The organism is Pseudomonas sp. MLB6B (assembly GCF_054508135.1).
Genome location: NZ_CP199313.1, coordinates 1,882,416 through 1,939,786 on the forward strand (window position 1 = coordinate 1,882,416; position 57,371 = coordinate 1,939,786).

A 57,371-nucleotide genomic window follows, 5' to 3' on the forward strand; every position below is an offset into this window, starting at 1 on the left:
AACGCTACCTGGCGCTCATCCATGGCGCGGCCAGCGCCGGCCCCATGCGCGCCAGTCTGCAATGCGCCAACTTCGCCCACGGGGTGGCGGCGTGCGGTACGGACGACAAACAGACCCTGCGCTTGATGAACGCGGCCAACGTCGCCATCGTCTCGGCCTACAACGACATGCTCTCGGCGCACCAGCCCTATCAGCACTTCCCCGAACAGATCAAACAGACGCTGCGCGACATCGGCTCAGTCGGCCAGTTCGCCGGCGGCGTGCCGGCGATGTGCGACGGCGTCACCCAGGGCGAGCCGGGCATGGAGCTGGCCATCGCCAGCCGCGAAGTGATCGCCATGTCCACGGCGATCGCGCTGTCGCACAACATGTTCGACGCCGCGCTGATGCTGGGCATCTGCGACAAGATCGTGCCAGGGCTGATGATGGGCGCGCTGCGCTTCGGCCACCTGCCCACCGTGTTCGTGCCTGGCGGGCCGATGGTCTCGGGGCTGTCGAACAAAGAGAAGGCCGACGTACGGCAGCGCTACGCCGAAGGCAAGGCCAGCCGCGAAGAGCTGCTGGAATCGGAGATGAAGTCCTACCACGGGCCTGGTACCTGCACCTTCTACGGCACCGCCAACACCAACCAGCTGGTGATGGAAGTGATGGGCCTGCACCTGCCGGGCGCCTCGTTCGTCAATCCCTACACGCCGCTGCGCGACGCGCTCACCGCCGAAGCTGCGCGGCAGGTCACACGCATGACCAAGGCCAGCGGCAACTTCATGCCGCTGGGCGAGATCGTCGACGAAAAGGCCCTGGTCAATTCCATCGTGGCCCTGCATGCCACCGGTGGCTCGACCAACCACACCCTGCACCTGCCGGCCATCGCCCAGGCGGCCGGCATCCAGCTGACCTGGCAGGACATGGCCGAGCTGTCGGAAGTGGTGCCCACGCTGTCGCACGTCTACCCCAACGGCAAAGCCGACATCAACCATTTCCAGGCCTCCGGCGGCATGGCCTATCTGATCCGCGAGCTGCTCGACGCAGGCCTCCTGCACGAAGACGTCAACACCGTGGCCGGCCCAGGTCTCCACCGCTACACCCAGGAGCCTTTCCTCGAAGACGGCCAGCTGGTCTGGCGCGAAGGCCCGACTCAGAGCCTCGACGAAACCATCTTGCGCCCGGTGGCGCGGCCGTTTTCCTCCGAAGGCGGGCTGCGGGTGATGAATGGCAACCTGGGGCGCGGCGTGATGAAAGTCTCGGCGGTGGCGCCCGAGCACCGGGTGGTGGAGGCCCCGGCACGCATCTTCCACGACCAGCAGTCCCTGGCCGATGCGTTCAAGGCCGGCGAGCTGGAGTGCGACTTCGTCGCCGTGGTGCGCTTCCAGGGCCCGCGCTGCAACGGAATGCCCGAGCTGCACAAGCTGACGCCGTTCCTCGGCGTGTTGCAGGATCGCGGCTTCAAGGTGGCGCTGGTCACCGACGGGCGCATGTCCGGCGCGTCGGGCAAGATTCCCGCCGCCATCCACGTCTGCCCCGAGGCCTTCGACGGTGGCCCGCTGGCACGGCTGCGCGATGGTGATATGGTGCGCGTCGACGGCGTCGAAGGCACGCTGCAGGTGCGCCTCTCGGCCAGCGAGCTGGAAAGCCGCGACCTGCCCCCCGCACCCCAGGGCAACGACCTGGGCTGCGGGCGCGAGCTGTTCGGCTTCATGCGCGTCGCCTTCAGCTCGGCCGAGCAGGGCGCCAGCGCCTTCACTGCGGATTTGGAGAAGCTTGGATGACGGAATTGCTGGTCGGCGACATCGGCGGCACCAACGCGCGTTTCGCGTTGTGGCGCAACAACCAGCTGGAGGCCGTGGAGGTGTTCGCCACCGCCGACTACAGCGGGCCGGAACAGGCCATCGAACGGTACCTGGCCAACCAGGGCGTAGCGCCGGGCGCAGTGCGCGCGGCCTGCCTGGCCGTGGCGGGGCCGGTGCTGGGCGACGTGTTCCAGTTCACCAACAACGACTGGCAACTGAGCCAACGTGCGTTCTGCGAACATCTGCAGATCGAGCGCCTGCTGCTGGTCAACGATTTTACCGCCATGGCCTTAGGGATGACCCGGCTCAAGCCCGGCGAATCGCTCGAAGTCTGTGCCGGTGAGGCCGATCCCAGCCGCCCGGCACTGGTGATCGGGCCGGGCACCGGCCTGGGCGTGGGCTGCCTGCTGCGCCAAGGCGAGCGCCGCCTGCTGCGCCAAGGCGAGCGCCGCTGGTTGGCCTTGCCAGGGGAGGGCGGCCATGTCGACCTGCCGGTGAGCAATGCGCGTGAAGTGGCGATCCAGCAATACCTGCACCGCCAACTGGGCCACGTCAGCGCCGAGAACGTCCTCAGCGGCAGCGGCCTGCTGCGTTTGTACCAGGCGCTGTGCGCCATCGACGGCGACGTGGCGCAGCACCAGACGCCTGCGCAGATCACCGACGCCGCCCTGGGCGGCGAACCCCGGGCCCGGGCGGTGATCGAGCAGTTCAGCCGCTTCCTCGGCCGGGTCGCCGGCAACAACGTGTTGACCCTCGGCGCGCGCGGCGGCGTGTACATCGCCGGCGGGGTGATCCCGCGCTTCGCCGAACTGTTCCTGCACAGCGGTTTCCGCGACAGCTTCACCGACAAGGGCCACATGAGCCATTTCTTCGCCGGCATCCCAGTGTGGCTGGTGACTGCCGAACTGTCGGGCCTGCTGGGGGCCGGGGTGGCCCTGGAGCAGTCGCTGCACGATTGAGGCGGGTCATGGCAGGCCGCGTGGCCTGCCGCTACACTGCCGGCCGCATGCAACTGCCATTTCCACCCAACGCCTGCACCAGGCACATCGCGGCTGTACCCCCAGCCGTCCAAAAGGGATCGACCGTGAGCACCTCCGGTAAATCGATACTGATGGTCGACGACGACCACGACATCTGCGAACTGCTGCAAACCTACCTCAGCCGCGCCGGCTTCGACGTGCGCGCCGAAACCAATGGCCAGGGCTTTCGTCAGGCGCTGGAGGCCGGCGACTACGACCTGGCCATCCTCGACGTGATGCTGCCCGACGAAGACGGCTTCAGCCTGTGCCGCTGGGTACGCCAGCATCCGCGGCATGCGCGGGTGCCGATCATCATGCTCACCGCCAGCTCCGACGAGACCGATCGGGTCATCGGCCTGGAGCTGGGCGCCGACGACTACATCGGCAAGCCGTTCGGCCCCCGCGAGCTGCTGGCGCGCATCAAGGCCCTGCTGCGCCGCACCGAGTTCGCCCAGGCCGCGCCGGCCAGCACGGTGCTCAGCTTCGACGACTGGCGCCTGGATACCACGCGCCACCGCCTGTACCACCGCGACGGCGAAGAGGTGCTGCTTACCGGTGCCGACTTCGCCTTGCTCAAGCTGTTCCTCGACCACCCGCAGCAGATCCTCGACCGCGACACCATCGGCAACGCCACCCGCGGGCGCGAACCGATGCCGCTCGACCGCATCGTCGACATGGCGGTCAGCCGCCTGCGCCAGCGCCTGCGCGACACCGACAAGCCGCCGCGGCTGATCCGCACCGTGCGCGGCAGCGGCTACGTGCTGGCCGCCGATGTCCGCCCGGGTGGCTGAGTCGCGCTGGCGCCTGCTGCCGCGCTCGCTGCTGGGGCGCATGCTGCTGCTGACCTTGCTGGTGGTGCTGCTCGCCCAAGGGCTGTCGAGCCTGATCTGGGTCGCCCAATTGCGCGCCAGCCAGTTGCAGGGCCTGCAAGCCAGCGCGCGCAGCCTGGCCCATTCGATGAGCGCCAGCGTCAGCTATTTCCGCTCGCTGCCCGTGGCCTACCGGCCGATGGTGCTCGACCAGCTGCGCAGCATGGGCGGCACGCGCTTCTTCGTCTCGCTCAACGACCGCCCCCTGGACATGCCGAGCCTGCCGGCGACGGCGCGCAAGCAGGCGGTGATCGAGGTGTTCGACCAGGTCCTGCACGAGCGGCTCGGCGCGCAGACCGACTTCACCGTGGAGTTCGTCACTCCCCAGGAGCTGCGCATCTTCAACAGCGGCCTGAAGCTCGACGAGCTGCCGCGCTCCTGGGCGCACTATGCGCTGACCCTGGAGCCGCTCAATCCGCCGGTGCTGGTGATCCAGATCCCGCTGGCCGAACACGAATGGCTGTACATCGCCTCCTTGCTGCCCGAGCCCTACACCGGCCTGGAAGAGCAAGGCCTGCCGCGCCAACAGATCGGCTTCGTCGGCCTGACCACGGCTTTGCTGTTGCTGTTCATCGGCCTGCTGGTGCACTGGCAGACCCGTCCGCTCAAGCGCCTGGCCAGGGCCGCGCGCGACCTGTCGCTGGGCGCCGACGTGGCGCCGCTGGCCGGCGGTGGCGGCAGCGAAGTGGTGGAGGTGACACGCGCCTTCAACAGCATGCGCGAGCGCATCAGCCGCTACCTGACCGAGCGCAGCCAATTGTTCAGTGCCATTTCCCACGACCTGCGCACGCCCATCACGCGCCTGCGCCTGCGCGTCGAGTTGCTCGAAGACGAACAGGCGCAGCGCACCTTCAACCGCGACCTGGACGAGCTGGAACTGCTAGTAAAAGGTGCGCTGCAATGCGTCAAGGACACCGACATCCACGAGAACATCGAGCCGATCGACCTCAACCAGGTGCTGGAAATACTCGCCGAGCCTTATCTGCGCGACGGGCGCATCACCCTCGAAGGCCGGGCGCTGGCGCCTTATCCGGGCAAATCCCTGGCCCTGCGCCGCTGCATCGGCAACCTGATCGACAACGCCATCAAATACGGCGAGCGCGCCCATTTGCGCATCCTCGACAGCGCCACAGGCTTCGTGCTGCAAGTCGACGACTGCGGCCCCGGTGTACCGCAGCAACGCCTGGAGCAGGTGTTCGAGCCGCACTTCCGTCTGGCCGTGCAGCAGCAGGGCTACGGCCTGGGGTTAGGCATCGCGCGCAACATCGCCCACAGCCACGGTGGCGAGGTGAGCCTGCTGAACCTGCGCCAGGGCGGCCTGCGCGTCACCCTGAGCCTGCCGCGCAGTGCCGAATGAGCCTTGCTAATGTCACCAGTCGGTGACAAAGACGCGGCGCTTCGTTACCTGGCGCCGCAGCTCGCCTGATTAGACTCCGAGGCAAGCGCAAGCACTCGACTTGCTCGCATAACAAAAACAAAGGTTTTCACATGAACGCATTCACTCGCCTGGCTACTGCCATCTCCCTCGCCTGTTCCCTGCCCCTGAGCGCCGTCGCTGCCGACAACGGCACCGTCGAAGTGTTGCATTGGTGGACCTCCGGTGGCGAAGCCGCCGCCGTCCAGACCCTCAAGCAGCAGATCGAAAAAGATGGCTTCACCTGGAAAGACAACGCCGTCGCCGGCGGTGGCGGCGCGGCGGCCATGACCGTGCTGAAAAGCCGTGCGGTCGCCGGCAACCCGCCTGCCGCCGCGCAGATCAAAGGCCCCGACATCCAGGAGTGGGGCGCCCTGGGTCTGCTCACCGAACTGGACGAGGTCTCCAGCACCAACAAATGGGACGAACTGCTGCCGGCCAAGCTCACGCCGATCTGGAAGTACGACGGCCATTACGTGGCCGTGCCGGTCAACATTCACCGCGTGAACTGGCTGTGGATCAACCCGCAGGTGTTCGAGAAGGCCGGCGCCAAGGTGCCGGACACCCTCGACGAATTGTTCGCCGCCGCCGACAAGCTCAAGGCCGCCGGCTTCCAGCCCCTGGCCCATGGCGGCCAGCCATGGCAGGACAGCACCGTGTTCGAGAACCTGGTGCTGAGCATCCTCGGGCCCGAGGGTTACCACAAAGCGTTCGTCGACCTCGACACCGACACCCTCACCGGGCCGAAGATGGTCGAGACCTTCCAGGCCCTGCAACGCCTGGCCGGTTACATGGACCCCAACCGCGCCGGGCGCGACTGGAACATCGCCGCCGCCGAGGTGATCACCGGCAAGGCCGGCATGCAGATCATGGGCGACTGGGCCAAGAGCGAATGGACCGCGGCCACGAAGACCGCAGGCACCGACTACGTCTGCGTACCTTTCCCCGGCACCCAGGGCAGCTTCACCTACAACATCGACTCGCTGGCGATGTTCAAGCTGACCAAGGAAAACGACATCAAGGCGCAGAACGACCTGGCCAAGGTAGCGTTGGAAAAACCTTTCCAGACCGCCTTCAACCAGAACAAAGGCTCCTTGCCCGTACGCCAGGACATGGACATGAGCCAGTTCGACGCCTGCACCCAGCGCTCGTCCAAGGACTTCCAGCAGGCCAGCCAGGGTGACGGCTTGCAGCCGAGCATGGCGCACAACATGGCCTCGACCCTGGCGGTGCAGGGCGCGATCTTCGATGTGGTCAGCAACTTCCTCAACGACCCCAAGGCCGATCCGGCCAAGGCGGCCAAGCAGCTCGACGCGGCCATCAAAGCCGCGCGTTGATGGCCTGGCAGGCCAGCCGCAGCGGGCGACCCACCCGCGCGGCGCGGCCTGCGCTCACCCGTCCTTTCTCTTCCTGGAACACACGCCATGAACACTGCGACCGCGTCTCGGCGGGCGTCCCCTCTGGACGCCCTGCAGCGCTGGCTGCCCAAGCTGGTGCTGGCCCCGAGCATGCTCATCGTGCTGGTGGGCTTCTACGGCTACATCTTCTGGACCCTGGTGCTGTCCTTCACCCAGTCGACCTTCATGCCCAGCTACAAGTGGGCGGGGCTCACCCAATACGCCAAGCTCATGGCCAACGACCGCTGGTGGGTAGCGAGCAAGAACCTGCTGGTATTCGGCGGTCTGTTCATCGGCATCAGCCTGGTGATCGGCGTGGTGCTGGCGGTGTTGCTCGATCAGCGCATCCGCCGCGAAGGCTTCATCCGCACCGTCTACCTGTACCCCATGGCCCTGTCGATGATCGTCACCGGCACTGCCTGGAAATGGCTGCTCAACCCCGGCCTGGGCCTGGACAAACTGCTGCGCGACTGGGGCTGGGAGGGCTTTCGCTTCGACTGGCTGGTCGATCCGGATCGTGTCGTCTACTGCCTGGTGATCGCCGCTGTGTGGCAGGCCTCGGGCTTCGTCATGGCGCTGTTTCTGGCCGGTCTGCGCGGGGTCGATCCATCGATCATCCGCGCCGCCCAGGTCGATGGCGCCAGCCTGCCGCGCATCTACCTGCGCATCGTGCTGCCCAGCCTGCGGCCGGTGTTCTTCAGCGCGGTGATGATCCTGGCGCACATCGCCATCAAGAGCTTCGACCTGGTGGCGGCGATGACCGCCGGCGGGCCGGGCTATGCCTCCGACCTGCCGGCGATGTTCATGTACAACTTCACCTTCAGCCGCGGCCAGATGGGCATGGGCTCGGCCAGTGCCATCCTCATGCTCGGCGCCATCCTGGCGATCCTGGTGCCGTACCTGTACTCCGAACTCAGGAGCAAGCGCCATGACTAGCCGTCACGGATTTTCCGCAAGCCGCCTGGCCATCTACGCCACCCTGCTGCTGGCCTGCGCGGTATACCTGATTCCGCTGCTGGTGATGCTGCTGACCAGCTTCAAGTCCCCCGACGACATCCGTACCGGCAACCTGCTGAGCTGGCCCGAGGTGGTCACCGGCATCGGCTGGTTCAAGGCCTGGGACAGCGTCGGCGGCTACTTCTGGAACTCGGTGAAGATCACCGTGCCGGCGGTGCTGGCCTCCACGCTGATCGGCGCGCTCAACGGCTACGTGCTGTCGATGTGGCGCTTCCGCGGCTCGCAGCTGTTCTTCGGGCTGCTGCTGTTCGGCTGCTTCCTGCCGTTCCAGACCGTGCTGCTGCCGGCCTCGTTCACCCTCGGCAAGCTGGGCCTGGCGAGCACCACCACGGGCCTGGTGCTGGTGCACATCGTCTACGGCCTGGCCTTCACCACGCTGTTCTTCCGCAACTACTACACCAGCGTGCCGCAGGCCCTGGTGCAGGCGGCGCGGCTGGACGGGGCGGGGTTCTTCACCATCTTCACACGCATCCTGCTGCCGATGTCGCTGCCGATCATCATGGTCTGCCTGATCTGGCAGTTCACCCAGATCTGGAACGACTTCCTGTTCGGCGTGGTGTTCGCCAGTGGTGACGCGCAGCCGATCACCGTGGCATTGAACAACCTGGTCAACACCAGCACCGGGGTCAAGGAATACAACGTCGACATGGCGGCAGCGATGATCGCGGGGCTTCCGACCCTGCTGGTCTACGTGGTCGCCGGCAAATACTTCCTGCGCGGCCTTACTGCCGGCGCGGTCAAGGGGTGACACATGGCACGCTTGCAACTTCGTAACGTCAACAAACGCTATGGCAGCGGTCTGCCAGACACCCTCAAGGCCATCGACCTGGCCATCGATTCGGGTGAGTTCCTGATCCTGGTCGGCCCTTCGGGCTGTGGCAAATCGACCCTGATGAACTGCATCGCCGGCCTCGAAGACATCAGCGGTGGCGAGATCCTGGTGGAGGGCGTCGACATCAGCGGCATGAGCCCCAAGGATCGCGACATCGCCATGGTGTTCCAGTCCTATGCGCTGTACCCGACCATGACCGTGCGCGAGAACATCGCCTTCGGCCTGAAGATCCGCAAGATGCCCCAGGCCGCCATCGACGAGGAAGTGGGCCGCGTCGCGCGCCTGCTGCAGATCGAGCACCTGCTCGGGCGCAAGCCCGGCCAGCTGTCCGGCGGCCAGCAGCAGCGCGTGGCCATGGGCCGGGCGCTGGCGCGCAGGCCGCAGATCTATCTGTTCGACGAGCCCTTGTCGAACCTCGACGCCAAGCTGCGGGTGGAGATGCGCACTGAAATCAAGCTGATGCACCAGCGCTTGAAGACCACCACGGTGTACGTCACCCACGACCAAATCGAAGCCATGACCCTGGGCGACAAGGTTGCGGTGATGAAAGACGGTATCATCCAGCAGTTCGGCACCCCGCAGCAGATCTACAACGACCCGGCCAACCAGTTCGTGGCGAGCTTCATCGGCTCGCCACCGATGAACTTCATCCCCGCCACCCTGATCCATCAGGACGGCCGCGTGCTGGCCCAGCTCGACAGCGGTCAGCAGCGCTGCGACCTGCCGGTACGGGTGCCGGGTGACCTCGCTGGCCGCGAAGTGCTGCTGGGCATCCGCCCGGAGCAGATCGCGCTGGGCCCCGAACAAGGCAATGGCCTGCCGGCGATCGTCGCCCAGGTCGAAGTACTCGAACCCACTGGTCCCGACCTGTTGGTGTTCGTCTCCCTCAATGGCAGCAAGGTGTGCTGCCGATTGGCGCCGGACGTCGTCTGCCGAGTAGGCGACAGCCTGCGCCTGCAATTGGATCCAGCCCGCGTGCTGCTGTTCGACGCGCAGACCGGCGAACGCCTGGACCGCACCACCGAACAGGGCTTGCCGGACAGCGCCGCCGCGCGTCCGGTCGGCGCGCTGGACTAACAACAACAGAAAGGACGTATCGCAATGGAGCATCGCAATCGCATCACCACCCTCGGCTCGTTGGCACTCCTGGCCGCAGTCGGCAGCGGCACGGCGCAGGCCGCAGAGGCGTTTTCCAGCGACTCGAAATGGATGACCGGGGACTGGGGCGGCGCCCGTACCGAGCTGCTGGAAAAAGGCTACGACTTCACCGTCGATTACGTGGGCGAGGTGGCCGGCAATCTGCACGGCGGCTACGACCATGACCGCACCGCGCGCTATAGCGACCAGTTCGCCTTGGGCGCGCACCTGGACCTGCAGAAGATCCTGGGTTGGCACGATGCCGAGTTCAAGCTGGCCGTCACCGAGCGCAGCGGTCGCAACCTGTCCAACGACCGCATCAGCGACCCGCGCGCTGGGCAGTTCAGCTCGGTGCAGGAAGTCTGGGGTCGTGGCCAGACCTGGCGACTGACGCAGATGTGGGTCAAGCAGAAGTACTTCGACGGCGCGCTGGACGTGAAATTCGGTCAGTTCGGCCCGGGCGAGGAGTTCAACAGTTTCCCCTGCGACTTCCAGAACCTGGCCTTCTGCGGCTCGCAGGTGGGCAACTGGGTCGGCAGCATCTGGTACAACTGGCCGGTCAGCCAATGGGCGCTGCGGGTCAAGTACAACATCGCGCCGGACTTCTTCGTGCAGGTCGGCGCCTTCGAGCAGAACCCGTCGAACCTCGACACCGGCAATGGCTTCAAGCTCAGCGGCAGTGGCACCAAGGGGGCCATCCTGCCGGTCGAGGCGGTATGGCAGCCACGCTTCAATGGCCTGCCGGGCGAGTACCGTCTGGGCTACTACTACAGCACCGCCGAAGCCCAGGACGTCTACAAGGACATCAACGGCAACGCCCAAGGCGTATCCGGCAGCGGGTTCCGCTCGCATTCGAGCAAGCACGGCTGGTGGGTGGTGGCCCAGCAGCAGGTCACCGCGCACGCCGGCGACGTCAACCGCGGCCTGAACCTGTTCGCCAACTTCACCGTGCACGACAAAGCCACCAACGTGGTCGACAACTACCAGCAGGTGGGCTTGGTCTACAAAGGCGCTTTCGACGCACGTCCCAAGGACGACATTGGCTTTGGCGTTGCGCGCATCCACGTCAACGACGACGTGCGCAAGCGCGCCAACCAGCTCAACGCCCAGTTGGGTGTGGACAATTACGACGATCCGCGCTTCACCCCGCTGCAACGCACTGAGTACAACGCCGAGCTCTACTACGGCTTCCACGTCACCAATTGGCTGACCGTGCGCCCCAACCTGCAATACATCAAGAGCCCAGGCGGGGTGGACGAAGTGGACAACGCCCTGGTCGCAGGCTTGAAGATTCAGTCGTCATTCTGAGACCGTTTGTTGTAACTTTACGCACTTCTTGCAGCCGCTTCGGTGGTTGAACGTCACGGACCGGGTGTCGAACCCGGTCCGTGACGGTAGCGCCCCTAAAGACAACAAGAGCTTCAAACCCATGCCCGAACATCCACTCCACTGCCTTTTCAGCCCCGAGCGGCCCAGGCCGACCTTCGAGTGGGCGCGTCACCAGCAGCGCGACGTGCTGGTGATCGATCATCCGCGTTGCCAAGCCGTGTTCAGCCGCCAAGGCGCGCAACTGCTGCATTTCCAACCTACCGGCGAACTGCCGTGGCTGTGGTGCGCCGCGAAATGGCCGCACGTGGGCGCGATCCGTGGCGGGGTGCCGGTGTGCTGGCCCTGGTACGGCCGCCACCCCAGCGAAGACCTGTGGCCGACCCATGGCTGGGCACGCCTGATCGACTGGCAACTGTTGAGCAGCGAGGAGGACGCCGAGGGTGTCAGCCTGACCTGGCGCCTGCAACTGTGCGACTGGCAGGTCGAACTCCAGGCGCGGCTGTCCAGCACCATGGAGCTGAAACTGACCACCGAGCACCAGGACAGCGAAACCTGCCAGCTGAGCCATGCGCTGCTGGCCTATTGGCGTATCAGTCACGTGTCGAAGATAGCGCTGTCTGGGCTGGAAAACGTCGAGGGCTACGACCGCATGAACCGCAGCGCCTGCCGTCAGAGCGACGCGTTCAAGGTGCAGGGCAGTTGCGAGCGGGTGTACCCCGGCATGGCCGCCCTACAGGTGCAGGACGCCGCCTGGGAGCGGGCGTTGTGCATCGACACCAGCGACGGCGACGACACCGTGGTCTGGCATCCGGGCAGCCGGCCGCTGGTGGGCGTGACCGGGCGCGAGGCGCGCAGCTTCGTGTGCGTCGAGGCCGCCAGTGGCTGCAAGGAAGGCCTCAGCCTGGCGCCAGGCGAGCAGGCGCACCTGCGCTTGCAGGCCCACCGCCTCAGCTGAGCGGGTCGTCTTCGATGGGGTAGCGGCTGGCGTTCAAGCTTTCCTTGATCTTGCGCAGGTGCGGCTGGAAATCCACGCCGCGGCGCAGGGTCATGCCCGTGGCCAGCACGTCGAGCACGGTGAGCTGGATGATGCGCGAGGTCATCGGCATGTAGATGTCGGTGTCTTCGGGCAGGGGAATGTGCAGGCTCAGGCTGCACGCTTCGGACAGCGGCGAGCCGGCGGCGGTCAGGGCCAGCACCGAGGCGCCGTTCTCCCGTGCAGTACGCGCCACTTCGACCAGCTCGCGGGTGCGGCCGGTGTAGGAAATCATCACGAACAGGTCGCCCGTGTGGGCGACCGAGGCCAGCATGCGCTGCATCAGCACATCGGCATGGGCCGACACCGCCAGGTTGAAGCGGAAGAACTTGTGCTGCGCATCCACCGCCACTGGGGCCGAGGCGCCGAGGCCGCAGAAGTGGATTTGCCGGGCCTGGATCATCATGTCGACGGCGCGGCTGATCTGTTGTGGGTCGATTTGCTGACAGGCGCTGTCCAACGAGGCGATGGCGCTGCCGAAGATCTTCTGGGTGTAGGCGGCCGGGTCGTCGTCCGGCTCCACTGCGCGGCTGACGTAGGCGGCGCCGCTCGCCAGGCTCTGCGCCAGTTGCAGCTTGAGCTCGGGGTAGCCGCTGACGTCGAACGAGCGGCAGAAACGGTTGACGGTCGGTTCGCTGACCTTGGCCGCCTGGGCCAGCGCCGCGATACTGAACCGGGTGGCCTGTTGCGGGTTGAGCAAAATGACTTCGGCGACTTTGCGTTCAGCCTTGTTGAGGTCGTCGAGGCGGCCCTGGATCTGTTCCAGAAGGTTTCGCACGCGGTCCATGGGGTGTCCTTGAGTCGGTAAGGCGGCCGAGGCACTCGGCTTTTTCGGTGGCGTCTATCCTACTGGCGGTCGCTTGGACGCACCACTTGTCTAAGGGGAAACTGCCATATGTTGTTAGATTTACTACATCCAGTGTTGAAAAACAGGTTTGAAACCGGTATTCCTACCCTAACTCTATAAAAGAACCACATTCATGGCGCTAATCAGTGTTGAACCCTGCACCCTCGCGGTGTTTGGAGCTTTGGGCGACCTGGCCCTGCGCAAGCTGTTCCCTGCGTTGTACCAGCTCGACCGCGCCCAGTTGCTGCATGCCGATACCCGCCTGCTGGCCCTGGCCCGCGAGGCGGGCAGCGCCGAAGCGCACCTGCACAGCATCGAGGCCCACCTGCGCCGCCATGTGCCGGCGACCGACCTGGAGCCCGAAGCCCTGGCGCGCTTCCTCCAGCGCCTGAGCTACCAGCACCTCGATTTCCTGGAGGGCGAGGGCTATACAGTCTTGGCTGAACAGGTGCCGGCCGAAGGGTCGCTGATCGCCTATTTCGCCACCGCTGCGGCGGTCTATGGCGCGATCTGCGAGAACCTCGACAAGGCCGGCCTGGCCGAGCGTACGCGGGTGGTGCTGGAAAAGCCCATCGGCCACGACCTGGAATCCTCGCGCCGGGTCAACGACGCCGTGGCGCGGTTCTTCCCGGAGAACCGCGTGTACCGCATCGACCATTACCTGGGCAAGGAAACGGTACAGAACCTCATCGCCTTGCGCTTCGCCAACAGCCTGTTCGAAACCCAATGGAACCAGAATTCCATTTCCCACGTGGAAATCACCGTGGCCGAGAAGGTCGGCATCGAGGGGCGCTGGGGCTATTTCGACAAAGCCGGGCAGCTGCGCGACATGATCCAGAACCACCTGTTGCAGCTGCTCTGCCTGATCGCCATGGACCCGCCCAGCGACCTGTCGGCCGACAGCATCCGCGACGAAAAGGTGAAGGTACTCAAAGCGCTGGCGCCGATCACCGGCGAAAACCTCGCCACCCGTGTGGTGCGCGGCCAGTACATCGTAGGCTACAGCGATGGGCAGCCGGTGCCGGGGTATCTGGAAGAAGACAACTGCAACGCCCACAGCGACACGGAAACCTTCGTCGCCCTGCGCGCCGACATCCGCAACTGGCGCTGGTCGGGCGTGCCGTTCTACCTGCGTACCGGCAAGCGCATGCCGCAGAAGCTGTCGCAGATCGTCATCCACTTCAAGGAAACCCCGCACTACATCTTCGCCCCCGAGCAGCGTTTGGAGATCGGCAACAAGCTGGTCATCCGCCTGCAACCGGACGAAGGCATTTCCCTGCGTGTGATGACCAAGGAGCAGGGGTTGGACAAGGGCATGCACCTGCGCAGCGGCCCGCTGCAACTGAATTTTTCCGAGACCTGGCGCAGCACACGGATTCCGGATGCCTACGAACGCCTTCTGCTGGAGGTGATGCGCGGCAACCAGAACCTGTTCGTGCGCAAGGACGAGATCGAGCACGCCTGGTCGTGGTGCGACCAGCTGATCGCCGGCTGGCAACGCAGCGGCGATGCGCCCAAACCCTACGCCGCGGGTTCCTGGGGGCCGATGAGCTCGATCGCATTGATCACCCGAGATGGGAGGGCATGGTATGGCGATATCTGACTTGCAACTGCCGAGCTGCGTGAACACGCATTCGCTCACCGATTCGACGGCCTTGGCGCAGACTCTGGCCCAAGACGTGGCCGCACGATTGAGCCGCGCCATCGAACGCAATGGCCGCGCCTGCGTGGTGCTCTCCGGTGGCCGTAGCCCGGTGCCGTTTCTCGAGCGCCTGGCGCAGCAGCCGCTTGACTGGTCCAAGGTCACCGTCAGCCTGGCCGATGAGCGCTGGGTGCCGGTCGAGCACGACGACAGCAATGCCAAGCTGCTGGCCAAACACCTGCTGCAAGGCGCTGCCGCGCAGGCGACGTTCATTGGTCTGTATCAGCCCGCCGCCGACCTGGACAGCGCTGCGCAGCTGGCCGACGCCGCACTGGCGGACTTGCCGCCGATCGACGTGCTGGTGCTGGGCATGGGCGACGACGGCCACACCGCCTCGTTGTTCCCCAACAGCCCTCACCTCGCCGAGGGGCTGGCCCGCGAAAGCGCGCGTCGCTGCTTGCCGATGCTGGCGCCGAGCGTGCCGCACCAGCGCCTGAGCCTGACCCGCGCACTGCTGGCCAGCGCCGACTTCGCTGCCTTGTCCATCCAAGGCCAGGGCAAGCTCGCCACACTGCGTCAGGCGCTGGACAGCGACGCGCACAGCATGCCCATCCACGCGTTTCTTCAAGACCCCCTGGACATCTACTGGTGCCCATGAGCCAAGGATCAGCTGACATGACCACCCTCGAACGCCCTCAACCGCTGCTGAGCATGAGCGAGAAGACCGCACGCATCGACGCGATCTGCGCCCAGGCGCGCATCCTGCCGGTGATCACCATCGCCCGCGAGCAGGACATCCTGCCGCTGGCCGATGCGCTGGCGGCCGGGGGCATCCGTACGCTCGAAGTCACCTTGCGCTCGGCCCACGGCATCAAGGCCATCGAGGTGCTGCGCGAGCAGCGCCCGGAGCTGTGCGTAGGCGCCGGCACGGTGCTCGACCGCCGCATGTTCGAGGCGGTGGCCGCCGCCGGTGCGCAATTCGTGGTCAGCCCCGGCATCACCCCCGAACTGCTGCAAGCGGGCGTGGAGGGCGACATTCCGCTGCTGCCCGGCATCAGCACGGCGTCGGAAATCATGAGTGGCTACGCCCTGGGTTATCGCCGCTTCAAGTTATTCCCCGCCGAGATCAGCGGCGGGGCGGCGGCGATCAAAGCCTTCGCCGGACCGTTCGGCGACATCCGCTTCTGCCCTACGGGCGGGGTCAATCAGGCCAACGCACGCAGTTACATGGCGCTGCCCAACGTGATGTGCGTGGGCGGCACTTGGATGCTCGACAGCAGTTGGGTCAAGAACGGTGACTGGGCACGCATCGAGGCGAGCAGTGCCGAGGCGATGGCACTGCTGGAACACGACTGATTCGACGTTCGCTTTTACGGCTTGTGGGCGCCTGGTCGGCGCCCTTTTTTTGCCTGAACATGATCAAAATTCTTGAGTGCCGAACTTCAGGGATCGGCAAGCACTGATATTTTTGTCAGTTGTTTTTAATTGGCTCGCTCTTAGTCTGGAAGTGCAAAAAAACATTTTTCAAACTTGGAGTTAATGCCATGAACGCATTGCCCGGTAGGCTGCTGCCTGCGTGTTTTATATCGCTTTGTTTTTCGACCAGTGCCATCAGCGCCGACAGTTGCGAGCGCGTGGTCGAAAAGTTACAGAGCTGGTACAACAGCACACCCACCGGCTGCGGCAGCGACCCCGCCGTGGACTGTTCCGGCCTGCTGATGCGCGGCACGCACCGCGCGCTCAATGGCGAGTACGATGTCTGGAACCCCAGCCCCAATTCGCAACAATCGGGCGGTGTTTCCATGTCGTGGATGCGCAGTGACAAGATCGGTTATGAAGACCCCGGATTGAAAGCCAACAACGGTATTCTCTTTACCCCACGGCAGTTCGTCGAGGCGCCGCAAAAGAAACTCGATGTGTTCTGTGCCTATCCCATCGATGCGTGGACAGACTTTCGTACCGAGCGAGGGTGTGGCGATTATTCAGGTTCTCCGGAAGTGGAGAAAAGTTGCCAGGCCTTGGGCATAAAAGACTTGGCGGGCTGGAAGCGGCAATACGATGCGCTTGGCGGCGCTGCCAATCGGCAGGCTCGGCACCAACGCCAGTGCGCTTTCAGCATGACGGGCGATTTGTCGCGCACGGCCCGCCGGGACGCGTTCGCCCAGTTCATCGAGGCGCGCAAGTCCATCGCCGACACCCAGGAGGGGCGCCAGGTGCAGACCGAACTGCGTGTGGTGGCCTGGAAGCAGGGCGAGGACGTGCCTGTGGCGGCGTTTTTCTACAGCGATGCCCAAGGCAAGCGCGATGCCGTGAAGAACCAGTTCGACTACTACCAGCGCACGGGCAACTGGGTGCCGGTGGTAAACATGAGGTTCCCGGCCAATGCCACTCAGAAAGCTCGCTTCGCCTGTGAGGCGGGCGCGCAACACCGCGACCTCCCACGACCGGTCGTGACCAGTGCGCAAGCGTGCCGATCCTATATCGACAAAGCCGTATGGATTCAGCGCGACGATCCGTTCCTGGGCAAGGGTATCTGGAGCCTGTCAGTCACCCCGACCGACTGTGGCCGCAAGATCAAGGACGACCAGACCGATGCCATGTACGCCGAACTGGTGCGCAAGTACGCCGACGATCCGCGCTGGAGCGGCGCGGAGTACGGGGGTGGCATGCGGCGGCAGTTGGTGTGTCACTTGGCACTGGTCGACAAAGGTCGCCCGGTACGCGACAAGGATGCGTTCAACCTGGAGCCGGCGCGGCCCGATGTATCTCATCAGGCTTCGTTGCAACAGGGCTGCAATCCTTATCCGGCCACGCGCTACCCCTGAGTGCGAGCCCGGCGCTGCCTGCGCAGCGTCGGGCAGCCAGGGGCCTTCAGGTCGGGTTGCAGCCTTGCGCCTTGGCCTGGGCCGCCGTCACTGCAGGGCGGTAAGGCTCGAGGTTCCACTCCGCTTTGTTCCTGTAGTTGGCCTGCAGGCACGCCAATTGGATGCGCATGCTGCCTGGCCCGCCTTCTTGCCATTCGCGGTCTTGCCCACGCAGGCGCAGCAGTTCTTCGTACAGCGCTTCGCTGGCGGCGCTACGTCCTGCCTGGGTGGGCACTACCCGCAGCCCCCAGACCTGTTGCCCGCTGGCGTTGTCGGTGAACTGCGACCAGTTCGAAGCGGCGATCAGCGCAGAGCGCTGGGCCGTGAACGGATTGCAGCCGGCTTTCGAAGCTTGGGCGGCGTCGACGGTAGGGCGGAAGGGTTCCAGGTTCCATACCGTCTTGGCGGGGTAGTCACCGATCAGGCAGCTCAGTTGCTGGCGCATGCTGCCAGGGCTGGTCTCGTTTTCCCGCCATTGTGGGTCGTTGCCATGCAGGGCTTGCAGCTCGTCGTACAGCGCTTGCTGACCGCTTACTTGCGCCGCTTTGCCCGCCGCGCTGGGGATTACGGTGAGCGTCCACTCCTGCCGACCCGTACCTGGGTCCAGACGCAAGGCCCAGTCGGCCGACTGGATATACCGGCGAGGTACTGCGCCTTCGCTGCCAAGCGCGATCACCTGATCTTCGGGCGCATAGCTGAAGCGCTCACGGGCGGGCTTGGTGAAGTCCACGCGCACGATCGGCACGGCATAACCCTGGGCGTGCAGCTTGCGCTGGAAATTGCGCGCCGGCTCCAGGCCTCCGGTAGCGGCGGGCGCCTTCACGTCGCCACGGGTGGGCGCCACATAGGTGCTGTTGACGTTCCACACGAAGGCCTCGATGTAGGGCAGGCGTGCGCTGCCATCGCCGTTTTCGCTGGCGTTGCGCAGCATCAGTTCATTGCTCTGGTCGGGGCGGGCGAAGTAGTCGTTGCGCACGCCCGGGTTCTGATGGACATCGACCATGGCGTTCCAGTCGCCGGGTTGCTCGGCGTTCCAAGAGCATTGCGTGACCTGGATACGATTCATGTCGGTACGGACGTAGCGAAAATTCTGCCGCCACTGGTCCGCAGTATCGATTCCCCGGCTGTCGCAGCTGCCCCACGCAAGGGCTTGATTGCGGTTGGCCGGCACGGTAGCCGAACGAGCCTGGTGATTTTCGGGTAGCGTCTGGTTGTACGTGCCGCAACCGTACCAACGCCGTTCTGGACCTGTGAAACCGTCGAACGCGTAGATGCACATGAAGCCGGTTTCCATGACCGGCAGGTTCAAGGCATGGGCATCGCTGGGCGTGCGCAGGATGAAGCCAGCGGGGCGCACCAGTTTGTCGATGCTAAGGTCCTTGCGCAGCCAAGTATAGGACGTCGCTCCGGTTTTCTTGGCGAACTCGCTGTAGTCCCAGGGATTGAACGGCCCGTCGTCGACCATGCGCAGGGTCACGCCACTGCAGTAGTAATGGCCGCGTGGCGCACCGGTGTCCGGCTCGCGGCATTCGGTGACGGTGGCGTTGTAGTTGCGGTTGATGCGCTCGACGGTGGTTCGGGGGTCGAGGGCGTTGGCGCTGGACTGGGCCAGCAACGGCATGGGCAACGCCGCCAACAGGGCGGCGCCAAGGTAGTGGTTGCGCATGGTGAACCTCCTATGGGGGAGGAATCACCATGGAAGTGGCCGGTAATGGCGTCTACTGACAGAAATACCAGGCGCCAGTGCGTCCATGGCTCGCGAAAAGTGGGCAACGAACAACGGCGCGCATAAAAAAACCGCATCCTTGGATGCGGTTTTGAGTGGGCGCATTGAAGCGATCAGGCCGCTTTCACCTGCTGCTGGCTCAACGAACGGTTCAACGCGCTGAACAGCGCCTTGAAACTGGCCGTGGTGATGTTCTCATCGATGCCCACGCCGTGCACCGGACGTCCGCCCGCCACGCGCAGTTCGATGTAGGCGGCGGCCTTGGCGTTGGTGCCCGCGCCGATGGCGTGCTCGTTGTAGTCCATGATCTCGACCGTCATCGGCAGGCCGGCGACCAGGGCTTCCAGGGCGCCATTACCCTTGCCAGACCACTTCAAGGTGGTTTCGCCTTCGCCAGCGACGTCCACTTCCACGGCGCTGTGGCCGTTCTCTTCGCGCAGGCGATGGCTGACCAGTGCATAGGGCGTATTGGCTTGCAGGTATTCCTTCTGCAGCAAGCTGTAGATCTGCTTGCCGGTCATTTCCAGGCCCAGGCGGTCGGTTTCGCCCTGGACCACCTGGCTGAATTCGATCTGCATGCGGCGCGGCAGGCTGATGCCGTATTCCTGCTCGAGCAGATAGGTGATGCCGCCTTTGCCCGACTGGCTGTTGACGCGGATCACCGCTTCGTAGCTGCGGCCGATGTCGGCCGGGTCGATCGGCAGGTATGGCACTTCCCACAACTCGCCGTCCTGCTGCTTGCTCATGCCTTTGCGGATGGCGTCCTGGTGCGAACCGGAGAAGGCAGTGTGGACCAGGTCACCGACATACGGATGGCGCGGGTGCACCGGCAGCTGGTTGCACTCTTCGACCACCTTGCGCACACCGTCGATGTCGGAGAAGTCCAGTTGCGGGTCGATGCCTTGTGTATAGAGGTTCAGGGCCAGGGTCACCAAGTCGACGTTGCCGGTGCGCTCGCCGTTGCCGAACAGGCAGCCTTCGGCGCGATCGGCGCCGGCCATCAGGCCCAACTCGGTGGCGGCGATGCCGGTGCCGCGGTCGTTGTGGGTGTGCAGGCTGATGATCACGCTGTCGCGGCGGTTGATGTGGCGGCAGAACCACTCGATCTGGTCGGCGTAGACATTGGGTGTGGCCACTTCGACGGTGGCCGGCAGATTGAGGATGATCTTGTGCTCGGGCGTCGGGTTCCACACTTCGATCACCGCGTCACAGACTTCCTTGGCGAAGTCGAGTTCGGTGGCGCTGAAGGTTTCCGGCGAGTACTGGAACGTCCACTCGGTGTCCGGCTGCTGGGCTGCGTACTTGACGAACAGCTTGGCGGCATCGACGGCGATCTTCTTCACACCGTCTTTGTCGGTGTTGAAGACGATGCGGCGGAAGGACGGGCAGGTGGCGTTGTACAGGTGGACGATGGCTTTCTTGGCCCCGCGCAACGACTCGAAGGTGCGCGCGATGAGGTCTTCGCGGCCCTGGGTGAGCACCTGGATGGTGGTGTCATCGGGAATGTGGCCGTCTTCGATCAGGGTGCGCACGAAGTCGAAATCGGTCTGCGAGGCGGCGGGGAAGGAGGCTTCGATTTCCTTGACGCCCACTTGCACCAGGGTCTTCCAGAACCGCAGTTTTTTCTCGGCATCCATCGGCTCGATCAGCGACTGGTTACCGTCACGCAGGTCGGAGCTGCACCAGATCGGCGCCGCAGTGATGGCCTTGGAGGGCCAGGTGCGGTCGGGCAGATCGATGGTGGGAAACGCGCGGTACTTGTGCGACGGGTCTTTGAGCATGGTCATCGAAGCAATCCTTGAATGTGCGGCCTGATCGGGCCTGCCGGCAGTAAACGAGGTAAACGGGCGAGGCGACGCGATTTACCTGGATAGTCGTGCGCTGACCAGGCAAAGGCTGCGGTGTTGGCGAAGCAGAAGGAGGGTGTGAGCGGTTTTCATGGCTTGAACCCTAACCAGTGCGGTGAGGGTTGGCAAGCATTGCGAAAAAAATGGAATAAATGCTTGATAAGTGGTTACGGGCGAGATTGAGTAGCCGTATTTTTGCTCAGATCTATCTTTTATTGCGCAACCTCTTTCCATCACGCAACCACCTGTAGGAGCGACTTCAGTCGCAATAGGCCGCAACGCGGTCCCAATCCAGTCACCACACCACGCCTGCTGAACAGGCTCTGCAACCGTCATCCAAACTCTCCATCCATCGCCGTCAGACTTGGGCCTGACGGCCGGCCTTCTCCAACGCCATCAAGGCTGAAACGCCCCAATGAAGATCGCCGGGTCCACCCGCGCGTCGTTCAAACTCACGTTCCAATGCATGTGCGGCCCCGTTGCTCGGCCCGTCGACCCCACGCGCCCGACCACTTCGCCACGGCGCAGGTCCTGCCCCGGCTTCACGTCGATCTTCGACATGTGGCAGAACATGCTGATGAACCCTTGGCCATGGTCGACGAACACCGTGCGGCCATTGAAGAAGTAGTCGCCGATGAGGATCACCTTGCCGTTGGCCGGGGTCTTGATCGGCGTGCCGGCCGGCACCGCGAAGTCCAGGCCTGCATGCGGGTTGCGCTCTTCGCCGTTGAAGAAGCGGCGCACGCCGAACTTGCTCGACAGCGGGCCGTTGACCGGTTTGTCGAGCACCAGGTTGCTCGGCAGGTTCGGGCTGAAGCTGCGGTAGGCCTTGATCTGCTCGGCCAGTTCGCGGTCGATGCGCTTGAGGTCGGCCGGATTGGGATTGACCTGACGAGTGTTCTTCAAGGTGATGCGTTGCTCGGGGTATTTCTTGCTGCCGACGGTAAAGGGCACGCTGCGGTTGCCCTGGGTCAGCGTGGCGGTGCCGGGCTTTTGCGTCAGCGGCAGGCCGACGATGGCCAGCCAGTTGTCCTGTTCCTTGACCACCAGCACCGGCTTGCCGTCGAAGCGGGCGCTGGGCGCCTGAGCGCTTGGCCCCAGGTCGACCACGGCGACCCCGCCGGGCACGGGCTTGTCGAGCGTACGGGTGATGTAGCTGGCCTGGGCGAGCGGGGCGAGCAAGGCCAGGCACAGGGCGAGCAGCGGGGCGAGCGAGCGGGGCATGTGTCAGTCCAATAGCGAAAGGGTGACCGGAGTCTGGTGGTTGTCTTCGACGCGCACCTTCAGCTCGCCTTCGTTGAGGCGGGCGGTGAGGCGCTGGCCGTTGTGAGTCTGCGCGGCGCTGCGCACCGCTTGGCCCTGATCGTCGAGCAGGATGCTGTAGCCGCGCGCCAGGGTCGCCAGTGGGCTGACCAGTTGCAAGGTCTGCACCTGGACCTGGAAGCGCTGGCGGCGGTCCTTGAGTACGTCGCGCATGGCTTTTGGTAGGCGTTCGGCCAGGCTTTGCAAGCGCTGTTCGAGCAGCTTGAGGGCGCGGCCGGGGTGCTGCGCGGTCAGGCGCATGTCGAGCCGGCCGAGCCGCTGCTGACGCTGGTTCATGCCCAGCATGAAGGCGCGGCGCAGGCGCATGTCCAGATCGTCGAGGCGTTGCGCCTGCTGGCGCAGTCGGTCGCCGGGATGGCGCAGGCGACGGCTCTGGCTTTCGACGCGCAGGCGGTCGTGCGCCAGGCGGTTGCGCATGCGCATCAGCAGGCGCCGGTGCAGGCTCTCGAGGCGCTGCTGCAAGCCGCTGCTGTCCGGCGCCAGCAGTTCGGCGGCGGCAGATGGCGTGGGCGCGCGCACATCGGCGACGAAGTCGCTGATCGACACATCGGTCTCGTGGCCCACGGCGCTGACGATGGGCGTCACGCAGGCGGCGACGGCGCGCGCCACGGCCTCTTCGTTGAAGCACCAGAGGTCTTCCAGCGAGCCGCCGCCCCGGGCCAGGATCAGCGCGTCGAAGCCCTGGCGATCGGCCAGCTGCAAGGCGCGGACGATCTGCATGATCGCTTCGCGGCCCTGCACGGGCGTGGGGATCAGGTTCAGCTCGACCTGCGGCGCGCGCCTGCCGAACACACTGATGATGTCGCGGATCACCGCGCCGGTGGGCGAGGTGACGATGCCGATGCGCTGCGGGTGCGACGGCAACGGACGCTTGCGCTCGGCGCTGAACAGGCCTTCGCCGTCGAGCTTTTCCTTCAAGGCCTCGAAGGCCAGGCGCAAAGCGCCATCGCCTGCGGCTTCGACGGTGTCGAGGATCAGTTGGTAGTCGCCACGTCCTTCGAACAGCGACACCCGCCCCCGCACCCGCACCGCCAGGCCGTCACGCAGGGCCTGGCGCACCCGCGTGGCGTTCTGCCGGAACAGCGCGCAACGGATCTGCGCGCCGCTGTCCTTGAGGGTGAAGTACAGGTGCCCGGATGCCGGACGGGCCAGGTTGGAGATTTCGCCTTCCACCCATACGCTGCGGAAAACGTCTTCCAGCAGCACGCGGGCGCGGCCGTTGAGTTGGCTGACGGTGAGGACTTCGCGATCCAGGCCGAGCCGTTCGAAAGGGTCTTTGATCATGCCGGCATCATAAAGGACAAGCCTGTCGGTTGCACCGAGCGTGAAATGCCTGGGAAAGTTCCACACCTGCATGACGAACCTGGCGACTTATTTATCGATGTGCATGCGCCTAGCTTGGGTACTTTCCGCCTCAAGGAGATAGCCATGTATGAAATCGACGCCGCAACTTACCGTTCCAAAGCTTTCAACCGGCGCGTACGTTTTTTGGTCATTCATTACACTGCCCTCAACTTCAACGGTTCGGTCAATGCGCTAGCCAAAGGTAGCGAGGTCAGCGCGCATTATCTCGTGCCGACGCCTGTCGACCCCACCTACCAACGTACGGGCTTCGACAAGGTACGCATCTTCAATCTCGTCGACGAGCGTGAACGTGCTTGGCACGCAGGCGTCAGCAGTTGGGCGGGGCGCACCAATCTGAACGATACGGCGATTGGCATCGAGTTGGTTAATGAGGCCTCTGTAAGCGACGGCCAATTCACTTTCCCGGACTATCATCCCGAACAGATCGATGCCTTGATCCAGTTGGGCCAGGACATTCTGCAACGGTATCCGGAAATCACCCCCACGCACGTCGTTGGCCACAGCGATGTTTCTGTTGGACGCAAGAGCGATCCCGGCGCGGCGTTCCCCTGGCATCGGCTTAATCAAGCCGGTATTGGCGCTTGGTATGAAGAAGCCACCAAAGCGCAATTTGTCGACCGTTTCGTAAACACCCTGCCGGCAGTCGAGGACATCCAGGCCAAACTGCGCACCTATGGCTACAACGTCCCGGCACAGCCGACGGCCAACCAGATGCGTTCGTTGCTCAGGGCATTTCAATTGCACTTTCGCCCAGACGACCATCGCGGACTGCTGGATGCGGAGACGGCTGCGATTCTTTATGCCCTGGTAGAGCGTTACCACGCCTGAGCCGAACTCTTTTAAAGGGCGCTTCCACGCGTCGCGCTCAGTTGCCGGAGCGTCTGGCGTCGGTAGCAAGCGCTACAGCCTCGCCACTACCTCGGCATCTGAGCAGGCGTTAGAATTACGTCTTCACCGCAGCTTTGCAGGCTTGCAGTACCCATGAGCATCCAACGAATCATCGTCCCCAAAATTTCCACCTTGCCGTTCCACGAAGCCCGCTCCAGGGCCATCTTGCGTTGGCTGGTGCGGGAAAAGGTGGTCGAAGAAGCGCTGACCACCTGTGGCAGCACCGGCAACCGCATGGGCCATGCCCTGGCCGAGGGCGCGCGCAAGATCGCCCTGCATCCAGAGCGGGTGCCGCTCGGCGAGCCGTTCAATGGCGTGGAAGTGGTGTTGAAACGTTGCATCTACACACCGACCGACGGCTTTCTCGAAGAGGCTGGCTGCCCCGAGTGCCGGCGGGAAGTCGGCGAGCCGCTGTTCGACAGCCTGGAAGAGTGGATGCCGGGGCTGACCGACAACTTCACCTGCCCGCTGTGCGGACACGAAGACGACATCAACGGCTTTCTGTTCCTGCAACCCTGCGCCTTTTCCAACCTTGGCTTCATTTTCAACAACTGGGGCGAGGCGGGCTTCACACCGGCGTTCATCGAACAATTCGCCGATTGGCTGGATCAGCCGGTCGCAGTGGTGGCCGTGCAGCGCTGAGGGCGGTTACGCGCAGTGCGCCCATCGACGCCGGCCTTTGCGCAGCTACCGAATGCCGAACGAGCGGCGCATGACGCATCAAAGCGTGCCGCTCGACGCTTACCCGCAGCTCGCCGTTGAGCTGGCGCCCCAGCAGGCGTATGATGGCGCGCTTCCATTTTTCCCGCCCGGGAGCCCCCGCGATGCTGCGTATCAGCCAAGAAGCCCTGACTTTCGACGATATCCTCCTTGTACCTGGTTACTCCGAGGTACTGCCCAATGAAGTCAGTCTCAAGACCCGTTTGACTCGTGGCATCGAGCTGAACATTCCCCTCGTTTCCGCCGCCATGGACACCGTCACCGAAGCCCGCCTGGCCATCGCCATGGCGCAGGAAGGCGGCATCGGTATCGTGCACAAGAACATGACCATCGAGCAGCAGGCCAGCGAAGTGCGCAAGGTCAAGAAGTTCGAGGCTGGCGTGGTCAAGGACCCGATCACCATCGAGGCCGACGCCACTGTGCGCGACCTGTTCGAACTGACCCGCATGAACAACATCTCCGGCGTGCCGGTGCTGGAGAACGGCGACCTGGTCGGCATCGTCACCTCGCGTGACGTGCGTTTCGAAACCCGTTTGGAAGCCCGCGTACGCGACGTGATGACGCCCAAAGAGCGTCTGGTCACCGTCCGCGAAGGCGCCGACAAGAACGAAGTGCGCGAGCTGCTGCACAAGCACCGCCTGGAAAAGGTCCTGATCGTCGACGCAGCCTTCAGCCTCAAGGGCATGATGACCGTCAAGGACATCGAAAAGGCCAAGGCCTACCCGCTGGCCAGCAAGGACGACCAAGGCCGTCTGCGCGTCGGCGCCGCCGTCGGCACCGGTAAAGACACCCCCGATCGCGTGGCCGCACTGGTCGCTGCTGGCGTCGACGTGGTGGTGGTCGACACCGCCCACGGCCATTCCAAGGGCGTGATCGAGCGCGTGCGCTGGGTCAAGCAGACCTACCCGCAGGTCCAGGTCATCGGCGGCAACATCGCCACCGGCGCTGCCGCCAAGGCCCTGGCCGAAGCCGGCGCCGACGCGGTCAAGGTCGGCATCGGCCCGGGCTCGATCTGCACCACTCGTATCGTCGCAGGCGTCGGCGTGCCGCAGATCAGCGCCATCGCCAACGTCGCCGCCGCCCTCGAAGGCACCGGCGTACCGCTGATCGCCGACGGCGGCATCCGCTTCTCCGGTGACCTGTCCAAGGCCATCGTCGCCGGCGCGTCGTGCGTGATGATGGGGTCGATGTTCGCTGGCACCGAAGAGGCGCCAGGCGAGGTAGAGCTGTTCCAGGGCCGTTCCTACAAGGCCTACCGCGGCATGGGTTCGCTGGGCGCGATGGCGCAGTCGCAGGGTTCTTCGGACCGCTACTTCCAGGACTCCTCGGCCGGCGCCGAGAAGCTCGTGCCGGAAGGCATCGAAGGCCGCGTTCCCTACAAGGGCGCACTGGCTGCGATCATCCACCAGCTGATGGGCGGCCTGCGCTCCTCGATGGGCTACACCGGCAGCGCCACCATCGACGAGATGCGCACCAAACCCGAGTTCGTGCGCATCACCGGTGCCGGCATGGCCGAGTCCCACGTGCACGACGTACAGATCACCAAAGAAGCCCCGAACTACCGCGTAGGTTGAGGCTTCATCCTCATCCTCGAGCGGGGCTGTCATGAACAGCCCCGCTTCGTTTCCGATTTCCACTGACGAGATTGAGTCATGGCCCTCGATATCCACGCCCACCGCATCCTGATCCTGGACTTCGGTTCCCAGTACACCCAACTGATCGCCCGCCGCGTGCGCGAGATCGGCGTGTATTGCGAACTGCACCCGTTCGATATGGACGACGAAGCGATCCGTGCCTTCAACCCGCGCGGCATCATCCTCGCCGGCGGCCCCGAGTCGGTGCACGAAGCCAACAGCCCGCGCGCGCCACAAGCCGTATTCGACCTGAACGTGCCGCTGCTGGGCATCTGCTACGGCATGCAGACCATGGCCGAGCAACTGGGCGGCAAAGTCACCGGTTCCGAGCTGCGTGAATTCGGCTACGCCCGTGTCGACGTGGTCGGCAAGAGCCGCCTGCTCGACGGCATCGAAGACCACGTCGACGCCGACGGCGTGTTGGGCCTGGACGTGTGGATGAGCCACGGCGACAAGGTCACCTCGATGCCTGGCGACTTCCACGTCCTGGCCAGCACCCCGAGCTGCCCGATCGCCGGCATGTTCGATGACGCGCGCGGCTACTACGGCGTGCAGTTCCACCCGGAAGTGACCCACACCAAGCAGGGCGGTCGCATCCTCTCGCGCTTCATCCAGGACATCTGCGGCTGCGAAGCCTTGTGGACCCCGTCCAACATCGTCGAAGACGCCATCGCCCAGGTCCGTGAGCAGGTCGGTTCGGCCAACGTGCTGCTGGGCCTGTCCGGCGGCGTCGACTCCTCGGTGGTCGCCGCGCTCCTGCACCGCGCCATCGGCGACCAGCTGACCTGCGTGTTCGTCGACAACGGCCTGCTGCGCCTGCACGAAGGCGACCAGGTGATGGCCATGTTCAAGGAGAACATGGGCGTCAAGGTCATCCGCGCCGACGCCGAGGCCCAGTTCCTCGACAACCTGGCCGGCGAAGCCGACCCCGAGAAGAAGCGCAAGATCATCGGCCGCACCTTCATCGACATCTTCGACGCCGAAGCCAGCAAACTGGACAACATCCAGTTCCTCGCCCAGGGCACCATCTACCCCGACGTGATCGAGTCGGCCGGCGCCAAGAGCGGCAAGGCCCACGTGATCAAGTCGCACCACAACGTGGGCGGCCTGCCGGAAGAGATGAACCTGAAACTGGTCGAGCCGCTGCGCGAACTGTTCAAGGACGAAGTGCGCAAGATCGGCCTGGAGCTGGGCCTGCCGTACGACATGGTCTACCGTCACCCGTTCCCGGGCCCGGGCCTGGGCGTGCGCATCCTCGGCGAGGTGAAGAAGGAATACGCCGACATCCTGCGCCGCGCCGACCACATCTTCATCGAAGAGCTGCGCAAGGCCGACTGGTACCACAAGACCAGCCAGGCGTTCGTGGTGTTCCAGCCGGTGAAGTCGGTGGGCGTGGTGGGCGATGGCCGTCGTTATGCGTGGGTCGTGGCGTTGCGTGCCGTTGAGACGGTCGACTTCATGACGGCGCGTTGGGCGCATCTGCCGTATGAGCTGCTGGAGACGGTAAGCGGGCGCATCATCAACGAGATCGAAGGGATTTCGCGGGTGACGTACGACGTGTCGAGCAAGCCGCCGGCGACGATTGAGTGGGAGTGATCCTGCGTCCGGCACTGCCCGGCACGATCTAGCAAAAAATGCCCTGAAGCCCGCGTAACTGCGGGCTTTTGGCTTTTTGGGTCTGGCAAGTTCAGACAGCGTTTTGCATCGCCAAGCATGGTTTTTATGGCATGGTACGGGGTACCAACTGCATCTGATGTCTGCATGACGCTTGATACCATGTCGCTTGTTTCAGGATGGGCATGGTATCGGGATAGCCAAGAGGCCCGGTTTTACTGGGGTTAAGCCCCATTCTCCCGCGCTTTTCAAAGCATGGTATTTTTCATGGAATAAATGGAAGCCATGCTTACTGATACCAAGCTTCGAAACCTCAAGCCGCAAGATAAGCTCTACAAGGTGATTGACCGTGATGGCTTGTACGTGGCGGTCACACCGGCCGGCTCAACCTCCTTCCGTTACAACTACTCCATCAATGGCCGGCAGGAGACCATCACCTTCGGTCGTTATGGCTTGGGCGGGATCACCCTGGCAGAGGCATGTGAGCGGCTAGGGGAGGCGAAGAAGCTTCGAGCGTCGCCGCATTGAACCGATGAAATCTGCCGATGGTTTGCACCTGCTCGGCTGCGTCCATCGTGCTGAATACAAAGTTGCCCACGTGGTCGCAGCGGCCGTCATTGATTTGGTTTCCGGGCACACCTGGCGTAGCTGCAATTTTGCCGAAACGACCGGTGCTCAGCCTGTAGTAGTCCAGGCAGGATGCCAACCCCATTAGCGATACATCTTCGTCTGCTGTGAGGGCAAATGAGCCTAGCGACTCGGGTAGTGACCAGCACTGTACTTCACCGCTTGTGGGATCCAGGGCACGCAGCTCGTAGCCGGGGATGTCGGTCCAGAACAGACGTTCGGTTCTTTCACACCAGACAGGGCACTCGCCAAGCAGGCTGGTAGTGTCGGTTAGGGTTTTAAACAGGGTGGCGTCCTACGAAACAGCTGGCGTAAAAAAGAAAGTCAGTTGGAGAAAAGCGCCAGACACCTGTCACCGAATAGGGCGATGGCCAGGCCTGCGAGCATCACCATCGCCCCGACCAACTTGATGGGAGACACCGGCCTTTCCAATGCCCCCATCAAGCCGAAATGATCGACAGCCAGTGACGAAATGATTTGCCCGGCGATAGCGAGGCCGAGCAAAGCTGACAGACCGATCTTTGGCGCAAGCACCACGTAGCTAAGCAGCGCACCGGCACCCAGAAAACCGCCCAGCAGGCTCCACAAGGGCTGGGCGGGGATAGCCGCCAGTGACGCCACTATCCCGCCTCGCATCAATGAGAAGATGCCCAGGAATACTGCACCGGCAGTGAAAGAGAACAGCGCCGCCGCTACGGAATCTCCACCTACACCTTTAGCGAGTTGGCCATTCAGCGTGGTTTGCAGCGTGATGCCAAGCCCCGCACAGACGGCCAGCAGGTAGTAAGCTGCGTTCATCTCGCGCCTCCTTACTTGGCCGACTCAAGCGGTAGGAATGTCTCGGCAAACATATCCGGCTGATAGCCTGCAGCAGCAAACAGATGCTCACGGGACTCGTCGATTGCCGCACGCAGCCTTTCGCTATCCACACCTAGCACTTTGCCGCCGCGTTTGACGATACGCCCGCCAATCATGACCGTGTCGACATTGCTGCGCTCGGCCGCATGTACCACGGTGCCGAAGGCGTTGCCTGACGGGTAAAGGTTTATGTCCTGCGCGTTGATGAGAATCAGGTCCGCCTGTTTGCCGGGGACCAGACTGCCGACTTTGTCCTGTAAGCCGGCACAGACGGCGCCGTCGATAGTCGCGGCTTTGAGCAGGCCGTGGGCGGGCAGGGTCACTACTGGACTGTGGGCTTCGCCGCAGCAGCGCTGCTGGTGCATGCCCATGACGCGTTGCAGGTAGAACGCCACCCGCATCTCCATGAACATGTCGCCGCTGTAAGAGGTTTCGTTATCGACACTCAACCCCGGACTGATGCCGTGACGCTGGGCCGACTGCATGGCGAACATTCCATCTTCAATGCCGTAATGGGCATCTGAGCGAGGGCATACGTTGACCCGCACGCCGGCCTCGCGAAGGATTTTCCAGCCGGCGTCCGGCAGCGCGGTACAGTGGTTGAAGATATTGTCGGAACGCAGCAGGCCTTCGCGATGCAAACCCTCCAACTCAGCGGCCATGTCCCCGCCAAAAAACTCGGTGATGATCGGCAGGCCCAGGCGCCGGGCTTCAGCCCACAGCTCAGGCTCCAACTGTGCCATCACCGCCAGCGAGAGCAGCGGGTTGTCACCGTTCTTGATGTATTTTTCCTGCAGGCGCTCTAGGTTGCCCGGCCAGTGGGCTTTGTCCCATTCGCCCGCCACCGGTGCTCCCGAGGCGTGTACGGCGCGTATACCAGTATCAAGCAGTGCCTCGACAGCAGCGTCGGAGTGAGCGCCGGTGCGGCTGTTGTGCGAGTTGTCCACCAGGGTCGTGATACCGGCATCGATGCAGCCCAATGCACTCAGCAGGTTGCCGATGTACATGTCAGCCGGACGATAGTATTTGGCGAACGAGAAGTGGGTGGCGTTGCAGTAGTCCTCCAGGGTTGCTGCGTTCGGATTGATTCGACGCAGTTGCCCTTCCCAGGAGTGACGGTGCGTATCGACCATGCCCGGCATGGCGATCATTCCGGATGCCTCGATCACCACAGCGTCTCCGGCTTCGAGATTTTCTCCGATGGCCTTGACGATGCTGCCCTCGATAAGGATATCGCCGCGCACCAGATTGCCAATGCCGCCGTCCATGCTCAGCACAGTGGCGCCGCGGATAAGTGTGCGGCCGGCCGGAGCTGCCGGGGCCTGCACGATACGACGGTTGTATTCAGCCATTTCAGTACACCTCTTCAAATTTCGTGGAAGAACTGTACGCAAGGCGATACTGTGGGAAAAAGATGGTTAAACTGTTTTTATTATTCAACATTGTCGAATAATAGCGCCGTTCCCGATCACTTTAGAGACTGCTAACCGTCATGGATCGAATTCAAGCGATGCAGATTTTCGTACGTGTGGCAGAGGCAGGAAGCTTCATTCAAGCGGCGCAGACGCTCTCTTTGCCGGCCTCGACGGTTACGAGCAGCGTCAAGAATCTTGAGAAGTACCTGCAGGTGCGCCTGCTGAACAGAACCACCCGGCGAGTCAGCCTGACCCCTGAAGGCACCCAATACCTGACGCAGTGCCGAGAAATATTGGAGCTGATCGAACATACGGAGACCAGCCTGACGGATTCCGTGAAACGGCCGCAGGGGCGTTTGCGTGTCGATATGCCGGGCGGCATTGCCCACTTCATCGTCATGCCAAGCCTGCGTGACTTTTACCGACGCTACCCGGACATCTATCTGATGGTCGGCGTCAACGATCGACAGATTGATCTGCTTCAAGAAGGTATTGATTGCGTGATTCGTACCGGCAAGCTCCATGATTCAACCCTGGTTGCGCGCCCACTTGGCCGGTTTCGCTGGGTAACCTGTGCATCTGCCGCCTACCTCGAAGAGAACGGTACTCCGCAAACACCACACGATCTATCGCACCACCGTGCTATCCACTACTTCTCGGGCAGCGCTAGGCAAGCGGGTGAAATGCGCTTCGCACGCGGTGCTGAAAAGATCTCAGTGGCGGTAAATGGTACAGCCGCTGTCAACGAGACCGGGCTCTACATCAAAATGTGCCTAGATGGTTTTGGGTTGATTCAGCTCGCTGAGAACGTGGTCAGCGAACACCTGCGAGAGGGGCGTTTGATCGAAGTGCTTGCTGATTGGCAGCCGGCTCCGGTGCCCGTGAACCTGCTATACCCGCATCAGCAATTTCTTTCGCCCGCTGTGAGCTCTTTCGCCGATTGGATAGCTGGGTTGATCCGAGACGAGTAATTTGCACTTGCCAGGTGTACGGTCCCGGAATGAGATGGCGCGGATTGGCAGTGAGTCGCTCTGGGTTTATCGTCCAGGCCTCACAGATCACCGTGAATGGAGTGCGCCATCGCAAGGCTTTGAGATGTCTGGCGAAGTTGTACGCCGTTATGAAAGCCAATACGTACGCCTTTAGTACGGCGAAGCCGGGGTACTGGAAGACCTTGATCGTGGCGTCTTTGATCGTACGGTTCATGCGCTCGACCTGGCCGTTGGTCCATGGGTGGTAAGCCTTGGTCAGTCGATGTTTTATGCCGTGGTCGTAGCAGACGCGATCAAAAATGTGCCTACCAAACCTGTTGGTCGCCCCGTTTCGATACCGTGCCTGTTCGGTGAAAGCTGCACCGTTGTCAGTCAGAACGGTGTGGATCCTGTATAGGAAAGCCTGCACGACCTGGCGCAAAAACTCAGCGCCATTACGCTTGGTAGCGGCGTCGAAGAACGCGGCATAGGTAAACTTCGTAACGCGATCAACCGCCACGAACAGGTGTTGCTTGCCCGTTTCAAGGCGTAGCTCCGAGCTATCGATGTACAGATAGCCCATCTCTGTATTGTCGAATTTACCGCGCTTTGCCGCGCCTGCACGTTTAGGTGCTTGGCTGACCCCTAGCGTCCTGCGTCGTGGTTCTTGCACGCCACTTTGCGACAGTCTTCACGTTTAAACGGTAGAAGGCGGCAAGCTTTCGATTCGACTCTGTGGACGCTTGGAGCTCGGCTCGAATTCGCGGCGTTGTGCGGGCTGAACCATGGATACGTCCTTCCAAACTACATCCTCCTCCTGAGGGGTTAAGGATGCACCATGACTTTCTGGGACTGAACACTTAGACACAGGGTGTGAGTTGCTGGTCCAGTTTGGCGTTGGCCATGGTGCTCAGTGCAAGCTTCACTAGAAAAGGACATCGATACCCTGTTCAATTGGACAGTGCTGGCATGGTATCGAGTGTGCTTACCCGCGCAGACGAGGTAATGGCTGGCAGGAGTCTTATTCAGCGGGAAACTCGGTGCAACTCATGGCCCACACGATGTTTACCGACTGTGCGAAGCGAAATAATCGCTTGATGCTATGCGATTATTCTTTTGCTGGAATTGATAACGTAGCCCTCAAACCTCCCTCTGCCCGGTTTACCAGTTCGATACGACCGTTCAGACTCAGGGCGATGGTATTGACAATGGCCAGCCCCAAACCGGCTCCTTGCGCCGTTCCACGGCTATAGAAACGCTCAAACAATCGCTCTCTACATGATTCATCAATTCCCGGCCCCCAGTCGTCGACGGTCAAATGACAGAAACCATCAGTCTGGCTCAGTTGCACAGTGATTGCCCCGTGTTCGGGAGAAAAACTGGCTGCATTGGTGATCAAGTTGTTCAGCGCGATGTCAATGGCGGCGGGGTTGGCGAATACGTAAAATGGCTCGTCACTGACATCGAATATCAGTTCAAGGTTTTTACTCAACAGCCACGGTGTCAGTTGCACGAGACTGTTACGTACGGTTTCGCTGAGGTCGATGCGCTGTAGTGGTGTCGGATTAGGTTGGGGTTCCAGTCGCGCCATGGTCAGTAACTGGTTGACTAGTCGGCTGGTGCGATCAACGCCTGATATAAGGAATTCCAGCGATTCGCGACGCTCCTGTTCCGTGCCTGCCTCCAGCAGGTTTTGCGCATGTACTCGCAGCACGGCGAGTGGCGTACGCATTTCGTGGGCTGCGTCGGCAATGAAGCGTCGTTCACGGCCAAGCACTTCTTGAATCTGCGCGAGCATGCGGTTGAGCGCTGCCTGCATGGGCTCAAGTTCGCTGGGCAGCGGTGTCAGTTGCAACGGCTCAAGTGAACCGCTGTGGCGGGCACGCAGGGTCTCAGCCATGTTTGCCAAGGGCTTCAAGCCCCAGCCTGTAGCAAGCCAGACCATCGCCGCGAGCAGTAAACTGCCAACGATGTTCGGCCATAGCGTATGACGCACGATGCGGTCGACCAGATCAGCGCGCACATCATGGCGCTCGCCAACCCAGATGCGCATGCCGTTTTGTAGGTCTTCAAGGAGGAAGGCGCGCCAATGACGATGGTTCAAATCCACCACATCACTGAAACCCGGTTCCGTCGGAGGTGAACTGAAGGACGGCGCGCTGGCAGTGTGCACCAATACCTCACCGTCACGGTTCCACACCTGAAAAGCAATTTTCCGTTCGTAAGGATGACCATCGCCGCGCGGCACCGCTTCGCCCAGTGCGGTATTGAAGGCTCTGTACAGTTCGGCGTGCTGCTCGCTCGCCAGCGGCATGCGCATCACGCCTTGCAATAAGCGCGCGTTCTGCGCCAGTTGAGCATCGTACACCTCGGCGATTTCATGATTGCTATCGTGCAGATTGAAGAGGCTGAGCACCGCCAGAGCGGCCAGCAGCAGGCCAGTGATTAGTGTCAATGTACGGCGGCGGATCGAAGTCATCAGCGGTCTTCCACTAGATAGCCCACACCCCGAACGGTACGGATCAGCTCCGTGGAGAACTTTTTACGTAGGTGATGGATGTGCACTTCTAGCGTGTTACTTTCCGCTTCTTCACTCCAGCCATAGAGCAGTCGAATCAGTTGGTCGCGAGTCAGCACCCGGCCTGGAGGTGAGAGCAGTTCATGCAGCAACTGATACTCCTTGGGCGTCAGTGCCACGGGAAGGCCCTGGTAGCTGACTTGCTGGGTGCTGGGGTTGAGGCTGATGCCGGCATGTTCGATCAGCGCTTGCGCGCGGCCGGCACTGCGCCGCAACAACGCTCGCAATCGCGCCTTGAGTTCGGCCAGGTCGAACGGTTTGATCAGGTAGTCGTCGGCACCGGCATCCAGCCCCGCGATGCGATCTTCGGTTGCATCGCGGGCGGTGAGAATCAATACCGGCAGGTTCGAGCCGCTGTCGCGCAGGCACCGCAGTACTTCGAGACCGTCCATGCGTGGCAAGCCGAGATCCAGCACAGCGACATCGAACGTTTCGCTGAGCAGGGCATGCAGCGCGCTGCTGCCGTCCTTGAGCCAATCGACGGTGTATCCCACGCGCCCAAGTGCTTGATGAATGCCTTCACCTAGCGCCACATCATCTTCAATCAGTAATACACGCACGGGGACTCCTGTCAGTCGATTTTCTTGTTGACGTCCACCAGCAGCGTGGTGATCTCTTTGCGACGTCCGGCATCTGCCGTCTCACGGCCGGGACGCGGCGTCGCTTGCAGGGCTTTTTGCAGCGCTGCTCTCGCTTCAGCGTAGCGTTTCTGACGGTAGAGGTGATCGCCCCAGAAGTAGAGGCTGTCGATGCCGTGTGGGTTGAGTTGCAGTGCCTGCTTGATCAGCTGCTCAGCTTTGTCGCTATCGCCGAAACCGATGGGCCAGCCGGGCACTCGATCATACAGCGCCGCCAGGCTAGTATAGGCGGAGCCTTGCAGAGCCTTGGGGTCGAGCGTCAGGGACTTCTCCAGGTCGGCCTTGGCTTCCTTGGCTTTCCCCAGCGCTCCGAGTCCGCCTTCGGCACCGGCCCAGCTGCTGGTGACGATGCCTTTCCAGACCCAGGCTTCGGCTACCGCCGGGCGCTGCGCAGTGAACGCCCGGGTTTCACTGGACAACTGCTCGAACGCAGCAGCGCGCTGTTTTTCCGCCACTTCGTATTGGATGTGCGCCCAGCTTTGTTGAATGCTGCTCAGGCGCTGCTTGTCGGCGGCCTCCAGTGCCCAAACGCTTTGGCTAAGGGTTGCTATCAACAGGCACGCGAAGATTTTTTTCATGGTTTGAGGGTCTCGTTCTCGGGTTTTTCGCTGAAACGACGGATCAGGGGTAATTGCTTGCGCAGACCTCGATCGACCAGTTGCGGCAGTAGATTGTTTAGGCGCACGAAGAAGCGCTCGGGCCATCCCAGATACAGGTCGCGGCGGTCCCCGGCCATCGCGTGCATCACCGCCGAGGCCACGGTTTGCGGATCATCGACGTTGGCCTTGAGCGCATCGTTCAAGGCTTGCGCCGTCGCGCTGTTCATCGACGTGCGGGTGGCCCGCGGTGCGACATAGAGCACGCTGACCCGGGTGTCGGCCAGCTCTCGACGCAACGCCTCGGAGAACCCGCGCAGTGCAAACTTGGTCGCACAATAGCTGGCGTAACCGGCATAGCCGATCGAGCCATAGGTCGAGCCGACGTTGACTATCATGGCGCTGTCGGCCTGCTTGAGTAGCGGTAGCAATAGCTTGGTCAGGCAGATCGGCGCGTTGAGATTCACCGCGAGCATTGCATGGATATCACTGTCGTCGAGCTGTTCGAGCATGGCGAAGTGGTTCACCCCGGCAGCGTTGATCAACAGGTTGATGCCGCCAATTTCTTCGACGGCGGCGAGTACTTTGCGTCGGTCGCTTTGCAGTGTCAGGTCAGCTGCAACCCAGCACAGGGCGTCAGGGTAGCGTTTGAGCAGCGGGGCCAAGGCTTCCTGATGCCGCGCGACGGCCAACACTCGAGCACCGGCGGCGCACAAGGCTTCGGCGATAGCCATGCCGATACCGCCACTGGCACCGGTCAAGACCACGCGCGCGTTACGCACGTGCATATTCGATCTCCGCGTGACGAGGCAGGTCGCGAAACATGTCGGTGTACAGTCGGTACACGACCTTTGAAGCATGAATCACTGCCGCTTGATCCTCAGGATCTTCCAACTGGTTCATCAGGCGGCGATAGGTTTGCATGTGTTCGATGTCGAGCGAACCATGAGAACTCAGGTAACTAAAGGCGGTTTCCGGCAACGCCAGGTGCTCCCGAATGCTCCCGGCCGCATGGGTCGCCAGTGCGATGCTGGTGCCTTCGAGAACATTGACCATGCCGAAAAGCCCTACCGGGTTGCCTCGGGCGATCAGGTCATAAAGGAAGCTCACCATCAGCTCAATCGGCAGCGAAGGCTGGCCATCATGTACGGCCTTGTGATCACCTCCGCAGGCTGCGATGTCATTGAGTACCCACTGTTCGTGACCGTATTCGTCTTCGATGTACTCGCACACCGCTTTGCGCAGCCATTCCAGACGCGTCGGCAAACGTGCGCCGCACGCCATCATCAACGGCACGGTGTGGCGCACGTGATAGTAGGCCTGTGCGAGAAAAGCCCGATAGCTATCGAGGCTAACCTTGCCGTGCAACGCATCAAGGATGATTGGCAGGTTGAGCAGCTCGTGGCGTTCACGCTGTGTGGCTTCTTGCAGGGTGTCGAAAAAACTCATGATAAGGATTCCTCTCGGACAACGGATTCGGTCAATAGGGAGTGGTACTGCGCGACGATGGCGTCGCGGCGTGGGCGACCGTTGGCGGTTAGCAAACCATTGGCGGTGGTGAAGGGGTGCGACAGGCGCGTCCACTGATGCACCTGGGCGTAATCGGGCAACGCCTCGTTGGCTTCGGCGACGGCAGCGGCTAGTTCGGCATCGGTGCAGTTGGGGCGATGCGGCCAGAGCAGGGCGTGATTGCGCGGCAAAGACTCACCGTAAACGAACGCCTGGGCGATGTGCCGGCGCTGGGTCAGCTCGGACTCGACCCATTCCGGGTTGACGTTGCGCCCGTAACTGGTGACGAACTGATGCTTCTTGCGCCCCTTGAGATATAGAAAGCCTTCAAGGTCGAACTCGCCCAGGTCGCCGCTTGGCCACCATTCATCGGCGTACGATGTGTCCCCTAGATAACCGAGCAGCATCGAGCCCTTGATTAGTACTTCACCGTCTTCGGCCAAACGCACTTCGACATGGGGCAGCGGTCGACCGACGCTGCCGGGTCGGAGTGCGCCGGGGCGGTTGAGGCACACCACTGACGCACATTCGGATAAACCGTAACCTTCAAAAACCGGTAAGCCGACCCGTTGCGCACGGTCCAGCAGATCTTTGCAAACTCGTGCACCACCGACCGCCGCAAAGCGCAAAGTGTGCGGGGCGAAGGCTTTCTGTTCGGCGGCGCTGACTAGCATCAGCAACAGCTGTGGCACCAGGATAAGACTCTCCGGCGCACGCCCGGCGAGATAACCCAACAGGTGCGGTACATCGACGCCACTGGCGCCCTGAATACCCAAGGTTTTCTGGCTCGGCAAACTGAGCATCGCACCGGCATACAGCGCGGCATAACAGCCTAGGTTCTCCAGCAGTATCGCCAACGATAGTAGCGCCAAGTGATGCTGCGGCCGGGTGGTTTCGCTCGCCTGATCCAGCTCTCGCGCGACCCGCAGCAAGCTGTCGGCACTCAGGCAAACACCTTTCGGCGTGCCGGTGGTACCGGACGTGAAGGTCAGTTTGGCGGTGCCAATCGGCATGTGTCTTTTGCTGGTAAAGGCGCGGCACCAGAACTCGCCGCGTTGCTCATAGCCCGCAGCGCGCAGTTCGGGTTCCAGCTCCGGTTCGGCGATCACGCGTTCGGCCTGACTCTGCTCTAAGCAATGGGCACGTTGTGCCGCACTGAAAAACGGCGGCAGCGTCACGCAGGTCAACCCTTCGAACAACACCGCCAGATCCCAGAGCATTGCGTCGACGCCGTTTTCCAGCACCAGGGCGACGACTTGCACCTGCTCATCGCGTAGGCGCTCTTGGCGATACAGCACTTCTGCATACAAGGTGGCGTAATCGAGTTTCAGCGTATCGCCCCACATCGCGGTCGTGTTGTCATTGCGCCGGGCATGCTCGCGCAAGGTTTCCTGAAAACGTTGCAGTTCAAGCGACATGGCAGGCTCCTTCAATCGGGGTCGGCAAGCCCAGTCGGCTGAACAGGCCGATATTGCGTAGGTGGACGAACCCGGCGCGGATGTCGCCGACGTGCACCCAGGGTTTGCTCTCGTAATAACTGCCCCAATATTGACGCTCGTCACCCAGTCGATCCGGATCAGCGGCGCACAATGTCAGGGGTTTTAGGCCAAGACGACGGAAGCTGTTAACCAGTCCGATATTGCCGGTGAACGTCACCCATTCCAGGCCACCCATGGCCAGCAAATAGGTGATGGCGATGATGCTCAGGCGCGCGCTGCCGGTGTCGCTAGCCGCAAGATTGCCAACCTCGACAATGGCATTTCGGTCTACCGAGTGATCAGCGACCGCGCTAATCAATGGCTCGATCGGCTCGTCCAGATACCGCTCCAGAAATAGCGGTTCAAGGTGCGCGCGACGCACACCGGCCACGGCACACAACTGGCCCTCACCGTTGTGCATGCCGAAAAGCTCGGGCATGAAGTGGCGGATGTCGGCGCCGTGGGCCTTGTGGAAACGCTGTTGGATAAAGTCTTCGAACGTCGCTCGCAAAGCGTCGTTTGGCAAAGCACCAGCCAAGGTTAACGGTGACGTTTCAGCTTGGCCAAAATACAAGGGCAGGGGGATGGTCCAGTCGAAATCGAGCATGGGTCGAACGCCTTCCTCAATGAGATTGAGCGAAGTATCCAAGCCATTTCTTAACGAAGTCTGAAGGTGAAAGAAGAATAATCTCTAGGTCGATCTTCAGACTCGCTTGAGACAGGACAAACAGGGTTAAGCCGCCGGTTCAAGGCAACCGGATCAACGGTCCCTCACAACAGTCAACAGGCGCCTCTTATGACCAGCGACATCTCCTTAAACCGATATGGAAAGCTTTCAATAGCCCTGCACTGGCTGATGCTCTGCCTGTTCGTCGGGGTCTATGCCTGTGTTGAAATCAAGGGTTATCTGCCCAAAGGCAGCGAAGCGCGGGGTCTGCTCATGGGCTTGCACGGCTTGTTCGGTACAACCCTCTTCGCCCTGGTGTGGGTTCGCCTGGTCGGGCGCCCGAACCCGCGACCACCGATTACCCCAAAACCACCGGTTTGGCAGATTGCTATCGCGCATCTGACACACCTTGCGCTGTACGGGCTGATGATCGCAACGCCCATCCTCGCCTGGCTGATGCTCGCAGCTGGCGATAAGCCGTTCCCGTACTTTGGCTTTCACGTGCCGGCACCGGTAGCCATTGCCCCGGACTTCGCCAAACAGCTCAAGTACTGGCATGAGCTAGCTGGCACTACAGGATATTGGTTGATTGGTTTGCATGCTGTGGCGGGGCTGTTTCATCACTATTGGATGAAGGACAATACGCTGGAAAGGATGTTGTTTAAACGAAATCCATGAAGACAGCTGTGGGCCGATTTTTGTCAGTCTTCACAGCCAGTTCCGGCCAGAAGCTGACGGATGTGCAGGCGCCGGAGCAGGCTATTCTTGACGCTGAGGGTATTTGCAAACTAGGGGCCATTGATGAAAGACCGTATGCACGATGAGGCCATGGCAGAGCGTTCCTAGGCCGATCCGTCTTTTGCGGCGGATCTGCTGGCCGAGGTTGTTCGTGATGGGAATGCGGATGAGTGGGCCATTCTAAAGAGGCAGCTATCGGCAGCCTTTGCCAAGAGAGAGCCTACTCCGACTTCTTAAACGCTTTACGGTGCATGGCATTTTTCAGGGTGGTTTAATTATCCAGCGTTTTAAGGTTATGTTTTACAGGAATCTTTTTTGTCAATTGATAATAGGGTGGGAATGATCCCGCGACCGCCTCAAGAAACCGGCTTCGGCCGGTTTTTTGTTTTCGGGCCAATGGGCATTAATGCCGGCCTTGTATACAGTCCCTGGATCGATGAAATCTTCCGCTGCAGGGGTGACTCAACAGCGAAAACATCTGCTTGAAAGGCAGAAGGTCGAAAGTGGAGAGCGTCACCTTCAAAGAATATCGGACACCGGTTCAGGGCATTGCGCGGGCGCCTCGGAATTCAGCTCGTGTGGCGCAATCCGTAGAAAACTCGCTAAGCATATTTCTTGCGTATGCATGATTTTTTCAGCTAGATCGCACCTGTTCAGCCTACGCACGAGCCACCCCCCAATGCACACCGTCTCCCTTTTCAAAAACGACAAGCATCCGGCCATTCGCTTGCCCGATGACATAGCGTACGAAGGTGTTGGCGAGCGGGAAATCGCCTGTGTCGGTGACACCACTACGCATACGTCCTGTATGCCCAGACTGGCTTTCCTTCAGCGATTTGCCCAAGGCCGATGAGGATTGCTTACAAGAGCGTGCAGAAGTCATCAGCGACGAAGGTAGGTTCGCGCTGTGATCACCTTCACGCTCGACATCTGCACCTGTTCCCTCATCATGCGCGAACGTTCAGAGTCGGTCCTGCAACGACTTGCCGCATAAGTGGCGCGAAACAATCAGATCGTCATGTCCGCCGTTACCTATCCGGAAATGTGCTATGGACAGATCGGTAAAAGGTTTCGCCTAAACACAAGACGTTATTCGACGCTCGCTCAGTCAACTGCGAGAAGCCGAGTCCGTGTTGGATCTGGCCGAGCCATCTGTTCAATCTGACTAAACATTGCAACGCCTGACGCCGCGTATCGATTAGGCATAACAGCGGCTTATCGCAGGTGGGCGTCGTAGCCTAGCCGACTTGCGCCTAGGCATGGGTGAGCCCGGTCAAGGTATCCGCAATGTTTTTAGTGCGTTGCGCGGTACCCTCGGTCGCGCGGCTCGATGCCTCCAGTGCATTGAGCATCTCGCGCAACGCGCCGACGCCGGTGGATTGGTCTTCGATCTGCTGGGCGACACGCTGGATCTCACTGGACAGCAGGTCGATGTCCACGCCGATTTCCGCCGCATTCTTACGGGTGATTTCCGCCAGTTTGCGCACTTCATCCGCCACCACCGCAAAACCCCGGCCCAGGTCGCCCGCGCGCGCCGCTTCGATGGCGGCGTTGAGCGCCAGCAGGTTGGTCTGCCCGGCGATCTGCTGGATCACCTGCACGATCGACTGGATGCGCAGACTCGACCCAGCCAGTGTGCGCGCGCCTTCCACCGCCACGTCCGCCTGGCTGGAAAGCCCTTCCACCGTCATCCCTGCCTGGGCAGACACGTCGTTCTGCTGGTCGATCGTACCCACCAGTTCATCCATCGATGCGTGCAGCTCACCCGAGTAATGCTTAAGCTGGGCAGCGATGTCCTCCTGCTGACGCTCGGCCTGGGCCAACACCATGCCCAAGTCTGCCAAACCTTCGAACACGTGCAGGATATTGCGGTCCAGCCCACGGGTATTGAGGGTGGTACTGAAGTCCTTGTTCTTGAATGCGCTGATCTGCTTGACCACCACATGGTTCAACCCTGCCAACTTCTTCACCTGGCGCCGTAGAAAGAACGCCTTGAACTCGCCGTAGTGGGCGATGAAGTTGTCCACGTACTCATCACTGAAACGCGTACCCTTGGCCACCCGAAAGAAGAAAATCGCCGTCAGCGTCTGATTCAGGTTCAACCCAAGGATCTCCCCAAAGGTCGAAAACCCCGCCAACGGCACATCGCCGAAAATGCCGGCCATGCTGCCCAGTTCGGCGCCATTGTTCAGCCGGCGCAAAATGCAGTCATTCAAGATCCCCGCCACTGGCTGGCCACCCTTGCCGCGCAGGAACTGCTCATAATCCAGGCGCGTCGCCTCACGCAACGGTGTGCGCCGCACCATCACCAACTCTTCGCCCGGCGCCACGTCGCAAAACAACTGTACGATCTGCTCCTCATAATCGATGCGCGCGATGGACCGCACAAACAACTCGCTGCCCACCCGAATCGCAAACGAATAGTCCGCCAGCTTCGACTCCAGCGCCTGGGGGGCGCAACCGAACGCATCACACAGCGCTTGCACCATGCTCTTGATGTTGCCGTTGCTGTCGATCACCTGATCGATCGTGCGGTCCTCCACCGACGCGGTCAGCACACTGAAGGTCAAGTTCGCCGGTTTGAAGTTCTGGCTCTTGAACACCCCGAACCGCACATGCGCCGCCGTCTTCAGAAACACGATCTGAGCATGGTTCTGATAACTGCGCTGACCGTCATGAATCAACGTCTTCTGAAAATCCGACTTACCCCCGGCCGATCCCCCCACAAACAAACAAGGAAACCGCCCCGACTCGTACAGCGCTTCCATGAAGAACGACTCCGACGCCGACAACCCGTCGAAGACCACGTACGCCAACGTATCGCGATGGTCGATCGACATGCGTACCTGCACCCGCTTGATATTGGCGACCAACTTGGCAATCCGCTCCTGCATCCCCAACCGCTTACCGCCACCGCGAATGTCCTCACACGCCAACGGCACCATCACCACTTCGGCCGAGTCGATCAGGCTGTCGTCGAACAGCTGCAGCACCACCCGGTCCCAGCGTTCACCCGTCGCGCAATACAGCAGATTGGGTGCATTGCAGAGTTCGCCGGAGGTGGTGCACAGGCTGATGGTGGAATGGGGGAAGCGGCGTTTGAGCTTGGCGCAGACGACGTCGAGGTCCAAATGCGGCGAGACGAAGCCGGTGATCAAGGTAGGGGTGATGCGTAAGGCGGTGAGGGCGGCGTCCAGATCGTTGGCAGTGCTATTGACGGTGACGGTGCCTTGATGATCGCTCCGGGCTTTTTTTAGACGGGAGAGCAGGTTCATGTGGTGGACTCGATGAAGAGGGAGAGGCTGCGATTAGTAGGGTAATCGGCAGGTTGGGCGGGGGCTGGAGGGGGCGTGACGGATGGACGCGGTTAGAACGGCAAGAGCCAAACCGTTCGCCTGCCCAATGACACGGCCAGGGAAGACGTTGGCGAGCTCGAAATTACCCGTGTCGGTGACACCGCCACACGCCGTCCTGCGCGCCCAGGCTGGCTGTCCTCGAGCGATTTGCCCAAAGCAAATCAGCCTGGAATCACCGGCCAGTCGTCTCCCTAAACGTTGCCGCGCTGCACAAGCATCCTCATCGATGCCCAACTCACCCCCAACGCTGCCGCAACCAGCCACTCAACGCATCCACCGCGAGCACCAGCAACACCATGGCGAGTATCACCGTGCTGGCCTGGGCTTCCTGGAACAGGCTAAGGCTGACATAGAGCATCTGCCCCAGCCCCCCGGCCCCCACAAAGCCCATCACCGTAGCCATGCGGATGTTGTTTTCCCAGCGGTACAGGGTGTAGGCCAGCAGCTGCGGCCACAGAGTGGGCAGGGTGCCGTAGCAGAACGCCAGCCAGGCACTGCCGCCTTGCAGACGGATGGCAGCGGCAGGGTGTTCCGGGGTGTTTTCCAGGGCTTCCGCAAACAGCCGACCCAGCACGCCTGCCGTGTGCAGGGCCAACGCCAGTGTGCCCGCGTTGGGTCCCAGGCCTGCGGCCAGCACCATCAATACGGCCCACACCAGTTCCGGGATGGCCCGCAAAGCGTTGAGCAGCAGGCGCGTGAATGTCTGCAGCGGCCAGCCCATGCGGCCGGCAGCGGGCAGAGCCAGGGCGAGACCCGCCAGGGCGGCGAGCAAGGTGCCCATCGCCGACATCGCCAGGGTTTCCAGCGTGGCGTCTGCGATGGCCCGCAAATGCCCTGCGCTGAAGTCGGGACGCATGAAGCGAGCGGCATAGCCTGCCATCTGCTCGAGGCTCGCGGAGGTGCCCAAGCCGGCCAGGTCGAGCTCTAGATACCAGAACGAGCCAAGGATCGAGATCAGGATTGCCGCCACGATCAGGGCCGAGGTGATGCGTCTCATGCCAGCCTCCTGCGCAGCAGGCGGCTGAGCTGGTCGGCAAGCAGTACCAGAATCAGAAAGGTCAGCAGCATGCTGGCGACTTCGGCGCCGGCGAACATGCGCATCGACAGGTCGAGCTGTTGACCCAGCCCACCGGCGCCTACGAAGCCCATCACCACCGAGGCGCGTACGGCGCATTCCCAACGGTAGACGGTGTAGGACGTCAGCTCGGCGATTGCCCCGGGAAGCACGCCGTAGAAGAACGCAGCCAAACGACCGGCGCCGGCCTGCATGAGCGCGTGCCGCGGGCGTTGGTCCACCGATTCGAAGATTTCCGCATAGACCTTGCCGAGCATGCCGGCGTAGGTGATGGCGATGGCCAGTACACCCGCCGTAGGCCCAAGGCCCACCGCACGGACGAACAGCAGCGCCCAGACGATCTCCGGCACGCTACGCAGCAGGATCAGCACGATGCGGGCGAGCCAACGCACGCACTCGCCCAACGCGCCCGGACGGCCTCGGTCGACCCTCGAGAAGGACAGTGCCCGACTGGCCAACAGGCTCGCCGGCGCGGCCAGCACCAATGCCAGCGACAGGCCCGCCGTGGCGATGGCCAGTGTCTGCAGCGTGGCATCCAGCAGCAGGGTGAGGAAATCATCGTCCCGTGCCGGGGGCCAGAAGCTTTCGACAAACCCCCCCATCGATTGCGTGCTGTCTGGGTGCACCAGCACGCTCAGGTCCAGCTCGGACAGCTGTATACCGGGCCAGAGCAGGATGATGGCCAGTACGCTGAACAGCAGACGTGGGCCGGCGGCCGGGTCGCGTCTGTCGCTGTTCAGCATCGGGGCGTCCAGGCAGGCGCAGGGTCGCTGCCTTGGGGGAGCGGTTGCAGTTGCTCGTTGGCGTACAGCGCATCGAGCCGTGGCTGGTCCACCTGCGTGCTGGGTAGGTCGAAGGCGATCGAGCCGGCACGGATGCCTATGATGCGGGGAAAATGCCGCAGCGCCAGTTCGACCGCGTGCAGGCTGGCGATCAAGGTGATGGCCCTCGACTCGGCATCCCGACAGAGCAGTGACAACGTATGCTCGGCCAGGCGCGGGTCCATCGCCGAGACCGGCTCGTCGGCCAGCAGCAAGTGCGGCGCGTGGTACAGGGCGCGGGCAATGCCGACCCGTTGCAGCTGGCCACCGGAGAGCTGGCCGCAGCGCACGAACAGCTTGTCGGCCATATCGAGCTTTTCCAGCTCGGCACGGGCGCCTGGGATGTCCACCGGATGCAGCAGGCTGAGCAGGCTCTTGCCCAGCCCCCATTGACCGAGCCTGCCGGCCAGCACGGCAGTGACCACGCGTTGGCGTGGCGGCAGTGGCGGTGTCTGGTGAACCAGCCCGACCTTCGCGCGCAGGCGCTGGCGTGCCCGGGCCGACAACTGCCAGGGCTGCCGGCCAAGCACCTCCAGCTTGCCCGCACTGGGGGGCAGGGCGGTTGCCAGCAGATTGAGCAGGCTCGACTTACCGGCGCCGGACGGGCCGATGATCGCCACCCGCTCGCCTTCTGCGACCGTCAGGTTCAGATCCCGCAGCGCCTCCACGCCGTTGCCATGACGCAAGCCGACGCCGGCCAGACGCAGGGTCATTTCAGCAGTTCGGCGGCGCGCGCGGCCTCTTCGATACCGATGTAGTTTTCAGGCTTGGTTTCTATGAAGCGGCTCGCCGCCTGCAGATCCAGTATCGCCTTTTGCTCGGGCTTGGCGGGGTCGAGCGCCAGGAACGCCTGTTTGATCTTTTGCGCCAAGGCCGGATCGAGGCTGCCGCGCACCGTCCAGTTGTAGTCGAAATAGGTCGGCGTGGTGGCGAAGACTTTCACTTTGCTGGTGTCGACCTTACCGTTGGCGACCAGCTTGTCCCACACGCTGGCATTGAGCACGCCCGCATCGACCTTGCCCGCCTGCACCCAGGCAACGGTGGCGTCGTGGGCGCCGGAATAGCCGATACGGCTGAAGAAGGACTCCGGCTTGATGCCGTCCTTGAGCATGAAATAACGCGGCATCAGGCTGCCCGAGGTCGAGGCGATCGAGCCGAAGGCGAACGTCTTGCCCTTGAGGTCGCTCAGGGATTTCACATCGTCCCTGGCCGTGATGAATTTGCTGGTGAACTGAGCATCCTGTTCACGTTGCACCAGAGGCACTGCGTTACCGGTTTTCTGCTGCACCTGAACGAAGGTGAAGCCGCCCAGCCATGCCAGGTCCAGGCGATCGGAGGCCAGTGCTTCGACCACGGCAGGGTAGTCCGCCACCGGTACGAACTGCACCTTCATGCCCAGTTGCTGTTCGAGGTACTCGCCCAGCGGTTTGAACTTGCGCAGCAATTCGGTGGGGGCCTCATCGGGAATCGCCGAGACCCGCAAGATTTCGGCGGCATGGCTCGCCAGGGCGGAAACGGACAGGGCAAAGCCTGCGACCAGCGACAGGGTGCGCTTGAGCATGGTGAGTTCTCCGGTTCAATGGCGGAAAAAACGATAAGACGCCGCTGGCAGCGCCGGTGAAGAGCGCCGCGATTATAGGAGGTAGGGCGAGAAAGGCCAGCTTTGCTAGAATCCGCGACCTGTTTTCCAATTGCAGAGAAAATCGCCATGAGTGAGCCGATCCGCCTGACCCAGTACAGCCACGGCGCCGGTTGCGGCTGCAAGATTTCGCCAAAGGTGCTGGATGTGATCCTGGCCGGCAGCGGCGCGCAGAACCTGGACCCCAACCTTTGGGTCGGCAACGCTTCTCGTGACGACGCGGCCGTGTACGCGCTTGACGAAGAACGCGGCGTGGTGTCGACCACCGATTTCTTCATGCCCATCGTCGACGACCCCTTCGATTTCGGGCGTATCGCCGCCACCAACGCGATCAGCGACATCTATGCGATGGGCGGCAATCCATTGATGGCCATCGCCATCCTCGGCTGGCCGGTGAACCTGTTGCCGGCGGAGGTCGCACGTGAGGTCATTCGCGGTGGTCGGGCCGTCTGCGACGCGGCTGGCATCCCCCTGGCGGGCGGCCATTCCATCGATGCCCCGGAGCCGATCTTCGGCCTGGCGGTGACCGGTGTGGTCGACAAGCGGCACATGAAGCGCAACGACACGGCCCAGGTGGGCGACCGCTTGTACCTGACCAAACCGCTGGGCATCGGCATCCTCACCACCGCCGAAAAGAAGTCCAAGCTGCGCCCCGAGGATGTCGGCCTTGCCCGCGACTGGATGTGCACGCTGAACAAGCCGGGCAGCCATTTCGGCAAGCTCGACAGCGTCACGGCGATGACCGACGTCACCGGCTTCGGCTTGCTGGGGCATCTGGTGGAAATGGCCGACGGCGCGGGCCTGACCGCGCGCCTCGACTATGCCGCCGTACCCCGACTGCCGGGGGTCGAGCACTACCTGGCACAGGACTGCGTGCCGGGCGGCACGTTGCGCAATTTCGACAGCTATGGTGAGCGCATCGCGGTCATCACCGATGCCCAGCGCGATCTGCTCTGCGATCCGCAGACCAGCGGCGGCCTGCTGGTTGCGGTCAATGAAGAGGGCGAGCAAGCGTTTCTGGCCACCGCCGCCCGATTGGGCCTGAACCTTGCGCCCATCGGCGTCCTGGTGGAGCGACAGCCTCACGCTGTCGAGGTGTTCTGATGCGCGAGGACGTCCGCGACTTTCACGCGTTGTTTCTCAACGACACGCCGATGATGGATACCCGTGCGCCGGTGGAGTTCGGCAAAGGCGCGTTCCCGGGCACGCTCAACCTGCCGTTGATGACCGATGTCGAGCGCCAGAAGGTGGGTACCTGTTACAAGCAGCAAGGGCAGGATGCGGCCATCCGGCTGGGCCACCAGCTCGTCTGCGGTGAGGTCAAGGCGCGACGGATCGCCGCCTGGACGCAATTCGTGCAAGACAACCCGCAAGGCTATCTGTACTGCTTTCGTGGCGGTCTGCGCTCGCAGATCGTGCAGCAGTGGCTGCGCGAAGCGGGCATCGACTATCCGCGCGTGGTGGGCGGTTACAAGGCGATGCGCACCTTCCTCATCGAAACCCTGGAGCAGGCCGTCGCGCAGTGCGATTTCGTGGTGCTTGGCGGTATGACGGGCACGGGCAAGACCGAGGTGCTGGCCAGGCGGCCTGACGCGTTGGATCTGGAAGGCCACGCCAACCATCGCGGATCGAGCTTTGGCAAGCGTGCCACCGGGCAGCCGGCGCAGATCGATTTCGAGAACCGCCTGGCCATCGACATTCTGAAGAAACGCCATGCCGGCGTTCAGCGTTTCGTACTCGAGGACGAGGGCCGCACCGTGGGTAGCTGCAACGTGCCTATCGGGTTGTATCAGGGCATGCAGCGTTACCCGTTGATATGGCTGGAGGACAGTTTCGAGAACCGTGTCGAACGTATCCTGCGTGACTACGTGACCGACCTGAGCGCGGAGTTCCTCGGCGAGCATGGCGAGGAACACGGCTTCGAACGGTTCGCCGAGCGCCTGTTGCAGAGCCTGGACAACATCCACAAGCGTCTTGGCGGCGAGCGCCACCAGCGTTTGCGTGCATTGATGGCGGCGGCGCTGGACGCGCAGCGTGGCTCCGGTTCGGTGGAGTTGCATCGCGCCTGGATCGAAGGCCTTTTGCGCGAGTACTACGACCCGATGTATGCGCATCAGCGGCAAGCCAAGGGCGAGCGTGTCGAGTTCGTGGGGGACATCGGGGCCGTGGAGCACTACCTGGCACAACGGGGCTGATCGGGGCTCGTCTGCGCGTTCGCGTCCGCCTGCCTGGGGCGTGACCAGGCCATCTGCGCTGGCCTGGCAGGCTTAGGCCAGCGCACCCAGGTCGCATCGTCCGATGCACGCGAACGCAGCATTCCGCCCGCCCAACAGGTCAACCACTGACGATTACTGGCAAAATCGCCCCGCCGACCTACTTGGAGCCCCACCCATGCTGCGTGCGTTCGAACGCTGGCTAGACCCATTCCCCCCCGACGAAGCGCCACCGCCCCCCATGGGCCTGGCGCGCTTCCTGTGGGCCTGCACCCGCGGTGCCCGCCGTTACATCCTGATGATGGCAGTGCTCAGCGCCGCGGTCTCGATCTACGAAGCCTGGCTCTTCTCCTTCCTCGGCCAGGTCGTGGACCTGCTCTCCACCTGGCAGGCGGGCGGTGCGGTCAGCGACCAGGAGCGCCATGTGCTGTGGGGCGTCGGCATCGTGCTGGTGATCAGCATCGTGCTGGTGTCGTTGCGCACGTTGGTGCAGCACCAGGTGCTGGCGATCAACCTGCCGCTGCGCCTGCGCTGGGACTTCCACCGGCTGATGCTGCGCCAGAGCCTGTCGTTCTTTTCCGATGAATTCTCCGGGCGGGTCACTACCAAGGTCATGCAGACGGCGCTGGCCGTGCGCGAAGTGCTGTTCACCCTGGTCGAAATCATCCCCGGTATCGGGGTGTATTTCGTGGCCATCGTCGCCCTGGCGGGCGGCTTCGCCCCCCGGCTGATGGTGCCGTTCCTGGCCTGGCTCGCGCTGTTCGGCCTGACCCTGTGGTACTTCGTGCCGCGCCTGGGCCGTGTGGGGCAGGAGCAGGCCAACGCGCGCTCGTCCATGACCGGGCGCATCTCCGATGCCTACACCAACATCACCACGGTCAAGCTGTTCTCCCATTCCAAACGCGAAGCGCACTTCGCACGGGCGGCGATGGAAGACTTCAAGCAGACCGGCTTTCGCCAGATGCGCCTGGTCAGCCAGTTCGAGATCGCCAACCAGGTGCTGGTGGTCGCGCTGATCATGGGCGCAGGCGGCTATGCGCTGTGGCTTTGGCATCAGGACGCCGTGGGCGCTGGCGCAGTGGCCGCCATCACCGCCATGGCCCTGCGCATCAACGGCATGTCGCACTGGATCATGTGGCAGATGACCTCGCTGTTCGAAAGCATCGGTACCGTGCAGGACGGCATGGACACGCTCACTCGCGGGCCCAAGGTCCAGGACGCGCCCGAGGCCGGCGTGCTGCAGACCCGCGGCGGGGAGGTGCGCTTCGACCGGGTCAGCTTCAACTACAACGGCGAACGCCAGGTGCTCGACGGCTTGAGCCTGGACATCGCCGCAGGCGAGAAGATCGGCCTGGTCGGCCGTTCCGGCGCGGGCAAGTCCACGCTGATCAACCTGCTGCTGCGTTTCTACGACGTCGACAGCGGTGCCATCAGCATCGACGGCCAGAACATCGCCGACGTGACGCAGGACAGCCTGCGCAGTGCGATCGGCATGGTCACGCAGGACACCTCGCTGCTGCACCGCTCGATTCGCGACAACATCGCCTATGGCAGACCCGACGCCACCGACGAGCAGATCCGCCTCGCAGCCACCCATGCCCAGGCCGACGGCTTCATCCAGCAGTTGAGCGACAAGCATGGGCACAGCGGGTACGACACGCTGGTCGGCGAGCGCGGCATCAAGCTCTCCGGTGGTCAGCGCCAGCGCGTGGCCATTGCCCGCGTGATGCTCAAGGACGCGCCCATCTTGCTGCTGGACGAAGCCACCAGCGCGCTGGATTCGGAAGTGGAAGTGGCGATCCAGGAAAGCCTCGACGAGATGATGCAAGGCAAGACCGTCATCGCTATCGCCCATCGGCTGTCGACCATCGCTGCGATGGACCGGCTGATCGTCATGGACAACGGGCGCATCATCGAGCAGGGCAGCCATGCCGAACTGCTGGCCAGGAACGGCACGTATGCGCGGCTTTGGCAGCACCAGAGCGGCGGGTTCCTGGGGGAGGATCAAGGGGTGGTCGAAACCTTGGAGTAGGGCGGTCGGCCATGCTCGACGCCTCCCCCCAAGGCCCGCATTTGCGGGCCTTGGGGTTTTGGGCAAAAGGCTCGATCAGAAGTTGTAGCGCACGTTCGCACTGAGCGAATCGGCATCGAAACTGCTGCTGGTCACGCCCATCGATGTCGATCGAAATGGCCGCGCAGTCCTAGGGTCTGTACGAAATGTATTTGCACTCGCCCATACCGCGTTGAAATGGGGCCGCCATCGGCCTTGTCTAGCCTTCGCGCAGACACATTTCGTACAGACCCTGGCGTGGGCTATTTCCTACAGACGCATAGCGTCTTTCATCGTGCTAAAAGCTCATCGATACGTGGCATTTTCAGTCCAATCCAATAACGCCGGCGAACCGTCCGCTTGGCTTGTGACGAACGGTGGTCTAGCGCTTTCAGGCGCATACAAACCGTAACAGCTGCCCTGTTTTTCATGCCTCCATCAAAGGCTATCGTGCGAGCCCTCCACGGCGCTTATGCACCGTCTTTCTGTGTTTGAAGGGGCTCTACGATGAAGGCTTTACTGAACTCGCGGTTCATCCAGACACCACTGGAAATCGAATGCATGCGCTGGTCGCTGATCGTGATCTTCCTGCTGTTCGGTTACACCAAGTGGTTCGACTACGAGGCACAGGCGCTGGTCCCGTTGATCGGCAACAGCCCGCTACTGGCCTGGACCCACAGCCTGTTTGGCATTCAAGGGGCAAGCTATCTGCTGGGCGTGGCTGAGTGGGCGATCGGCCTGGGGCTGATGGTCGGCATCTGGTCCGCCAGAGCCACGCTGCTGGCCGCCGCCGGTTCCTGCCTGACCTACCTGGTGACGCTGAGCCTGATCGTCACCACTCCCGAAGCCTGGGAAACCTCGGCAGGCGGATTTCCGGCGCTGGGTGCGGAGTCGGGCTTCCTGCTCAAGGACCTGGTGCTGCTGGCCGGCTCGCTTATCCTGCTCAAGCACGCCGTAGTGCAACAGGCGCACGGGCGCCGCTAGCGCCCTGTCAGCACCTGGCTGCATCGCGCAGCCAGGTCCTGCACTACCTGGGGCCGATCAGCTAAACTCGGCCGTCTCCACCAACGCCGAACAGGCCATCGCCTTGGCCGCCTCCCAGTCGTACTCGCTGTGCACCCGCGCCAGCGCCACGAAGTGCGGGCCGGAATAGAACATCTCATATTGCAGGTGGCGCGAGCCGAACTCCGAGCCCATCGCATCCCAGGCTAGCTTCATCAGTTGCACCCGTTCCAGCGGCGTGGCGTTGGACGAGTACTGCGTCTGCTCGACCAGGGCGCGGGCTTCGGGATGGTGCAGGTCGTCGACGTGTGAGGGCAGCATGATCACCCCGCCGCCCGCCAGCTTGCGCAGCGCCTCGATGAACTTCGGATACACCGACTGCGCCACCGCCTGGCACATGTACAGGTGCTTCTTGTCCGGCACCACATGGCCGTTCTGCGTCACCGGGCAGTGGATCAAGCCCTTGAACAGGCCCTCGATCATCAGGGTGTTGCACGCCATCTCGCCGAGGATCTCGCGCACTGCCGGAAAGTCGCTGACGCCGGTGATCTCGGTCATGCGCTGCGCCAGGCCGGTGAGGAAGTGCAGTTTGGCGGTCAGGCGCGCCAGGCTCTGGGTGTCCATCAGCACTTCGGCGGCGGTGCCATGGAACTGGCGGCGGCACATGGCGGTGTCGCCATAGACGAACAGCCGCTCCCAGGGCACCAGCACGTTGTCGAAGTAGATCAGTGCGTCGTTTTCGTCGAAGCGGCTGCTCAGCGGATGGTCGAAGGTGTTCTTGCCTTCGGCGTAGGACGCGCGCGACAGGATCTTGATGCCGGGCGTGTTGAGCGGCAAGGCGAACGACAGCGCGTAGCGGTCGTCGACTCCGGGCTTGAGCGGGTTCTGTACGCCCACCAGCACCTCGTCGGCCAGCACGGCGGCGGTGCCGAGCATCTTCGCGCCTTTGACGATCACCCCGGCGTCGGTCTCCTTCACCACACCCAGGGTATGGTAGAGGTTGTCGGTGTGCTCGCCGGGGCTGCGCGAGCGGTCGCCTTGCGGGTTGACGATGGTGTAGGTGAGGTACAGATCGCGCTGGCGGGCGTAGTCGAAATAGTCCTTCAGCGCATTGGCGCGTTCGGGCGAGTGCGCTTCGAACACCTCGATGTGGGTCATCATGCCGGTCAGCGCCGCCGCCACATGGTCGGGGCTGCGGCCTAGCCAACCGAGGCTCTGCCGGGCCCAGGCCAGGGAGGCGTGGGCACGGCCGAGCAATTGCTCGTGGCGCGCCGGTAGCTCCCAGGCCTTGCTCACATGGCGTTCGGCGTTCAAGGCGAAGGCCATCTCGTCGAGATGGCTGGCCTGATAGTCGTACAGCTTGGCCACCGACGCCACGGCGCCGGAAAACGCCGGGTGCTGGCTGTGTTGGGTCAGGCACTGGCCGTTGATGAACACGGCGCGGCCATCGTCGATGGCCTGTAGATACTGTTGCCCGGTACGGGTCATGCTGGCGCCTGCGGCATGGGAAGCGGTCATAGTTCGAGAAACTCCAGGGGCATGCCCAGTTCGGCACGGCCAACGTAGGTCGAGAACGACTCCCACTGCGCGCCGACGTGGCCGCGGTACATCGAGACATCGCTGAAATAGCGCAGCATGCGCGTGTCGCAGCGCGCCTGCGAAGTGCCCGAGGTGCGGAACAGCAGCTCGACCGCTTCGCAGGCTTGCCGGCCGGCTTGTTGCAGCACGCCCCAGGCACGTACGTTGTCGGCCACGCTGATCGGCTGGCCGTCCCGTTGCCAGCGCTGGGCCAGGCGTTGGTGCTGCTCACAGGTGTAGAGCAGGGTGGCCTCGGCGGCATCGGTCATGGCCAGGGCCTGGCCGAACGCACGCTGGTACTGCGCATCGCCACCGCGGGTCTGGCTCGGATCGAGCGGGTGCGGCTGCGTCCTGAGCAGGCTCTGGTACTCGTCCAGCGCCGCCCGCGCCGCGCCGATCACCGGTGCCAGCAGGTTGGCGTGGTAGGGCAGCATGAGGTAACCCAAGTACAGCGGATTGCCGTGCAGGCGCGTACCGGCGGTGCCCCGGCGTACGTTCTGGTTGGCGAAGAAGCCGGCGAAAGGCACGGCATACTGGGCGGCGACGAAGACGTCGTCCAGGCGGATGCTGTTCGAGCCGCTGGCGCGCATGCCGAGGATTTCGCTACCGCCCCAGTCGTTGAGGATGGTGAAGTCCGCGCGCGGCACCAGGCAGGCGAGGCTGTGTGGCACGCCGGTCTTCGGCGTGTGCATGACCGTGACGATGGCGTGGGTGGAGTAGGTGACGCCGGTGCAGTAGGCGAAGGTGCCGCTGACACGGTAGCCACCCTCGACCGTGGTGCAGGTGCCGCCGGGGAAGGCGCGGTGCGGCGCGATGAAATGCCCGTCGCCGGCGAACACTTCGTCCTGCACCGCTTGCGGCCAGTGCGAGGCCAATGTCAGCGCATGCCCGGCGGCCAGCGTCAGGCTCCAGCCCAAGGCCGGATGGCCTTGGGAAATCTCGATCATCACCCGGTAGAAATCGCTCAGGCTCAGCTCGTGGCCGCCATAGCGCTTGGGTTGCAGCAAACGGTAGAAACCGTGTTCGCGGAACCACTGGTGCATGCTTGGGCTATAGGTGCCCTGCGAGTCGCTCACTTCCTGTTCGGCGCGCAGCTTGTGGCGTATTTCCCGCGCGAGCTCGAGATACTCTTCTACTGTACGGTCAGCCTCGTGCGCTGCCGTGACATGGGTATTTGCTTGGCCCATGGAAATGATCCTGAGGTAAGGGTGGGTCAGATTTCTTTGAAGCGTGCGGTGAACTGGCGCAGTACCGGGGGCTCGTAGACGAAGTCCAGCGGGCGCAGGCTGGCGGCGCGGTCGATCACCTCGACCAGCGAGTCGGCTACGTAGTCCATGTGGTTGTCGGTGTAGGTGCGGCGTGGAATGGTCAGGCGCATCAGCTCGAACAGCGCCGGTTCCTGTTCGCGGGTCTGTGGGTGGCGGCCCATCATCAGCGAACCGATCTCCGTGGCCCGTACGCCGCTCTCCAGGTACAGCGCGTTGACCAGCATCTGCGCCGGAAAATGGTGCCCCGGCACGTCCGGGCGGATCTTGCCGGCATCGACGAACACCGCATGGCCGCCGACCGGGGTCTGGATCGGCACGCCTGCGGCCTGCAAGCGGTCGGCCAGGTAGGTCACCTGGCCGATGCGGCTGGCCAGGTGATGCACGTCGCAGGCTTCGTCCAGCCCCACCGCCATGGCTTCCAGGTCGCGCCCGGCCAAGCCGCCGTAGGTGATGAAGCCTTCCATCGGCACGCAGCGCAGCTGGGCCGCGCGCAGCAGCGCACCCTCTTCACGGAAGCAGCACAGACCGCCGATGTTGACCATGGCGTCTTTCTTGGCCGACATGGTGAAGATGTCGGCGTACTGGAACATTTCGAAGACGATTTCGTGGATCGAGCGGTCGCGGTACAGCGGGTCGCGCTGCTGGATGAAGTAGGCGTTTTCGGAAAAACGCGCCGCATCGATGACCACCGGAATGCCGTGCTGGCGCGCCATGGAGGCGGCGTCGCGAATGTTGTCCATCGCCACCGGCTGGCCACCGACGCTGTTGCAGGTGATGGTGATCACCACGGCCGCTACCTGGTGCGCGCCAAGCAGCTCGATTTCGTTGGCCAGTGCCGCCAGATCGAAGTTGCCTTTCCAGTCGTCGTGCCGTGCGGTGTCCAGTGCGGCCGGGCAGATCAGGTTCTTAACCAGGGCGCCGGCGATTTCCACGTGGGCCTTGGTGGTGTCGAAGTGGTGGTTGGAAATGAACACCGGCGCAGTCGCCCCGCGCTCGCGGGCGCGTTCGACCAGGCAGGGGAAGAGGATCTGCTCGGCGCCGCGGCCTTGGTGCACAGGGATGGTGTGCGGGTAGCCGAACAGACGCTCGACGGTATCGCTGAGCTTGAAGAAGCTTCTGCTGCCGGCGTAGGACTCGTCGGCGGCGAGCATGGCGCTCCATTGGCGGTCGCTCATGGCGCCGGTGCCGCTGTCGGTCAGCAAGTCGATGAAGACGTCGTCGGCGCGCAGCAGGAACGGGTTGAGGCCAGCCTTGTGCAGCGCCTGGTGGCGGTATTCGGGCGTGGTGGTTCTGAGTGGCTCGACCATCTTGATACGGTAAGGCTCAGGCATACGAACGGGCATTTCTAGGGCCTCCAGGGCACTCAGACAAAAGGGGCGGGAAGGGTTGCGTCAACGGTTGGCGATACGCCGCAGCACCTCCCATTGCTCGTTGCTCAGGCTCAGGCGGTCTTCCTGGTGCAGGACCGAATTGATGCCGATGCGCGCACGCGCGCCGTGGGTGCGCAGGTAGGCTTCGACGAACTGCGGCTGGTCGGACAGAAAAGCGATGTCCAGCTCGACCATTTCCCGCACCACCAACAGCGGCACGGGCGAGCGCAAAGGGTTGAAGTGATCGCTGCGCAGCCCGGGTTTGGGGCAGTGCGAATAGAACTCGCCGAGCATCAGGCCAGCGGCGAGAAAGCGCGGCTTGAGCAGGGCGTGGTAGTGGTTGACCCGCGCCGGGTCGTCCAGGCCATGCAGGACGCAAACGATGGTCTTGAACTGGGTGGCGCTGCCGCTGTGCGGTGCACGTTGCTTGAAGGTGTCGATCAGGCCGGACAACTGCGCGGCGATGGCCTCGTCGTCGCGCCCGGCCAAGGTCACATCGACCAGCCAGAAGGTTTCGCGCTTGATGGCCGGGGGCGACCACGGGCAGACGGCGCCGCTACGGCCCAGCTCCGGGTGCGGGTTGCACAGGTACGACGTGCACCATCGGGCGATCTCTACCA

General features: G+C 62.9%; 47 protein-coding genes and 4 pseudogenes (2 of these 51 cut by a window edge). 25 read left to right on the forward strand and 26 right to left on the reverse strand.

Going from position 1 to position 57,371, the window contains the following annotated elements; translation table 11 throughout:
- From edd to ACSMEV_RS08230, 10 genes are all read left to right on the forward strand, one after another.
- Positions 1–1,766: the 3' portion of a phosphogluconate dehydratase gene (gene edd, locus ACSMEV_RS08185; RefSeq protein ID WP_459207966.1), read on the forward strand. 61 nt of this gene lie to the left of the window's left edge; 1,766 of the gene's 1,827 nt are visible here — the last part of the coding sequence; its start codon lies off the left edge, out of view; the stop codon is at positions 1,764–1,766.
- Entirely contained in the window at positions 1,763–2,746 is a 984-nt protein-coding gene (locus ACSMEV_RS08190; protein WP_459207967.1) for a glucokinase, read from the forward strand. Before edd ends, ACSMEV_RS08190 begins: the two co-directional genes overlap by 4 nt.
- 125 nt (positions 2,747–2,871) lie before the next feature.
- Positions 2,872–3,597, forward strand: a complete 726-nt coding sequence (locus ACSMEV_RS08195) for a response regulator (protein ID WP_459207968.1) — start codon at positions 2,872–2,874, stop codon at positions 3,595–3,597.
- Positions 3,578–5,032, forward strand: coding sequence for an ATP-binding protein (locus ACSMEV_RS08200; RefSeq protein ID WP_459207969.1), 1,455 nt, complete (start codon positions 3,578–3,580; stop codon positions 5,030–5,032). Before ACSMEV_RS08195 ends, ACSMEV_RS08200 begins: the two co-directional genes overlap by 20 nt.
- A gap of 131 nt (positions 5,033–5,163) precedes the next feature.
- A complete protein-coding gene (locus ACSMEV_RS08205; RefSeq protein WP_459207970.1) occupies positions 5,164–6,426 on the forward strand; it encodes an ABC transporter substrate-binding protein in 1,263 nt (420 codons plus the stop codon).
- 87 nt (positions 6,427–6,513) lie between these two features.
- Entirely contained in the window at positions 6,514–7,422 is a 909-nt protein-coding gene (locus tag ACSMEV_RS08210; RefSeq protein ID WP_459207971.1) for a carbohydrate ABC transporter permease, read from the forward strand.
- Complete coding sequence (locus ACSMEV_RS08215; RefSeq protein WP_459207972.1) at positions 7,415–8,251, forward strand: carbohydrate ABC transporter permease; 837 nt, start codon at positions 7,415–7,417, stop codon at positions 8,249–8,251. Before ACSMEV_RS08210 ends, ACSMEV_RS08215 begins: the two co-directional genes overlap by 8 nt.
- 3 nt (positions 8,252–8,254) lie before the next feature.
- Positions 8,255–9,412, forward strand: coding sequence for an ABC transporter ATP-binding protein (locus ACSMEV_RS08220; protein ID WP_459207973.1), 1,158 nt, complete (start codon positions 8,255–8,257; stop codon positions 9,410–9,412).
- A 24-nt stretch (positions 9,413–9,436) separates the two neighbouring features.
- A complete protein-coding gene (locus ACSMEV_RS08225; protein ID WP_459207974.1) occupies positions 9,437–10,780 on the forward strand; it encodes a carbohydrate porin in 1,344 nt (447 codons plus the stop codon).
- A 121-nt stretch (positions 10,781–10,901) separates the two neighbouring features.
- Positions 10,902–11,756, forward strand: coding sequence for a D-hexose-6-phosphate mutarotase (locus ACSMEV_RS08230; protein WP_459207975.1), 855 nt, complete (start codon positions 10,902–10,904; stop codon positions 11,754–11,756).
- On the opposite strand, the gene hexR is transcribed toward ACSMEV_RS08230, so the two are convergent.
- Positions 11,749–12,612 (reverse strand): DNA-binding transcriptional regulator HexR, encoded by an 864-nt coding sequence (gene hexR / locus ACSMEV_RS08235; protein ID WP_313739229.1) that lies wholly within the window; start codon positions 12,610–12,612, stop codon positions 11,749–11,751. The two genes, ACSMEV_RS08230 and hexR, sit on opposite strands and share 8 nt — an antisense overlap.
- 202 nt (positions 12,613–12,814) lie before the next feature.
- On the opposite strand from hexR, the gene zwf reads away from it, so the two are divergent.
- The 4 genes from zwf to ACSMEV_RS08255 all read left to right on the forward strand — a co-directional run bounded on the left by zwf (position 12,815) and on the right by ACSMEV_RS08255 (position 17,148).
- Positions 12,815–14,284, forward strand: a complete 1,470-nt coding sequence (gene zwf / locus ACSMEV_RS08240) for a glucose-6-phosphate dehydrogenase (protein ID WP_459207976.1) — start codon at positions 12,815–12,817, stop codon at positions 14,282–14,284.
- On the forward strand, positions 14,271–14,981 hold the full coding sequence (gene pgl / locus ACSMEV_RS08245) for a 6-phosphogluconolactonase (RefSeq protein ID WP_459207977.1): 711 nt from the start codon (positions 14,271–14,273) through the stop codon (positions 14,979–14,981). The genes zwf and pgl overlap by 14 nt, the downstream gene beginning before the upstream one ends.
- A gap of 17 nt (positions 14,982–14,998) precedes the next feature.
- A complete protein-coding gene (locus ACSMEV_RS08250) occupies positions 14,999–15,679 on the forward strand; it encodes a bifunctional 4-hydroxy-2-oxoglutarate aldolase/2-dehydro-3-deoxy-phosphogluconate aldolase (RefSeq protein WP_459207978.1) in 681 nt (226 codons plus the stop codon).
- 119 nt (positions 15,680–15,798) lie between these two features.
- Entirely contained in the window at positions 15,799–17,148 is a 1,350-nt protein-coding gene (locus ACSMEV_RS08255; protein WP_459207979.1) for a DUF2599 domain-containing protein, read from the forward strand.
- Positions 17,149–17,194: 46 nt separating this feature from the next.
- On the opposite strand, the gene ACSMEV_RS08260 is transcribed toward ACSMEV_RS08255, so the two are convergent.
- From ACSMEV_RS08260 to xseA, 4 genes are all read right to left on the reverse strand, one after another.
- Complete coding sequence (locus ACSMEV_RS08260) at positions 17,195–18,853, reverse strand: DUF2599 domain-containing protein (RefSeq protein WP_459207980.1); 1,659 nt, start codon at positions 18,851–18,853, stop codon at positions 17,195–17,197.
- A gap of 173 nt (positions 18,854–19,026) precedes the next feature.
- Positions 19,027–20,700, reverse strand: a complete 1,674-nt coding sequence (leuA, locus tag ACSMEV_RS08265) for a 2-isopropylmalate synthase (RefSeq protein ID WP_459207981.1) — start codon at positions 20,698–20,700, stop codon at positions 19,027–19,029.
- Between the two features lie 456 nt (positions 20,701–21,156).
- Entirely contained in the window at positions 21,157–21,984 is an 828-nt protein-coding gene (locus ACSMEV_RS08270; RefSeq protein WP_459207982.1) for a peptidoglycan DD-metalloendopeptidase family protein, read from the reverse strand.
- A 3-nt stretch (positions 21,985–21,987) separates the two neighbouring features.
- Complete coding sequence (gene xseA, locus ACSMEV_RS08275; protein WP_459207983.1) at positions 21,988–23,367, reverse strand: exodeoxyribonuclease VII large subunit; 1,380 nt, start codon at positions 23,365–23,367, stop codon at positions 21,988–21,990.
- Between the two features lie 144 nt (positions 23,368–23,511).
- On the opposite strand from xseA, the gene ACSMEV_RS08280 reads away from it, so the two are divergent.
- The 5 genes and pseudogenes from ACSMEV_RS08280 to ACSMEV_RS08300 all read left to right on the forward strand — a co-directional run.
- Positions 23,512–24,276 carry an N-acetylmuramoyl-L-alanine amidase gene (locus tag ACSMEV_RS08280; protein WP_459207984.1) on the forward strand — a complete coding sequence of 255 codons (765 nt, stop codon included), beginning with the start codon at positions 23,512–23,514 and terminating at the stop codon, positions 24,274–24,276.
- Positions 24,277–24,429: 153 nt separating this feature from the next.
- A complete protein-coding gene (locus tag ACSMEV_RS08285) occupies positions 24,430–24,978 on the forward strand; it encodes a sugar ABC transporter ATPase (protein WP_314488959.1) in 549 nt (182 codons plus the stop codon).
- A 182-nt stretch (positions 24,979–25,160) separates the two neighbouring features.
- Complete coding sequence (gene guaB, locus ACSMEV_RS08290; protein WP_296264756.1) at positions 25,161–26,630, forward strand: IMP dehydrogenase; 1,470 nt, start codon at positions 25,161–25,163, stop codon at positions 26,628–26,630.
- A gap of 78 nt (positions 26,631–26,708) precedes the next feature.
- On the forward strand, positions 26,709–28,286 hold the full coding sequence (guaA, locus tag ACSMEV_RS08295; protein ID WP_459207985.1) for a glutamine-hydrolyzing GMP synthase: 1,578 nt from the start codon (positions 26,709–26,711) through the stop codon (positions 28,284–28,286).
- 303 nt (positions 28,287–28,589) lie between these two features.
- Positions 28,590–28,823: pseudogene (locus ACSMEV_RS08300) on the forward strand (Arm DNA-binding domain-containing protein); the annotation flags it as partial.
- On the opposite strand, the gene ACSMEV_RS08305 reads toward ACSMEV_RS08300, so the two are convergent.
- Genes ACSMEV_RS08305 through ACSMEV_RS08315 form a run of 3 tightly spaced genes read right to left on the reverse strand, consistent with a single transcriptional unit; the run spans position 28,768 to position 31,141 of the window.
- Positions 28,768–29,217, reverse strand: a complete 450-nt coding sequence (locus tag ACSMEV_RS08305) for an SMP-30/gluconolactonase/LRE family protein (RefSeq protein WP_459208311.1) — start codon at positions 29,215–29,217, stop codon at positions 28,768–28,770. The pseudogene ACSMEV_RS08300 and the gene ACSMEV_RS08305 sit on opposite strands and share 56 nt — an antisense overlap.
- A 38-nt stretch (positions 29,218–29,255) precedes the next feature.
- Positions 29,256–29,729, reverse strand: a complete 474-nt coding sequence (locus ACSMEV_RS08310) for a DMT family transporter (protein ID WP_459207986.1) — start codon at positions 29,727–29,729, stop codon at positions 29,256–29,258.
- Between the two features lie 11 nt (positions 29,730–29,740).
- The gene (locus tag ACSMEV_RS08315; protein WP_459207987.1) at positions 29,741–31,141 is read right to left on the reverse strand and encodes an amidohydrolase family protein; all 1,401 of its coding nucleotides are present in this window, start codon (positions 31,139–31,141) and stop codon (positions 29,741–29,743) included.
- A 140-nt stretch (positions 31,142–31,281) separates the two neighbouring features.
- Here ACSMEV_RS08315 and ACSMEV_RS08320 point away from each other — a divergent pair, with 140 nt between their 5' ends.
- On the forward strand, positions 31,282–32,175 hold the full coding sequence (locus tag ACSMEV_RS08320) for a LysR family transcriptional regulator (protein WP_459207988.1): 894 nt from the start codon (positions 31,282–31,284) through the stop codon (positions 32,173–32,175).
- Positions 32,176–32,188: 13 nt separating this feature from the next.
- On the opposite strand, the pseudogene ACSMEV_RS08325 reads toward ACSMEV_RS08320, so the two are convergent.
- From ACSMEV_RS08325 to ACSMEV_RS08360, 8 genes and pseudogenes are all read right to left on the reverse strand, one after another.
- Positions 32,189–32,978: pseudogene (locus ACSMEV_RS08325) on the reverse strand (integrase core domain-containing protein); the annotation flags it as partial.
- A gap of 305 nt (positions 32,979–33,283) precedes the next feature.
- Positions 33,284–34,654, reverse strand: coding sequence for an ATP-binding protein (locus ACSMEV_RS08330; protein WP_459207989.1), 1,371 nt, complete (start codon positions 34,652–34,654; stop codon positions 33,284–33,286).
- Positions 34,654–35,313, reverse strand: a complete 660-nt coding sequence (locus ACSMEV_RS08335; protein ID WP_459207990.1) for a response regulator — start codon at positions 35,311–35,313, stop codon at positions 34,654–34,656. The genes ACSMEV_RS08330 and ACSMEV_RS08335 overlap by 1 nt, the downstream gene beginning before the upstream one ends.
- Positions 35,314–35,324: 11 nt before the next feature.
- Positions 35,325–35,969: a tetratricopeptide repeat protein gene (locus ACSMEV_RS08340; RefSeq protein WP_459207991.1), complete on the reverse strand. Its 645-nt coding sequence runs from the start codon at positions 35,967–35,969 to the stop codon at positions 35,325–35,327.
- Positions 35,966–36,775, reverse strand: coding sequence for an SDR family oxidoreductase (locus ACSMEV_RS08345; RefSeq protein WP_459207992.1), 810 nt, complete (start codon positions 36,773–36,775; stop codon positions 35,966–35,968). The genes ACSMEV_RS08340 and ACSMEV_RS08345 overlap by 4 nt, the downstream gene beginning before the upstream one ends.
- Positions 36,762–37,436: a TenA family transcriptional regulator gene (locus tag ACSMEV_RS08350; protein ID WP_459207993.1), complete on the reverse strand. Its 675-nt coding sequence runs from the start codon at positions 37,434–37,436 to the stop codon at positions 36,762–36,764. The genes ACSMEV_RS08345 and ACSMEV_RS08350 overlap by 14 nt, the downstream gene beginning before the upstream one ends.
- Positions 37,433–38,914, reverse strand: a complete 1,482-nt coding sequence (locus ACSMEV_RS08355; RefSeq protein WP_459207994.1) for an AMP-binding protein — start codon at positions 38,912–38,914, stop codon at positions 37,433–37,435. Before ACSMEV_RS08355 ends, ACSMEV_RS08350 begins: the two co-directional genes overlap by 4 nt.
- Positions 38,904–39,581: a thermostable hemolysin gene (locus tag ACSMEV_RS08360; protein ID WP_459207995.1), complete on the reverse strand. Its 678-nt coding sequence runs from the start codon at positions 39,579–39,581 to the stop codon at positions 38,904–38,906. Before ACSMEV_RS08360 ends, ACSMEV_RS08355 begins: the two co-directional genes overlap by 11 nt.
- A gap of 189 nt (positions 39,582–39,770) precedes the next feature.
- Here ACSMEV_RS08360 and ACSMEV_RS08365 point away from each other — a divergent pair, with 189 nt between their 5' ends.
- The gene (locus ACSMEV_RS08365) at positions 39,771–40,319 is read left to right on the forward strand and encodes a cytochrome b (protein WP_459207996.1); all 549 of its coding nucleotides are present in this window, start codon (positions 39,771–39,773) and stop codon (positions 40,317–40,319) included.
- A 1,313-nt stretch (positions 40,320–41,632) separates the two neighbouring features.
- Here the strand turns inward: ACSMEV_RS08365 and ACSMEV_RS08370 are convergent.
- The 6 genes and pseudogenes from ACSMEV_RS08370 to ACSMEV_RS08395 all read right to left on the reverse strand — a co-directional run.
- Positions 41,633–42,013, reverse strand: a pseudogene (locus tag ACSMEV_RS08370) (methyl-accepting chemotaxis protein); the annotation flags it as partial.
- A 486-nt stretch (positions 42,014–42,499) separates the two neighbouring features.
- Positions 42,500–43,654 (reverse strand): annotated as a pseudogene (locus ACSMEV_RS08375) (FIST signal transduction protein); the annotation flags it as partial.
- 316 nt (positions 43,655–43,970) lie between these two features.
- Positions 43,971–44,732, reverse strand: coding sequence for a phosphonate ABC transporter, permease protein PhnE (phnE, locus tag ACSMEV_RS08380; protein ID WP_459207997.1), 762 nt, complete (start codon positions 44,730–44,732; stop codon positions 43,971–43,973).
- Positions 44,729–45,553 (reverse strand): phosphonate ABC transporter, permease protein PhnE, encoded by an 825-nt coding sequence (phnE, locus tag ACSMEV_RS08385; RefSeq protein ID WP_459207998.1) that lies wholly within the window; start codon positions 45,551–45,553, stop codon positions 44,729–44,731. Before phnE (ACSMEV_RS08385) ends, phnE (ACSMEV_RS08380) begins: the two co-directional genes overlap by 4 nt.
- The gene (locus ACSMEV_RS08390; protein ID WP_459207999.1) at positions 45,547–46,344 is read right to left on the reverse strand and encodes a phosphonate ABC transporter ATP-binding protein; all 798 of its coding nucleotides are present in this window, start codon (positions 46,342–46,344) and stop codon (positions 45,547–45,549) included. The genes phnE (ACSMEV_RS08385) and ACSMEV_RS08390 overlap by 7 nt, the downstream gene beginning before the upstream one ends.
- Complete coding sequence (locus ACSMEV_RS08395; protein WP_459208000.1) at positions 46,341–47,192, reverse strand: putative selenate ABC transporter substrate-binding protein; 852 nt, start codon at positions 47,190–47,192, stop codon at positions 46,341–46,343. Before ACSMEV_RS08395 ends, ACSMEV_RS08390 begins: the two co-directional genes overlap by 4 nt.
- Before the next feature lie 147 nt (positions 47,193–47,339).
- Here ACSMEV_RS08395 and selD point away from each other — a divergent pair, with 147 nt between their 5' ends.
- The 4 genes from selD to ACSMEV_RS08415 all read left to right on the forward strand — a co-directional run bounded on the left by selD (position 47,340) and on the right by ACSMEV_RS08415 (position 52,517).
- Positions 47,340–48,374, forward strand: coding sequence for a selenide, water dikinase SelD (selD, locus tag ACSMEV_RS08400; protein ID WP_459208001.1), 1,035 nt, complete (start codon positions 47,340–47,342; stop codon positions 48,372–48,374).
- Positions 48,374–49,465 carry a tRNA 2-selenouridine(34) synthase MnmH gene (gene mnmH, locus ACSMEV_RS08405; protein WP_459208002.1) on the forward strand — a complete coding sequence of 364 codons (1,092 nt, stop codon included), beginning with the start codon at positions 48,374–48,376 and terminating at the stop codon, positions 49,463–49,465. Before selD ends, mnmH begins: the two co-directional genes overlap by 1 nt.
- A 196-nt stretch (positions 49,466–49,661) precedes the next feature.
- Positions 49,662–51,515: an ABC transporter ATP-binding protein gene (locus tag ACSMEV_RS08410; RefSeq protein WP_459208003.1), complete on the forward strand. Its 1,854-nt coding sequence runs from the start codon at positions 49,662–49,664 to the stop codon at positions 51,513–51,515.
- A gap of 525 nt (positions 51,516–52,040) precedes the next feature.
- Positions 52,041–52,517, forward strand: a complete 477-nt coding sequence (locus ACSMEV_RS08415) for a YkgB family protein (protein WP_459208004.1) — start codon at positions 52,041–52,043, stop codon at positions 52,515–52,517.
- Positions 52,518–52,574: 57 nt separating this feature from the next.
- On the opposite strand, the gene ACSMEV_RS08420 is transcribed toward ACSMEV_RS08415, so the two are convergent.
- The 4 genes in view from ACSMEV_RS08420 to ACSMEV_RS08435 are tightly spaced (at most 48 nt apart) and all read right to left on the reverse strand, a layout consistent with a single transcriptional unit that may run on beyond the window.
- Positions 52,575–54,053: a 4-hydroxyphenylacetate 3-hydroxylase family protein gene (locus ACSMEV_RS08420; protein WP_459208005.1), complete on the reverse strand. Its 1,479-nt coding sequence runs from the start codon at positions 54,051–54,053 to the stop codon at positions 52,575–52,577.
- Positions 54,050–55,300: an acyl-CoA dehydrogenase family protein gene (locus ACSMEV_RS08425; protein WP_459208006.1), complete on the reverse strand. Its 1,251-nt coding sequence runs from the start codon at positions 55,298–55,300 to the stop codon at positions 54,050–54,052. Before ACSMEV_RS08425 ends, ACSMEV_RS08420 begins: the two co-directional genes overlap by 4 nt.
- Before the next feature lie 26 nt (positions 55,301–55,326).
- Positions 55,327–56,724: a tryptophanase gene (locus ACSMEV_RS08430; RefSeq protein WP_459208007.1), complete on the reverse strand. Its 1,398-nt coding sequence runs from the start codon at positions 56,722–56,724 to the stop codon at positions 55,327–55,329.
- A 48-nt stretch (positions 56,725–56,772) separates the two neighbouring features.
- Positions 56,773–57,371, reverse strand: the 3' portion of a protein-coding gene (locus ACSMEV_RS08435) for a DUF6875 domain-containing protein (protein ID WP_459208008.1). It continues 94 nt past the right edge of the window; 599 of the gene's 693 nt are visible here — the last part of the coding sequence; its start codon lies off the right edge, out of view — the gene reads right to left on this strand; it ends in the stop codon at positions 56,773–56,775.

Excerpts from the sequence above, each read along its gene's own strand:
- ACSMEV_RS08190 (WP_459207967.1), top strand. The coding sequence starts at position 1,763 with ATGACGGAATTGCTGGTCGGCGACATCGGCGGCACCAACGCGCGTTTC.
- selD (WP_459208001.1), top strand. The coding sequence starts at position 47,340 with ATGAGTGAGCCGATCCGCCTGACCCAGTACAGCCACGGCGCCGGTTGC.
- ACSMEV_RS08340 (WP_459207991.1), bottom strand. The coding sequence starts at position 35,969 with ATGAAAAAAATCTTCGCGTGCCTGTTGATAGCAACCCTTAGCCAAAGC.
- guaA (WP_459207985.1), top strand. The coding sequence starts at position 26,709 with ATGGCCCTCGATATCCACGCCCACCGCATCCTGATCCTGGACTTCGGT.
- ACSMEV_RS08285 (WP_314488959.1), top strand. The coding sequence starts at position 24,430 with ATGAGCATCCAACGAATCATCGTCCCCAAAATTTCCACCTTGCCGTTC.
- ACSMEV_RS08220 (WP_459207973.1), top strand. The coding sequence starts at position 8,255 with ATGGCACGCTTGCAACTTCGTAACGTCAACAAACGCTATGGCAGCGGT.
- ACSMEV_RS08215 (WP_459207972.1), top strand. The coding sequence starts at position 7,415 with ATGACTAGCCGTCACGGATTTTCCGCAAGCCGCCTGGCCATCTACGCC.
- ACSMEV_RS08320 (WP_459207988.1), top strand. The coding sequence starts at position 31,282 with ATGGATCGAATTCAAGCGATGCAGATTTTCGTACGTGTGGCAGAGGCA.
- ACSMEV_RS08430 (WP_459208007.1), bottom strand. The coding sequence starts at position 56,724 with ATGCCCGTTCGTATGCCTGAGCCTTACCGTATCAAGATGGTCGAGCCA.
- phnE (WP_459207998.1), bottom strand. The coding sequence starts at position 45,553 with ATGCTGAACAGCGACAGACGCGACCCGGCCGCCGGCCCACGTCTGCTG.
- phnE (WP_459207997.1), bottom strand. The coding sequence starts at position 44,732 with ATGAGACGCATCACCTCGGCCCTGATCGTGGCGGCAATCCTGATCTCG.
- ACSMEV_RS08250 (WP_459207978.1), top strand. The coding sequence starts at position 14,999 with ATGACCACCCTCGAACGCCCTCAACCGCTGCTGAGCATGAGCGAGAAG.
- ACSMEV_RS08410 (WP_459208003.1), top strand. The coding sequence starts at position 49,662 with ATGCTGCGTGCGTTCGAACGCTGGCTAGACCCATTCCCCCCCGACGAA.
- ACSMEV_RS08420 (WP_459208005.1), bottom strand. The coding sequence starts at position 54,053 with ATGACCGCTTCCCATGCCGCAGGCGCCAGCATGACCCGTACCGGGCAA.
- ACSMEV_RS08395 (WP_459208000.1), bottom strand. The coding sequence starts at position 47,192 with ATGCTCAAGCGCACCCTGTCGCTGGTCGCAGGCTTTGCCCTGTCCGTT.
- ACSMEV_RS08280 (WP_459207984.1), top strand. The coding sequence starts at position 23,512 with ATGTATGAAATCGACGCCGCAACTTACCGTTCCAAAGCTTTCAACCGG.
- ACSMEV_RS08205 (WP_459207970.1), top strand. The coding sequence starts at position 5,164 with ATGAACGCATTCACTCGCCTGGCTACTGCCATCTCCCTCGCCTGTTCC.
- zwf (WP_459207976.1), top strand. The coding sequence starts at position 12,815 with ATGGCGCTAATCAGTGTTGAACCCTGCACCCTCGCGGTGTTTGGAGCT.
- guaB (WP_296264756.1), top strand. The coding sequence starts at position 25,161 with ATGCTGCGTATCAGCCAAGAAGCCCTGACTTTCGACGATATCCTCCTT.
- ACSMEV_RS08260 (WP_459207980.1), bottom strand. The coding sequence starts at position 18,853 with ATGCGCAACCACTACCTTGGCGCCGCCCTGTTGGCGGCGTTGCCCATG.
- ACSMEV_RS08315 (WP_459207987.1), bottom strand. The coding sequence starts at position 31,141 with ATGGCTGAATACAACCGTCGTATCGTGCAGGCCCCGGCAGCTCCGGCC.
- pgl (WP_459207977.1), top strand. The coding sequence starts at position 14,271 with ATGGCGATATCTGACTTGCAACTGCCGAGCTGCGTGAACACGCATTCG.
- ACSMEV_RS08230 (WP_459207975.1), top strand. The coding sequence starts at position 10,902 with ATGCCCGAACATCCACTCCACTGCCTTTTCAGCCCCGAGCGGCCCAGG.
- ACSMEV_RS08390 (WP_459207999.1), bottom strand. The coding sequence starts at position 46,344 with ATGACCCTGCGTCTGGCCGGCGTCGGCTTGCGTCATGGCAACGGCGTG.
- ACSMEV_RS08350 (WP_459207993.1), bottom strand. The coding sequence starts at position 37,436 with ATGAGTTTTTTCGACACCCTGCAAGAAGCCACACAGCGTGAACGCCAC.
- xseA (WP_459207983.1), bottom strand. The coding sequence starts at position 23,367 with ATGATCAAAGACCCTTTCGAACGGCTCGGCCTGGATCGCGAAGTCCTC.
- ACSMEV_RS08355 (WP_459207994.1), bottom strand. The coding sequence starts at position 38,914 with ATGTCGCTTGAACTGCAACGTTTTCAGGAAACCTTGCGCGAGCATGCC.
- ACSMEV_RS08365 (WP_459207996.1), top strand. The coding sequence starts at position 39,771 with ATGACCAGCGACATCTCCTTAAACCGATATGGAAAGCTTTCAATAGCC.
- ACSMEV_RS08200 (WP_459207969.1), top strand. The coding sequence starts at position 3,578 with ATGTCCGCCCGGGTGGCTGAGTCGCGCTGGCGCCTGCTGCCGCGCTCG.
- ACSMEV_RS08310 (WP_459207986.1), bottom strand. The coding sequence starts at position 29,729 with ATGAACGCAGCTTACTACCTGCTGGCCGTCTGTGCGGGGCTTGGCATC.
- ACSMEV_RS08415 (WP_459208004.1), top strand. The coding sequence starts at position 52,041 with ATGAAGGCTTTACTGAACTCGCGGTTCATCCAGACACCACTGGAAATC.
- ACSMEV_RS08210 (WP_459207971.1), top strand. The coding sequence starts at position 6,514 with ATGAACACTGCGACCGCGTCTCGGCGGGCGTCCCCTCTGGACGCCCTG.
- ACSMEV_RS08345 (WP_459207992.1), bottom strand. The coding sequence starts at position 36,775 with ATGCACGTGCGTAACGCGCGCGTGGTCTTGACCGGTGCCAGTGGCGGT.
- ACSMEV_RS08330 (WP_459207989.1), bottom strand. The coding sequence starts at position 34,654 with ATGACTTCGATCCGCCGCCGTACATTGACACTAATCACTGGCCTGCTG.
- leuA (WP_459207981.1), bottom strand. The coding sequence starts at position 20,700 with ATGACCATGCTCAAAGACCCGTCGCACAAGTACCGCGCGTTTCCCACC.
- mnmH (WP_459208002.1), top strand. The coding sequence starts at position 48,374 with ATGCGCGAGGACGTCCGCGACTTTCACGCGTTGTTTCTCAACGACACG.
- ACSMEV_RS08225 (WP_459207974.1), top strand. The coding sequence starts at position 9,437 with ATGGAGCATCGCAATCGCATCACCACCCTCGGCTCGTTGGCACTCCTG.
- ACSMEV_RS08270 (WP_459207982.1), bottom strand. The coding sequence starts at position 21,984 with ATGCCCCGCTCGCTCGCCCCGCTGCTCGCCCTGTGCCTGGCCTTGCTC.
- ACSMEV_RS08360 (WP_459207995.1), bottom strand. The coding sequence starts at position 39,581 with ATGCTCGATTTCGACTGGACCATCCCCCTGCCCTTGTATTTTGGCCAA.
- ACSMEV_RS08425 (WP_459208006.1), bottom strand. The coding sequence starts at position 55,300 with ATGGGCCAAGCAAATACCCATGTCACGGCAGCGCACGAGGCTGACCGT.